Here is a 57,671-nt window from a genome sequence, read left to right as displayed (position 1 = left end):
AGGCGGGGACGGAGGTTGCCGCTCCGTTCGGCTCGCTCCGCTTCGCGGGGTGCGTGTTGGCTCCGCTGCGGGGGCGTCGCGTCGCTCGGGGCTCGGTCCGGGTCCCGCTCCTGGGGTGTTGGGGTCTCTTCCGGTGCGTCCGGCTCCGGTACGGCGGCCCCCGCCCGTCGTGCGGCGGTCCTCGTCCGTTGTACGGCGGTGCCGGTCCGTCGTACGGACGGTTCCGTTCCGGCCAACAACTCCGCGTGCAGCGCGCGCAGTTCCGGGCCCGGGTCGGCGCCCAGGCCCTCGGCGAGGGTGCGGCGGACGTGTTCGTACCCGGCCAGGGCGTCCGCGCCGCGCCCGCTGTCACGCAGGGCGCGGATCAGGTGGGCGTGCAGCGGTTCGTCGTACGGGTGCGCCTCGGTGAGCCCCCGCAGTTCCGGTACGACGTCACGGGCGCGGCCGAGCCGCAACTCCGCCTCGATCCAGGTACGGGTGACGTCCAGGCGGCGCGCCTCGGGGCGGGCGGCGGCGGTGCGGTCGGGCAGGTCGGCGAGTGCGGGACCGCGCCACAGGGCGAGGGCCTCGCGCAGGGTGCGGGCCGCGGCCTCGGCGTCGCCGCCCGCCAGGGCCTCGCTGCCCTGCCGGGCGAGCTGTTCGAAGCGGTGCAGGTCCACGTCGCCGGGGTCGGTGTCGAGCCGGTAGCCGCCCGGCGCCGAGGTCACGGCCTCCCGGCCGAGGGTCCGGCGCAGGCGGCCTACGAGTGCTTGGAGGGCGGCGTGCGCGTCGTGGGGTGGGGCATCGGCCCACACCTCGTCGATGAGAGCTTCGGCGGTGGCGGTACGTCCGGCGCGCAGCGCCAGCGCGGCGAGCAGGGCGCGCAGGCGCGGGCCGCCCACGGGGACGGGGACGCCTCGGTCGTCGTGCGCCTCGGTGGCGCCCAGGATTCGGTACCGCACGGGACCATTCTGGCGGGGGCGGGGCTGGCGGGGGCGGGGTTACGGAGCCGCCGCGTTCGTCCTGAATGCCGGACGGGCTCAGCGATGCCGCACGGACCAAACGATGCGGCACGTGCTAAACGATGCTGGACGGGCTGGACCGACCCAATGCCCCCCGCTCCCCCCTGATCCCCGCCGGCACCGCACGCGCGCGTGCCGGAGTTCCGGTCCAGCACGTGCCGCGGCGCGAAAGGAGGCGGCGGAGCCAGAGTTCCGTCGAGACGAGTTCTGTGAAGCCGTCCAGGGGCAACGGCTCGCCGTTCACCGCTGCGCGCAGAGCCTTGCGGATGACGCGGTCCTCGACCAGACCGGCCTGGGCGAGCAGGGAGTCCGCGAAGAGGTCGATCAGGTCCTCTACGGCGGTACGGAGGCCGGTGCGCTGTGCGGCGGTCGACGTGGCGTGGGAGGTGGCGCCCCAGCCGGGTGGCAGGTCGGCGACGCCGGCGCCCTCCAGGACCGTGCGCAGGACCGCGGCGCGGGCGCCGGGCTGGACCCTGAGGGCGGCGGGCAGGGCGCGGCAGGCGCGGACGACCTGGTTGTCCAGGAACGGTGCGTGCAGGCGCTGGAAGCGGACCTCGGCGGCCTGTTCCAGGATCCTCAGGTCGGCGGCGTGCCGGGCGAGTGCGGCACGCGCGCGTAGCTCGCCGGGGTGCTGTCCGGGCCCCGGTCCGTGCCGGGTCGCGGCCCGCTCGAGGCGGACCGATACTTCAGCGAGCGCCTCACCGGTCAGCCAGCGCGCGGCCGGCCCGGGTCTCGCCCAGGAGAGTGCGGCGAGGGACGCGCCCACGGCGCCGGGGTGCTCCTCGAAGCGCCGCTCCCGAAGACGTACGGCGGCCTCCTCGATACCCGCGCGGTACGAAGTACGGGCGAGCTTCCGCGCGGCGGCGTAGACCCGGGCCGGGACGAAGACCGAGCCCTCCGCCTTGGCCAACGCCGCGACGGGGCGCACCAGATGGCGCCGCCGCCGGTCCATCAGGAGGTCGGCCAGACGGGCCGGGTGGGCGTCGAGGACCTGCCGGGCGCCGTACCCGGTCAGGTGGTCCGCGCTGCCGGAGGCGAGCCGGGTGCGGTGCCGGGCCGCGGTGACGAGGGAGGGACCGGGCTCGTCCGTCAGGGGACCGTCCAAGTCGGCGTAGGGCAGGACCTCTTCGCCGCCCGTCACCACTACGTGGTGCAGCCGGGGATTGGCGGCGATGACGCCCGCACGCTCCAGTTCGGCCTCGCGGCCGTCGTGGCCGCCGGTCGCCAGGTCGTTGAAGGTGACGGCGAGCAGTCGTTCCCCGGCGCCGGTGCCGTGTCCGAGCACGGTGCCGGGAAGCCCGGGCAGCCCGGCGGCGAGCAGCGCGAGCGTCCCGGAGGCGGGTCCCCCGGAGAGGTCGGCGCCGATCCCGGGCACCGGCATCCGGGCGGCGCGCCGCTCGGCGGGCCCCATTCCAGGGACGGGCCCCGGGTCGATGTCCGGCACGTGGCGGGGAGCGGCGAGGCGGGCGCGTACCGCGTCTACGAGGGCGTCGCGGACGCCGTCCACCGCGCGCAGGGCGTCCATTTGAGGGGCCGCGACGGCGAGCGAGGCGACCGGCTCGTACCCGGCGATCTCCCGCGCGCCATCGCGCAGGATCAGCGCGTGCCCGGGCGGGATCCGGCGCACGCCGTCGTACGGCGTCGAGTCGTGCAGCGCCTCGGGTACGTCGGGGCAGGCGAGCAGCGCCGCGAGGTGGCCGATGTCCAGGTTGGCCTCTATGAGGTCGGCGAGCGGCAGGGCGGCGGTGGCGTACGCGGTGCCACCGGCCCAGGGCGTGTAGAACACCGGCCGCGCGCCCGCCAGGTCCCCGGCGACGGTGACCCGTCGGCCGACCTGGACGACCGCCGTATAGCTGCCGGACCAGGCGGTGAGGTGGCGCAGGGCGCCGCCGCGCGCGGCGAACAGGGCGACGCGCAGCTGCTCGTCGGTGGCGCCGCAGGTGCCGAGCACCGCGATCCGGGTCTGTGGGTCGGCCTTGACGACGCGCACCTCGTCAGGGCGCCAGTCGCCGACCGCCCACAGCGGGTCGGGGTCGCCCCACAGGAGTTGGGAGCCGACGGGGTGGACGGTCTCCCCGCCGTCGTAACCGTCGTAACCGGTATAACCGGCGGCGCCGTCACGCTCGCCGTTCGCGCCACCGCCGGGCGCCGGAGTGGCCGCCCCGGCCTTCGCGGTGGTACAGCTCCACCCCACCAACCACCGCATCGCCGCCTCCACAGGCTGTGGACAACCAGAGACCGAAGAACCGCAGGAACTCAGCTCCATGCTGCCACGAAGAAGGCGCGCGAGAGGGGTTACGGGAGCGTGTGCGGGCATGCCAACATGCCCGCACAACAGGACAGTTGGGGCACTGTCGACACCGAGTCCGGCCGCTGCCACCCCGTCGACCAACCGGCGTGCGACCATCGATTTTCAGCCAAATCGGCCGACGCAGAGCTCAACCGTCAGTCCGGGAGGCGCCCTTCGCCTCCCGGACCGATCCGCCGCCCGCGGGGATGAGCGGCGGTGTCCCCCGGCCCACTGGATGCGGTGCGCAGTGGGCCGACCCACGCATCCTCATGGAAGCGCTCCCTCAAATGACCGAGAAGAGCGCACGGGTAGGCGCACGGCCACACGCCGGGAGCGCGCCGGGAGGCGCCCGTACTTCTGTACAGACAACATTCCCGCCATCCGGAACTCACCCTCTTAACGCTTGGAATGCGGGGAACTACGCTGGGTTTACGAATGCCGCGCGGTTATGCCACTGCCGCGGCAGCCGTCTGTGTCGAGGGGTGGCGCATGTCCAGGGAGCAACGCGGGCCGAACGACAAACTCGGCGCCGTTCTCGCCCTCGCGGGAATCAGCAACGCAGGACTCGCGCGGAGGGTCAACGACCTTGGCGCACAGCGCGGGTTGACACTTCGCTACGACAAGACCTCGGTGGCCCGCTGGGTCTCCAAGGGCATGGTGCCGCAGGGCGCGGCCCCGCACCTCATCGCCGCGGCCATCGGCCAGAAGCTGGGCCGCCCGGTGCCCCTGCACGAGATCGGCCTCGCGGACGCCGACCCGGCGCCCGAAGTCGGCCTCGCCTTCCCGCGCGACGTGGGCGCCGCGGTCAAATCCGCGACCGAGCTGTACCGACTCGACCTCGCGGGCCGACGAGGCGGCGGCGGTATCTGGCAGTCGCTCGCGGGCTCCTTCGCCGTCAGCGCGTACGCCACACCCGCGTCCCGTTGGCTGATAACCCCGGCCGACAGCTCGGTCGAGCGCTCCGCCGACCGCGCCGCGAGGGCGGCACGGGCCTTGGAGGTGGGCGGCGGCGCGCCGGGCACCGGCGACGGCACCGTCGAAAAGGCCGCTGTCGCGGTCGAGGAACCACCGCAGCGTGTCGGCCACAGCGATGTGCACAAGCTGCGCGAGGCCGCCGAGGACGCGCGCCGCTGGGACTCCAAGTACGGCGGCGGCGACTGGCGTTCGTCGATGGTCCCGGAGTGCCTGCGGGTCGAGGCGGCGCCGCTGCTGCTCGGCTCGTACTCGGACGAAGTGGGCCGGGCGCTCTTCGGCGCCGCGTCCGAACTCACCCGGCTCGCGGGCTGGATGGCCTTCGACACCGGCCAGCAGGAGGCCGCCCAGCGCTACTACATCCAGGCGCTCCGCCTGGCCCGCGCGGCCGCGGACGTGCCGCTCGGCGGCTACGTCCTCGCGTCGATGTCCCTCCAGGCCACCTACCGCGGCTTCGGCGACGAGGGCGTGGACCTCGCCCAAGCCGCCATCGAGCGCAACCGCGGCCTGGCCACCGCCCGCACGATGAGCTTCTTCCGGCTCGTGGAAGCGCGGGCACACGCGCGTGCCGGGGACGCGCACGCCGCGGGCGCGGCGTTGAAGGCCGCCGAGGGCTGGCTCGAGCGGGCCAGGGACGGCGATCACGACCCGAAGTGGCTCGGCTTCTACTCCTACGACCGGTTCGCCGCGGATGCCGCGGAGTGCTACCGCGACCTGAAGGCACCGCGCCAGGTACGCCGCTTCACCGAGCAGGCACTGTCCCGGCCCACCGAGGAATACGTCCGCTCGCACGGCCTGCGCCTGGTGGTCAGCGCCGTCGCGGAACTGGAGTCGGGCAACCTGGACGCGGCCTGCGCGCAAGGGCTGCGCGCGGTCGAGGTGGCGGGCCGGATCTCCTCGGCGCGTACGACGGAGTACGTGCGGGACCTCCTGCACCGCCTGGAGCCGCACGGCGACGAGCCCCGCGTGGTGGAGCTGCGCGAGCGGGCCCGCCCCCTGCTGGTTGCTCCCGCGTGAGGCGACCACGCCACCGGACGGCCCGTTCGTCCCCCCGACCCCGACCCCCGACCTCCGGCCTCTCGGGTTTGAAGGCATTGTCAGTGGCGCAGTGCACTATCGGAGTCGGGAGGTGAGCACATGGGGCGGAGCTACGCGACAGACGCCGTGGCCGCGGCGGGCAGCGCCGGACCCGCGTACGACTGCGACGTGCTGGTGATCGGTGGCGGGATCATCGGCCTGTCGACGGCGTACGCGCTCACGCGCGCCCGGCCGGGCGTGCGCGTGACCGTCCTGGAGAAGGAGCCGGGCCCGGCCCGGCACCAGACGGGGCGGAACAGCGGCGTGATCCATAGCGGCATCTACTACCGCCCGGGCTCCCTCAAGGCGCGGTACGCGGTGCGCGGCGCCGCCGAGATGGTCAAGTTCTGCGCGGAGTACGACATCGAGCACGCCGTCACCGGCAAGCTGATCGTCGCCACGGACCGCGCCGAGCTCCCCCGGCTGCACGCCCTCGCCCAACGCGGCAGGGAGAACGGCCTGACGGTCCGCGAACTGGGCCCCGCCCAGATCACCGAGTACGAGCCACAGGTCACCGGCCTGGCCGGGCTGCATGTCGCCGCGACCGGGGTGTGCGACTTCACGGCGGTGGCCCGGCAGCTGGCCGAGCTCGCGGCGCTCTCCGGCGCGGAGGTGCGGTACGGCGCCGAGGTGACCCGGATCGACCGGCGGGCGCACCGCGGCGCTGCCGTGGCCACGGCGGCGGGCGAAGTGGTGCGCGGCCGGGTCCTGGTCAACTGCGCGGGGCTGCACTGCGACCGGATCGCACGGCTCACCGGGGACGACCCGGGCATGCGGATCGTCCCGTTCCGCGGCGAGTACTACGACCTGATACGGCCCGAGCTGGTGCGCGGCCTGGTCTATCCGGTGCCGGACCCGGCGTTCCCGTTCCTCGGCGTACACCTCACCCGCGGCGTCCAGGGCGACGTACACGTGGGACCGAACGCGGTGCCCGCGCCGACTCGGGAGTCGTACGAGTGGGGGGACGCCTGGTCGCGGCGTATGCCCCGCGATCTGGCCACGACCCTCACCTGGCCGGGCACCTGGCAGATAGCGCGGCGCCACTGGCGGTACGGCGCGGGCGAGTTCCACCGCTCCCTGTCCAGGTCGGCGTTCACGGCGGCGGTACGGCGGCTGCTTCCCGCGGTCACGGAGGAGGATCTGCGGCCCGCGCCCGCCGGGGTGCGCGCCCAGGCGGTGCTGCGGGACGGCACGCTGGTCGACGACTTCCTGATCCGCGAGGCGCCCCGGACCGTACACGTCCTGAACGCCCCGTCCCCGGCGGCGACGGCCTCGCTGCCCATCGGACGGGAGGTGGCCCGCCGCGCTCTGGCGGCCCTGGACGGGTGAGGGGGGCCGCCCCACGCCGGATGCCGCCGCTCAGGACTCCGTACGACGGAAGAGCAGGTCATGCACCACGTGCCCCTTGTCCAGGCCCTGGCCCTCGAAGCGGGTCAGCGGCCGGAATTCGGGGCGCGGCGCGAAGCCGCCGTCCGCCTGTGTGTTCTCGAAGTCGGGGTGGGCGGTGAGCACCTCGAGCATCTGCTCGGCGTACTCCTCCCAGTCCGTGGCGCAGTGCAGGAGCGCACCCGGCTTCAGGCTCGGCGCGGCGAGCGTGAGGAACTCCGGCTGGATGAGGCGCCGCTTGTGGTGACGCTTCTTCGGCCAGGGGTCGGGGAAATAAATACGCATGCCGTCGAGCGAGGCGGGCGGCAGCATCTCGCGGAGGAGGATGATCGCGTCGCCGTTGGCCACCCTGACGTTGGTCAGGCCGTTCCGCTCGGCAAGGCCGAGCAGATTGCCCTGGCCGGGGGTGTGCACGTCGACGGCGAGGATGCCGGTCCCCGGGTCCGCCGCCGCCATCTGTGCCGTGGCCTCGCCCATGCCGAAGCCGATCTCGAGGACCACCGGCAGGCCGCCGAACATCTCCTCGAGGTCGATCTTCCGGCGGCCGTCGATGTCCAGGCCCCACTTCGGCCAGAGCCGTCGCAGCGCGTCGCCCTGGCTGGTGGTGACCCGGCTGCGGCGCGGCTGGAAGCTGCGGATCCGGCGCTCGTGGTGCGAGCCCGCGGGATCGGGCCGGGGGCCGTGCGGGAAGCGCGGCTCGCTGCGCGAGGGCCGGGCCTGCGGGGTGTCGGGGGTGGAATGAGAATCAGACACAGTGCCCTCAATTTTACGGGCCACGGACACGGGCCGAGTACGGGCCGAATACGGCCGCCCGGCAGGCTCGCCGTGCCCGCCCGCGAGCTCACCGGACCCGCCTGGACCGGCTCTTCTCGTACCCGTCCGAACCGGACGGCGACCCCCGCCAGGGCCTGTGTCACCAGTCCAGTCGTCGTCACAAGTCCGGTCGTCCGCCCGGATCGCGGGGCAGGCGGCACTTCCGGCACAGGCCCTGGTTCCGCCACAGGAAGTCCAAAGTCACCATCGCGCCCTGCACCTGGCGATCGTTAGGGTCGACGCCGTGACCGCCTCGCCGCTGCCGACCCCGGGCCTGCATCCCGGCTCCACCGCTGGGCCAGGAGGCCGGGCCACGGCTGGGCCAGGAGGCCGGGCCACCGGTGGGCCGGGAGGCGGGGCCGCGCACTGGTGGCAGCGGCGCGCGATACGGGCCGGGGCGCTGATCACACTGCTCGCGCTCTCCGGCCTTGTGATCCTGGCCCTGGTCAGGGAGCAGACCGGCACCGAGGGCTTCCTCGTCGGACTCGGCCTCGCCACCCTGCCCGTACCGCTGCTCACGGCCGCGTTCCGCTGGCTGGACCGGGTGGACCCGGGGCCCTGGCGGAACCTGATCTTCGCGTTCGCCTGGGGCGCCTGCGCCGCCGCGCTGATAGCCATCGTCGCGAACTCCTTCGCGACCCGCTGGATAGCCACCGCGACCGCCGACCCGAGCAGCGCCGACACCCTCGGCGCCACCGTCATAGCCCCGGTCGTCGAGGAGCTGGCCAAGGCGGCCGCCATACTCCTGGTCTTCCTATTCCGCAGGCGGGACTTCACCGGCATCATCGACGGCGTGGTGATAGCCGGGGTCACCGCCACCGGCTTCGCGTTCACCGAGAACGTCCTCTACCTGGGCAACGCCTACGGCACCGACGCCGCCAGCGGCATCGACGGCATCGGCAGCTCCGCGATCGCCCTCGACTCGCTCACCGCCGCGACCTTCTTCGTCCGCATCGTGATGTCGCCGTTCGCGCACCCGCTGTTCACCGTGCTCACCGGCATCGGCTTCGGCATCGCCGCGGAACGCGCCGCCCGCCGCCGGGTGCGCCGCACCCTGCTGCCGCTCGGCGGGCTGCTGCTCGCGGTGGGCATGCACTCCCTGTGGAACAGCTCGTCGATCCTCGGCTCATACGGCTTCTTCGCGGTCTACGGCGCCTTCATGCTCCCCGCCTTCGTGCTGCTCACCTGGCTCACGGTGTGGAGCCGCCAGCGGGAGCTGCGGCTGGTCCGGGCCGAGCTGCCGATCTACGCGGCGGCCGGCTGGGTCGGCGCGCACGAACCGTTTGTCCTCGCCTCGATGCGGGCGCGGCGGATCGCCCGCGATTACGCCACGTACACCGGCGGCGAGAGCGCGGCGCGGGCCGTCGCCGAGTACGAGGCGTGCGCGACGTCGCTTGCGTTCCTGCGCCACCGAGGGCGCCGCGGCCGCGCGGGCCCGGAGTACGTGGGCCGCGAGCGGGAGTTGCTGCGGGAGCTGTGGCTCCGCCGCGACGTGGCCCGCCCGGCCCTAGCCCACGCGGCGGCCCGGACGACGACGCCCCCGTATCCGCACGCGTACGCGTATCAGCAGGTCTACGCGTACGGATCCGCGCCCGCGTACGCGCCCGGATACGGGTACGCCGTGCCCCCGAAGCCCACGACGCACCACGCCTGGGGCTCGTAACCCAGAATGAACCCCCGGATCCCCGGAATCCCCCAACTCCCCCCGAACCCCCCCGGATCCCTCCCCGGACAACCCCCTTACGCCGACGCCGTGTTCAGCTCCGACAGCTCCTCCGGCTTCAGCTCGAGCTCCGCCACCCCGAGCAGCGCCGGAAGTTGCTCGACCGTACGGGCCGAGGCGATCGGCGCCACCACGGTCGGCTGCGCGGCGAGCCAGGCCAGGGCCACGGTCGCGACCGGGGCGTCATGTGCCTCGGCCACCCGGTGCAGCGCGGTGAGGACCCGCTGTCCGCGCTCGGTCTCCAGGTGCGCGCCCGCCGTCCCGGCCCGTGCGCTCTGCACCGCCGCGCCGCCCGGCCGGTACTTGCCGGTGAGGAAGCCGGAGGCCAGCGCGTAGTACGGCACCGCGGCGAGGCCGGAGCGGGAGGCGGTCTCCTGCAACGGGCCCTCGTATGTTTCACGGGAAACCAGGTTGAAGTGCGGCTGGAGCGCGACATAGCGGGCAAGCCCCTCGCGCTCGGCGAAGTCGAGGTGCTCGCGCAGCCGTTCCGGCGAGATGTTCGAGGCGGCGACCGCGCGCACCTTGCCGGACCGCACCAGCTCGTCCAGCGTGGTCACGATGGACTCGACCGGCACGGACAGGTCGTCATAGTGCGTGTAGTAGAGGTCGATGTAGTCGGTGCCGAGGCGGCGGAGCGAGGCGTCGAGACCGGCCTTGATGGTGTCCGGCGCCAGGCCCTTGAAGTCCGGGTGGGCGCCGACCTTGGTGGCCACGACCACATCGGCACGGTTGCCGCGGGCGGCGAGCCACTTGCCGATGATCGTCTCGGAGACACCACCGGGATTCCCGTCCACCCAGGCCGAATACACATCGGCGGTGTCGACGAAGTTCCCCCCGGCCTCGGCATAGGCGTCGAGTACGGCGAAGGACTCGGCCTCGTCCGCGGTCCAGCCGAAGACGTTGCCACCGAGCGCCAGCGGAAAGACTTCGAGGCCGGAGGGGCCGAGGGTGCGCAGAGATGTCATACGACGCGCAACACCCGTTACCCGTACGCCTATTCCTGCCGTGGGACAGGTCAGGCCGACAGCCCTGGCGTCGGGGGGTGAACCGCCAGGACTGTCGGAGTCCGGATCATTCGGGCCGGGCGAGGGTCAGAGGCCGAGCCCCTTGCCGCGCAGCCAGGCGGCCGGGTCGACCAGGTCGCCGCCGACCTTGACCTCGAGGTGCAGGTGCGGACCGGTCGAGTTGCCGGTGGAACCGACGCGGCCGATGACATCGCCGGTGGTGACCTTCTGGCCCACGCTGACGTTCATCGAGGACTGGTGGTTGTACGCGATCTCCGTGCCGTCCTCGAGCTCCAGGACGGTGCGGTAGCCGTACGAACCCGACCAGCCCGCCTCCTTGATGACGCCCGAGTGGGTGGCCTTGATCGGCGTACCCGTGGGGGCGGCGAAGTCGAGGCCGGTGTGGTAGCCGGAGGACCACATCGAACCGGCCTGGCCGAACGTCGTGGTGATGGAGTACGAGGAGAGCGGGAGCTTGTAGCTGCGGGCCAGCTTGGCGAGGCGCTCGGCCTCGGCCTTGCGGCGGGCCTCCTCCTCGGCCTTGCGCTTGGCCTCGGCGGCCTTGCGCTCGGCCACCGTCTGGTCCTTCTCGGCCTCTTCGGCCGCGGCCGCGACGGCGGCGTCCGCCTGGTCGGTCTGGACGGCGGCGTCGGCCTGGTCCTTCTTGGCCTGGGCCTGCTGCATGATGCGGGCCCGCAGCGCCTCACCGGCGTTCCCGGTACCGGCCTGCTGCCCGCCCTCGCCGGGGATCTCGGCGACGGGGTTCGCGGCGGAGGCGCCGGTGGCCTGGGTGACGCCGGAGAAGTCCGCGCCCTCGGCGCTCGCGGGTTCGTCGGAGTCGGATATCAGCGAGCCCACACCCGGAAGCGACTCGGCGTCGGGCAGCGCGTCCGTGACGCCGGACATGTCGGGCAGGGAGATCGGTACCGGCGGGCGGTCCTTGGCGGTCGCGATGCCGCCCGCGCCGACGGCGGCGATCACGCCTACGCCGAGCACCGTGGAGCTGCGGGCGAGCCCGCCGCGCTGCTTACCGACGCGGTGCCGGCCGCGCACCGGGCGGGTGGATTCCGCGGTGGGATTCCACTCTTCCCAGGAGTCCTCTTCGCGTACGGGAGCGTACTCACCGTCCGGGAAATACGGGGTGTCCGAGGAGATCCTGGATCGGCCTGAGGGGGTCGCCACGGGGGCGCACTCCTTTCCTTCCTTCTCGCCTACCGGGTTAGCTGACGGGTTCGGAACAGGAAGGTTTCCTACGGGCCAAGTGCGCCCGATTCACCCCAATTTGGTGGTTCCCCGGCTCCCTTGCGGGATTAAGCGTGTGCGCACGGAGCCGCCTCTTGTGACGGCTGGGACGACCGCGCTGCGTTATCGAACGTTAATAGACGCGGGCACCCGATTCCAAGCTGTTCCAGCTGATCGTTGGCGTCCTTGGCCTGAACTTAACGGGGCAAGAGTTGATGAAATCGGGCGAGTTGACTGCACAGTTACAGTCCGGCCGGACTCAGCACCCTCTGACGTTGCGTCAATTGTTATGCGGAGCGGTGCGCTTCGGTCACCCAGTGTGATCCTGGCCGGAGCCGGGCCAGGTCGGCCGGGTCACCGCGAGCAGCGCCATGTCGTCGGTCATGCCGCCCCCGCTGTGCTCCCGCACCTCCTCGGCCAGGGTCTCGAGCAGCGCCGCGGGCCCGGAGAAGAGGCGGCCCTCCAGGCGCACCGCCGGGTCGTAGAACATCCCGGCCTCGTCCCGCGCCTCGGAGAGCCCGTCCGTGTAGAAGAGCAGCGTGCCGCCGCCCGGAAGGACGGCCTGGTCCGCGCGGTCCGGCCAGGCCCCCAGGTCCACCATGCCGAGCGGCAGCGCGGGCTCGCCGGGCGTGAGCACCCGCACCGCGCCGTCGGCGCACAGCAGCAGCGGCTCCGGGTGGCCGCGGTTGATGAGCCGTACGGCCTCCAGATCGTGCGGGATCTCGGCGAGCACCGCCGTGGTGAACCCCTCGAAGTCGTCGAGCCCGCCGCGCCGTACGCCCTCGCGCGCGAGCGCCCGCTCCAGGCGCTGCGCCACCGCCTCCAGGGTCGCCTCCTGCTCGGCGGCCTCCCGGAACGCCCCGATCACCACGGCTACCGCCTCCACGGCGCCGAGCCCTTTTCCGCGTACGTCGCCGACGATGAGCCGTACGCCGTGCGGGGTGTCCTGCACGGCGTAGAGGTCGCCGCCGACGAACGTGTCCGCCTGCGCCGCCTCGTACCGCGCGGCGACCTCGAGGCCGCCGATCCGCTCCGCCGGTTCGGGCAGGACGGCGCGCTGGGCGGCCTCGGCTATATAGCGGGCGGAGGCGAGCTTCGCGCCGCGATGTCGTACGACGACGTTGATGAGTACGGCGAGCGCGGCGACGGTCACCACGTTGACCAGCTCGGTGAGCTCCTGCGGGCGGCCCATGGTGTCGTAGTACAGCTGGAGCCCCAGCACGGAGACGGTCGCGGCGACTCCGGTGAGCACGGTGGCGGCGAGCCCGAAGAAGGGCGCGGCGATCAGCGGCGCCGCCGAGAACAGCGGGGCGGCGGTGAACCGGGGCGGGGTGAGCAGCGCGGAGACCAGACCGATCACGATCAGCAGCCCGGGCAGCGCCCGTACGAACATGTGCGCCCGCACGATGTGCGAGGAAGGCTCGGGCCCGTCACCCACGCCGAAGAGAACGTCGCCCCTGCCGGAGGATCCGCCACCCTTGCGGGACGAACCCCGGCCCCCCTTCGCCTTGTGCCCGCTCGCCTTGTGTCCGCGCTGCCCCACCGGTGTCGTCTCCTGCCACGTCCGCTCCCGACCGGCGGAAGCCGTTCCTCACCCAGGGTTTCCGCACCTGGGCCGGGGAGCGACTCCGTCGCGGCCGTACGAGTTACGGACAGCGGGAAACGGCCGCGCAAATACGGCGGGAAACTGCTGCGCAAATAACGTGGCGCAGACCGCCCCACGAATGGCGTACACTCATATCTACCGACGCGGGGTGGAGCAGCTCGGTAGCTCGCTGGGCTCATAACCCAGAGGTCGCAGGTTCAAATCCTGTCCCCGCTACTGAAAACGTCAGGCCCGGCACATTCCGATGTGCCGGGCCTGACGCATGTCGCGAGGGTGTCGCGAGGGTTCAGAGGCGGCGGACGCGAGCCGCGATGCCGTGCCCGACGGCGAGGTAGATCACAGCGGGCAGGCCGTTGTTGAGCAGAACGCGGACGTTGTCGTTCTCCATGGTGAAGATGTCCTCGGCCCACCAACCGAGCCACTCGGCCACGCCCTGCACGAACCCGACGAACGGATTCCCCTGGTTCGCCCCGAGCAGGTACAGCAGGATCCACAGCCCGAGGAACCCGGCGGCCACGTCAGCGACGGAGTGAATGATCAGGGCCAGCCGCCCCGTACCACGTTCGTTACTCATCGAAGTCACGATCCCGTTCTCAGAGGCGGCGCAGCCAGGCACCGAGGCCGTGGCCGACGAAGAGGTAAATGACGGCGGGAAGACCGTAGTTGAGGACGACCCGCAGTCCCTCGGCGTCCATGGTGAAGATGTCCTGCGCCCACCAGCCGAGCCACTCGGCCACACCCTGCACGAACCCGACGAACGGATTCCCGAGGTTGGCCTCGAGCAGGAACAGCACGATCCAGAGCGCCAGGAACACCGCAGCCGTGTCAGCGAGCCCCTGAATGACCACGGCGGCCCGGCGCTGCCCGGACCCGTCACGAGGCCGCTCACGGCGTCGCGGAGCGGCGCGATCTATGGGGTGGTCCGGGCCGGGGCCAGGCGCGTTGCCCGGGTAGTGCCCCGGGGCGGGGGCGGCGTAGCCGGGACCATGGCCAGGGTGGGGACCAGGACCGGCGCCAGGGCCGGGGCCCTGGCCGGGACCAGGCCCGTACGGGGCGCGGCCGTCGGGCCGATGCGGGGGCAAGGGTTGGGTGTCACTCACGGGGTACCAATCCGGCGCATTCCACGCCTCGGCTACGGAGAAAGGGCCACGACCTCCCCCCTGCTACCCACCGCCGTGGCCTGCGGGTGCGACCCGCACTGCCTACTGCGCCACGCAGCGGGCCACGCGTTACAGGAGCCAGCGATATGCCCGCAATAGGCGCTGAGGGTGGCCTGGCCGTGTTACGGATGTACGGATGTGACGTCGGTCACCTGTCTTATGCGGACATGATGGTGGAGGGACCAGTTGCGCTGTCAGGAGTGGGACGGCCAGTGATCCGCGAACGCTGGCCCTGCAGAGCGTCGAGGGCTGCGGGAGATCGGCGCGCAGGGCTCTCAGGGCGGCTTCCGGGCCGGTGTCCTTGAGCAGGTGCCCCCGCTCGGCGAGCAGGTAGAACCGTCCCGCACCGTCCCGCACCGCCCCGCGCCTCCGTGGCCCCGTCGGTGCAGAGGAAGTACCCGTCGCCGGGCGCGAAGCTCGCTTCGTACGATTCGGGCCCCGCGGCACCGTGCAGGCCGAGCCCGAGCGGCAGCGCACGGTGCGGCGGCTCGGCGAAACGGGTGCTGCCGTCGGCGTGCATGACGAGAGGCGCCGGGTGGCCGTAGTGGAGCAGGGTCAGGCTGCGCTCATCGGAGACCTCCGCAAGGACGGCGGTCACGAACTTCTCGCCCTGCATCTCACGACTGAGGGCCCGCTCCAGGCGCGCGCCCACGCTCATCAAGCCAGGCTCGTCCTCATCAAGCCAGGCTCGTCGTGCGCGGCTTCGTGGAACGCGCCCAGGACCTTCGCGGCAGTCTCCACAGCCTCAAGTCCCTTGCCCTGTACGTCGCCGACGATGACCCGCAGTCCGCTGCCTGGGGCCGACACGACCTCGTACAGGTCGCCACCGATCCGCGCCTCACCCACCGCCGAGGTGCCGAAGCCGTAGTCCCAGGAGTTCGCGAACTCATCGCATGCGGACTCCAGGCCCTCGTGGCCGATCTGCTTCGTGTCGGCATGCTTCATCTTCTGGGAAGCGCCCTTCATCTGGCCGCCGCTGGTCTCCAGCTTCCCCGCCATGGCCCTGACCTCGTCGGTCGCGAACTTCAAGAAGGACATCTCTTCCCCCGTTGCTCCCGCGCGCAGAGCGGTCGGCACTTCGAGGGTGGATGCGACCCCGCGCTGTTGGGGGAAGCCGCCACGGCGGTCATCAGGTCGCGGGCCATTCGACGCCCGCCGCACGCAGGGCGCGGCTGTACTTGGCGTACCGCCGTCGGGCCAGGGAAAACCCCAGGAGCCAGAGGGCGAGGAAGAACAGCCAGACACCACCGCAGACCAGCAGAGGGATCGCCGTGAATCCCGTCTGGCTGAGCGGGATGAGCATCGCGAGTGGCATGACCAGGAGCTGGATGAGCCCACGCCTGCGGTGTGAACCGGTGTAGTCGACCATGATGCGGGCATGCAGCAGGTCGACCTCGCGTCGGGCTTCCGGGAGGGGGCGCAGACGGCTGCCGCCCGAGCGCATGCCGGGCAGTTGACCGCCCTGCAGGGCGTGCGGGAAGTGGGTGGCGCTGTGGGCGGCGCGCTCGGCTGCGTCCGCGGTGCGGCGGAAGGCGAAGTACGGGTTCGGGCTGCCCTTGGGGGAAGTCGGGGACAGGCCGTCGTACTGGTAGCCGTACCGCTCAGCGACGTACGCGAAGGCTGCGAACTTGCGCCAGGAGCGCTGGAGATTGCGCGCATCGTGTCGCTCGGCGCCCTTGGCGCCGTCCCGCATCAGTGTCTTGAGCTGAGGCCCCAGGAACACCATCGCCTCCTTGGCCGGGTCAGGGCCGCAGGGCACCGTGACCACTTCGTCTCACGGCGTGGCCCTGCGCATCACACACAGCTTCCTATCAGCTGGTCGCACAGGTACCGGAGTGAGAAACGAAAGGCGCGAGCAACTAGGAGGAGAGCATGTCGAACAGGGGGAGAGCATGTCGAACTACCCACATCTGGGGTTCGATCCAGCTCCGGGTGATCTGGAGATTGCGCGGCTCATGGTCAAGGCGGTTGGCAAAGTCGCCGGTGACAGCGGCACCGTCCAGTCCCAGTTGAGCAAGGTCGGTGCGTCGGACGGCATTTGGGCGGGCAAGTCCGCGGACACGTTTAACAAGTCCGTGGAGAAGATCCCGCCGTACCTGAAGAAGGCTCTGACGTCGCTGGACGCGGCCCACCGGGCACTGTCGGGGTGGGAACGAACCCGGAAGGCCGCCGGGCCCGCTTCGGGCGCGCAGAGGGCCTGCACCGGGCAGCAACGGGCAGCGAAAGCCGAAGCGCCCCGCCCGGCAAAGCCAGACAGGGCGCTCAAGCGCAGGTCAGACGGGGTTTCCGCCGACCCGCCGGAGGTAGGCCGTGTGGGACTCGAACCCACAACCAATGGATTAAAAGTCCACTGCTCTGCCAATTGAGCTAACGGCCCGCGTCAACGCACCCCCGAGCATAGCCCGACGAGCGCGGAAGGCCGATCGGGTATCGCTACAGGCACGGAAAAGCGGGCCCACCTCGGCAGATGGACCCGCTCCGTGTCACGCCCCGTCAAGCCGTCAGCCGTCAGCCGTTGCGCTTCCAGCGCGGCTTGTCGTCGCGGCGGCCGAAGGAGGTGCCTCGGTGGCTGTCGCGGCGGTCGTCGCGGCGGTTGAACGGACGGTCGCCCGCGCCACGGCGGTCGCGGTTGAACGGGCGGTCGCCCGCGCCCCGGTGGTCCCGGCGGAAGCCGCCACGGTCACCGCTCTGGCCGCGGTCGTCCCGACGGAAGCCGCCACGGTCGCCGCGGTCGCCGTCACGGTCCCGGCGCTCGAAGTTGCCCCGGTCGTCGCGGCGGTTGAACGGACGGTCACCGGCGCCGCGGCGGTCGCGGTTGAACGGACGGTCGTTGTCGCGGCGCTCGAAGGAGCGGCCACCACGGTCGTCCCGGTCGTTGTCGCGGCGGAAGCCACCGCGGTCACGGTCGCGGCGGTCGAAGCCCCCACGGTCGCCACGGTCGTCCCGACGGAAACCACCACGGTCGTCGCGGCGGTCGTCGCGACGGTTGAACGGACGGTCGTTGTCCCGGCGCTCGAAGGAGCGGCCACCACGGTCGCCACGGTCGCCGTCACGGTCCCGACGCTCGAAGTTGCCCCGGTCGTCGCGACGGTCACGCCGCTCGAACGAGGGACGCTCGGACCGCTCGAAGCGGTCACCCTTGTCGCTCCGGTCGCTGCGGGCGGGCCGCTCGAAGCGCTCGGCCTTCTGCTCCGGCACCACGGCCGCCGCCGCGGGAGCCTGCTCGGCCTCCGTCGCGGTACCGGCCACGGCGAGCGCCTCGGCCGGGTCCTCGCCGCGCTCGCGCGCCGCGCGCACGAGCAGGCGCTCGGCCTCCTCGCGCAGCTCGGTCGCGCGCCGCTGGGTCCGCTCCAACTCCTTGGTGAGCTGGGCGACTTCGCGCTCCGCCTGCTTCGCGGCGTTGTCCGCGGAGTCGGCCTGCACCTCGGTCAGGGACCGGGCACCGGTGATCTCGGCGACCTCCGGCTCGAACGCGCCGCCCTGCCCGATGATGTGCCGCGAGGCGTCGACGCCCGCGTCCTCCATGAGGCGGAAGATCTGGCGGCGCTGGTGCGGCAACGACAGGGAGACGACCGTGCCGGAACGCCCGGCCCGCGCCGTACGACCCGAACGGTGCAGGTAGTCCTTGTGGTCCCCGGCCGGGTCCACGTTGAGCACCAGGTCGATGCCGTCGACGTGGATACCGCGGGCGGCGACGTCGGTCGCGACGAGCGCGTTGACGTAACCGTCCTTGAAGTCCGCAAGGGTGCGGGTGCGCGCGCCCTGCGTCATGCCGCCGTGCAGCGCGTCGGCCTTCACTCCGGCGTCGCGCAGCTGCTCGGCGATACGGTCGCAGCCCAGCTGCGTCCGTACGAAGATGATCGTGCGGCCCTTGCGGGCGGCGATGGCGGCCGTGACCGGCGCCTTGTCCCGCGGCTTCACGATCAGGATGTGGTGGGTCATGGTCGTGACGTTGCCCTGGGCGCTGTCGACCTCGTGCGTGACCGGGTTGCTCAGGTAGCGCTTGACCAGCGTGGAGATCTCGTTCTCCATCGTGGCCGAGAACAGCATCCGCTGGCCGCCCGCGGGAACCTGGTCGAGCAGCTCGGTGACCTCGGGCAGGAAGCCCAGGTCGGACATCTGGTCGGCCTCGTCGAGGATCGCGACCTGCACCGACTCCAGGGAGCAGGCGCCGCGGTTGATGATGTCGCGCAGTCGGCCCGGCGTGGCGACGAGGATGTCGACGCCGCGCTCCAGGGCGTAGATCTGGTTCCCCATCGACGTACCGCCGCAGACGACCTTCATCTTCAGGCCGAGTACGTCGCCGTACGGCTGGAGCGCGTCCGCGACCTGCATCGCGAGCTCACGGGTCGGGGTGAGGATGACGCCGCGGGGGCGCTTCTTCTCGGTGTGGCCGCCGGCCAGGGTGGCGAGCAGCGGCAGGCCGAAGGAGAGGGTCTTGCCGGAGCCGGTGCGGCCGCGGCCGAGGATGTCCTTGCCGGCCAGGGCGTCCGGGATGGTCGCGGCCTGGATCGGGAAGGGCGTGGTCACGCCGTTCTGCGCGAGCTTGCGGACGACGCCCTCGGGCAGGCCCAGGTCGGCGAAGGTGACCTCGGGGGCCTCGGGGGCCGCGGGAGCCTCAGCGGCCGCGGCTGTCTCGACGGCCTTGGCGCCCTCCGCGAGCTGGGTGTTCTCGGGCAGGACGGCCTGGTCAGTACTGAAATTGGACATGCGAAATGCGAAACCTTCCGGAGTCTCGGCACGCGCCCAAACTCCGTGAATCGCAATTTCGACCGCCTCAATGCGGTCAGCCACGGCAAGGGAGAGTACGCGCCACGCGGCGCGCTACGAATGGCGCCGGGCAAATGGGATCAAACGATCTACCACTGTACGCACCCCTCACCAGGAAAGGCAAACCGAGCCCTACGCGGGCCCCGCCTCCGGCGACGGCTCCCGCCCGTCGAACCCGGCGTCCCCACCATCGTCCTCCACCCGCTCCTGCCCCGTCGAGTGCGTACGGACCCCGGCCGATTCGGACGGCTCCGCGGGGTACGGGTCGGAGCTCGGCCGGCTCGCCGACCCGCTGTCCGACGGCGTGGGCCCGGCCGTCGGCGTCGTAGGCGTGGGGCTCGGCACGGTGGTCGAAGGGGACCCGGCGCCTCCGGTCCCTGCGGGGCCGCCCGGCTCCCCCGGGCCCGACGTGGCACCCGGCGCGCCCGCACTGCCTCCGTCCCCGTCCCCGGACCCGGCCCCCGCCACAGACCCGGCCCCGGAGCCGGACCCGGAACCCGGCGCGTCCGTGGTCGGCGAAGCCCCGGGCGAGACACCGCTGCCCACATCCTCCGCCGCAGGATCCCGCTCCGCACCCCCGACACCGTCCGCGCTTCCGGTGGCGCCACTCGTCCCGACCCCGCCGTCCGGCCCGGCACCCCGCTCACCGCCGTGGTCCCGGTCCCCGTTCCGGTCGTCCGCGGACCGGGAGCTCGGCTCGGTGCCGGACGGCCGCACGTCCTCGCCCACGCTCACACAGCCCGCACTCGCGGCGAGGGCGACCGCCGCCACGGCCATTCGGACGGGTACGTACAACGAACGCACGGCGAGCACCTCCAGGGCGCGGCAACGGGTCTCTTGCCCAACTCCCGCTCCCCGCAAGAGGACACGGACCACACGCGCCCGAAGAAAAAGCCCGCGGCCCGGAAACCTCAGCCGTACCCCAGCGCATGCAGCCGCGCGTCGTCGATCCCGAAGTGATGCGCGATCTCATGCACCACGGTGATCTCCGTCTCCGCGACCACGTCCTCCCGCGACACGCACATCCGGAGCGTCGGCCCCCGATAGATGGTGATCCGGTCCGGCAGCACGCCCGCGTACCACTCGCCGCGATCGGTCAGCGGCGTCCCCTCGTAGAGCCCGAGCAGGTCGGGGTCGTCGGCGGTCGGTTCGTCCTCCACGAACACCGCGACGTTGTCCATGAGCCGCGTCAGCTCCGGCGGGATACGGTCCAGGGCCTCGGCGACCAGTTCCTCGAACTCCTCGCGCGTCATCTCCAGCACACGCCCATTGTCGGGCACGCACCCCCACACCCGCCGGGCGCGGCCCCAACCGGCCAACCGCCGCCCCGGAACCCCCGCCCGGGAACCCCCGACCCAGGACCCTCCGCCCCGAACCCTCCGCGCGAAACCGCCGGACGGGCATAGCCACCCCCATCCCCGGGCATACCGCCCCAATGGCCCGCGAGTTCGCCGCCGCCACGATCCGCAAGATCCGCAAGATCCGCGTACGAGGCGTCCCGGTCGCCCTCGTACGCCGTTACCGCGCGCATCTGCGCCACCCGGTCAGCGAACTCGTCCACGCCCCGCACCCCTGGGGCCGCGCGCTCGGCATGGTCGCCGTCGTCCTGCTCGGCGCCTGGCTCGGCCTGCTCATCGTGGGCAGTGTGCGTACGCCGGTCGGCCCGATGGACACGCGCATGACGCTGCGGCCCTCGCTCACCGGCGGCACCAAGGTCAATGTCTCCCCGCTCGGCGCCCTGGAGCTCGACTCGCACACCGCCCCCATCCGCCTCGACGTCGACGTGGACCGGCTCGACCCGGTGCGCGCCCAGGCGCTCGTCGACCACCCGGAGCGGATATCCGGCCTGCAGAGCGAGATCACCGAAGACATTCAGGACGGCACCCTCGACGTGGCGCTGCGCGCCTGCGTGGCGGTGGTCGGCGGCGCCACCGCGCTGGGCCTCGCGGTCTACCGCAAGCCACGCCGCGCCCTGGCCGCGGGCGGCCTCGCGCTCGCCCTGCTCGCCGCCTCCGGCGCCTCGGCGTTCGCGACCTGGAACCCCAAGTCGGTCCTTGAGCCCCGCTTCTCCGGGCTGCTGAGCAGCGCCCCCTCGGTGGTCGGCAACGCCCGCAGCATCGTCAGCGAATTCGACGTCTACCAGAAGGAGCTGGCCCGCCTGGTCACCAATGTGACCAAGCTGTACGACGCCGCCTCCACCCTCCCCGCGTACTCCCCGGACCCGTCCACGATCCGGCTCCTGCACGTCTCCGACATCCACCTCAACCCGGCGAGCTGGCACATCATCGCCTCGCTCGTCGAGCAGTACGAGATCGATGTGATCGTCGACTCCGGGGACACGATGGACCACGGCACCGCCGCCGAGAACAAGTTCCTCGACCCGATCCCGGAGCTGGGCGCCCCGTACGTCTGGGTACGCGGCAACCACGACTCGGCGACCACCCAGAAGTACTTGGAGCGGATGCGGAACGTACACGTCCTGGACGACGGCCACGCCGTGACCGTGGCGGGCGTACGGTTCGCGGGAATCGGCGACCCGCAGTTCACCCCGGACCGCTCGGTGGCGGCGGCGGGTGACCCGGCCGAGCGGGCGGTCGGCGTCCGCCTGGCCGCGGCGCTCTGGGCGCAGCACGCGGTGGCCACCCCCGTACACATCGCCGTCGCGCACAACCCGATCGCCGCACAGCAGACCGACGGCGCGGTCCCGCTCGCCCTCGCGGGCCATGTGCACCAGCCCCGCATGGACGTCCTGGACGGCGGGACGCGGCTGCGCATCGAGGGCTCGACGGGCGGCGGCGGTCTGCGCGCCGTGGAGGGCGAGACCCCGGACCCGGTGCAGGCCAGCGTCCTCTACCTGGACCGGGACACCAAGCTCCTACAGGCCTGGGACGAGATCGAGCTGGGCGGCCTCGGCCTGACCACCGCCGAAGTCCGCCGCCACCTCCCGGAGGAGAACCGCCCGGGCGCAACCCCGACCCCCTCGCCCACGCTCGCCCCGAGCCTCACTCCCACCCCGCCGGAGGCGTCCCCGGCCCCCTGACCACCGGCCTCCCGTAAACCGTTTTGGCGATAGCTCCCGACATCCCATATGCTTCTCACGTCCCCGACGCGCTGCGAAGCGCCCAGGCGGGCCAATTAGCCCTCATCGTCTAGTGGCCCAGGACGCCGCCCTTTCAAGGCGGTAGCACGGGTTCGAATCCCGTTGGGGGCACGCACCACCCTGTGCGACACTTGTCGCCGGGCAGCTTGGTCCTGTGGAGCAGTTTGGAGTGCTCGCCACCCTGTCAAGGTGGAGGCCGCGGGTTCAAATCCCGTCAGGACCGCTGAGGTTTCACATGAAACCTCGTGGCTGGGTAGCTCAGTTGGTACGAGCGTCCGCCTGAAAAGCGGAAGGTCGCCGGTTCGACCCCGGCCCCAGCCACAAAGTCGAAGGGCCCCGTCCTCCAGGACGGGGCCCTTCGCGTTACCCCTCGCGTTGTCCCTCCGCCTTCGCGGTCTCGGTCCGGTCCTCCGCCTTCGCCGCCTCGTCTCGGCGCGGGCGGCGGCGCCCTGTGCGTATCGCGAGGAACAGCGCCACGGCGACGACCGCCGCCGCGAGCAGGACCACGTCCGGGACCGCCTCGCCGATGCCGCGGGCCCACTGTTCGACCGCGAAGGAGTCGTCGACGTCGAGCAGGCCGGGCAGCGCGGTCGTCCCGTCGTACGCCAGGAACAGCGTGCCGAGGGCGATGAAGAACAGGCCCGAGAGCAGCGACGTCGTATGCAGCTGGAAGCGGCCGACGCCGAAGGTGCGGCCGCGCAGCCAGCGCTTGCGGCCCAGGTCGAAGCGGTCCCAGAGCAGTGCGAGGAGGAAGAGCGGTACTGCCATGCCGAGGGCGTAGACCGCGAGCAGCGCGCCGCCGTACACGGGCGAACCGGAGACCGCCGCCACCGTCAGGACGCTGCCGAGGATGGGCCCGGCGCAGAAGCCCGCCAGGCCGTAGACCGCACCCAGGGCATACACCGACAGGGCGCTCGTCGGGCGGATGCGGCCGGAAAGCTCGGAGAGCTTCCGGGACGCGAAGCCCAGGCCGAGTATCTGCACCACGCCGAGCGCGATGATCAGCCAGCCGCCGATGAAGACCAGCAGGTCACGGTTGCCGTAGAAGAAGCGGCCCGCGTACGAGCCGGCCGCCCCGAGCGGCACCAGGGTGGTGGCCAGGCCCAGGTAGAAGATGCCCGTGCGGGCCAGGAGCCGGGACGAGCTGTCGATCGAGTACGCGAAGAACGCGGGCAGGAGCAGCGCGCTGCACGGGCTGAGCAGGGCGAGCAGACCGCCGAGGAACGCCGCCAGGTAGCCGATGTCGCCGGTCACTTGGACCCGCCTTCGGCACCCTTTTTCTCGCCCTTCGCGCCCTTCGCTGTCTTCGCTGTCTTCGCCGCCACGTCGATCGCCTGCGTGAAGACCTCGTCCGGCTGGGCGCCCGCGATCGGGCGGCCGTTGATCAGGAAGGACGGTGTGGATGTGGCGCCCAGCTTGTAGGCCTCCTCGGTGTCCTTGCCGACGGCCTGCTTCGCCGCGTCGCTGCCCCGGTCGCGCTCGAAGCGGTCGAGGTCCTCGATCCCGGCCTCCTTCGCGAGTGCCTTCAGGCGGTCGGCGCCGAAGCCCTTCTCCTTGACCCCCTCGGCGTACGCCGCCTCGTGGAACTGCCAGAAGCGGCCCTGCTGCCCGGCCGCCCAGGCGGCGCGCGCGGCGGCCTCGGACTCGGCGCCGAAGATCGGGAAGTTGCGCCACTCGATGCGCAGGGTGCCGTCCTCGACGTACTTCTTCACCAGGTCGGGCTCGGTGTCCCGGGCGAACTTGCCGCAGTAGCCGCACTTGAAGTCGGCGTACTCGATCAGGACGACCGGGGCGTCCGCCTTGCCCTGCGCGAGCGTGTCGTCTGCGTCGCGGCGGGCCAGCTTCTCCAGCTCCGGGTAGACGCCGTCCTCCGGGTCCGCGGAGACATCGGCGACGGGCTGGTCGGCCGAACTGCCGCCCTGCGAACCGGGGTTGGTCGCCGTGTACGAGAAGACGCCGAGGAGCAGCGCGGCGACGAGCACGGCCGCGCCGATGACGAGGCCGCGGCTCCGGTTCGTGGCGGCGGGCGCGGAGGCAGGGGGCTTGGACATCTTGGACATCAGGGTTCGTTCTCCAGAGGGGAGTTCGGGGGAAGTTCGCGAAGTTCGGGAAGTGCGGGAAGTTCGAGGGGTTTCGGATGCGTTGTACGGCGTCGTCAGGGCGTCGTCAGGGGCGTCGCTGGGCAGGCCACCTCGCCCGCCAGACGGCGCACCGCGGCCACGGCGAGCAGCCCGAGCGAGAGCACGGCGAGCGCGGGCTGCAGCGGTGCCCAGATGCTCAACGCGCCGGAGGTGCCGAGCGCGAGCAGCACCAGCTTGTTGCAGACGGGACAGCCGACCGCGAGGAAGGAAAGGACGGCACCGGCGGAGCCGAGCCGCGAGCTGCGCCGGGCCTCCGGTTCCGTCTCGGAGGCCATCTCAGAGGCCGCCTTCGAGGCCGTCTCAGAAGCCATCTCAGAGGCCGCCTCGGTCTCCGTGTCGGAATCCGCCTCGGGGTCCGCGGCTGGGCGGCCCGTACGGACGTACGTCGCGAGGAGCAGCCCCGCGAGCAGCGCGGAGGCCGCGAGCGCCGGGTAGTTCCACCACTCGGGCGGGACGGTGCGGCCGAACACCGGGTTCGGGATCACGGCCGTGGGCAGGCCGAGCAGCAGCGCGCAGAGCACGGCGGCGCCGAGCGCCACGGCCCAGCGCGCGGGCGGCCAGGCGGCCGGGGCGCGCAAGGCGAGCCGCACGTGCTGCGGAGAGGGCAGCACTGACAGCAAGGTCATAACAGTCTGTTTCTCCTGTCCTGAGCATCGTGAAGGGCAGCCGGAAGCGGCGGCCTACACGCGCAGGACGGAGAGTTCGACGTGTGTGGGCGGATCCCGGGGCGGGGGTCCGCGGTCCGGTGCGACGGCATGGGTCAGCGCGCCGTCGGGCGTCGTGGTGCCGGGGGCGCCGTGGGCGTACGCCAGGGTGGTCAGGAGCTGTTCGTACGCGGAGCCGCCGCGGGTCGGGGCGCCCGGCTGGGAGCCGCGGTCGCTCGGGTCCCGCTTGCCGCAGCCGACGCCGTTCCCGTCCCCGTCAGCGGACTTGGCGACGGGACCCGTGACCTCCGTCACCGGTGCTGAGACGGCACCAGTGACGCGTACCGCATCAACACCGCCCGCAGCGGCGCCACCCGAAGCAGCCCCCGCACCCCCAACGGCCCCCACAGCCCCCACGCACAGCAGCCCGAGCCCGAAGACCGTCATGAGCACGCCGAGCACCAGTCGCACCGCGGCACTGCGGCGGCGACGGGCGGGCGTGAGAAACATGGCTCCCATACTGCACCACCGCACTGACAGCGGGCCGCACGCACCGAGCCGCCGGAAGCCGCCGGAAATGGGTTCGCCAGCTTCGGAGCGCGGGTGAGATCCTGGAGTCCGTATGTCTACTTCCCACGCTGACCCACGAGAGCTGCGTGCCGTTCGCGACCTGCGCAGCCTTATCGACGAGGGCACGCTTCGAGACGCGCACCGCCTGGGCCGCCGCCTCGAGGGCACCCGCCGGATTCGCAGGCCCGAGGCCCGCCAGGCCGTACTCGACGAGATCGCGGCCGAGGCGGAGAAGTCCGCTGCCCGGGTGCAGGCCCGGCGTGCCGCGCTGCCCGAGGTCACGTACCCGCCGCAGCTGCCGGTCAGCCAGAAGAAGGACGAGATCCTGGCGGCGATCCGCGACCACCAGGTCGTGATCGTCGCCGGTGAGACCGGCTCCGGCAAGACCACGCAGATCCCCAAGATCTGCCTGGAGCTGGGGCGTGGCGCGCGCGGCATGATCGGGCATACGCAGCCGAGGCGCATCGCCGCGCGCACGGTCGCGGAGCGCGTGGCGCAGGAGCTGGACACACCGCTCGGCGAGGCGGTCGGCTGGAAGGTCCGGTTCACCGACCAGGTCGGTGACAGCACGGCCGTGAAGCTGATGACGGACGGCATCCTGCTCGCCGAGATCCAGACGGACCGGGAGCTGCGCGCGTACGACACGATCGTCATCGACGAGGCGCACGAGCGGTCCCTGAACATCGACTTCCTGCTCGGCTATCTCGCGCAGCTGTTGCCGAAGCGGCCGGATCTGAAGGTCGTCATCACCTCGGCGACCATCGACCCGGAGCGCTTCTCGCGGCACTTCGGGGACGCCCCGATCGTGGAGGTCAGCGGCCGTACGTATCCGGTGGAGGTGCGCTACCGGCCGCTCCTCGAAGAGGACGATCAAAACGCAGCGGAGGCCGACCGCGACCAGATCAGCGCGATCTGCGACGCGGTCGACGAGCTACAGGCCGAGGGCCCCGGCGACATCCTGGTCTTCCTCTCCGGCGAACGGGAGATCCGCGACACCGCCGACGCGCTCACGAAGCAGAAGCTCAAGAACACCGAGATCCTGCCGTTGTACGCGCGGCTCTCGCACGCCGAGCAGCACCGGGTGTTCCAGCGGCACAGCGGCCGCAGGATCGTTCTGGCGACCAACGTCGCGGAGACCTCGCTGACCGTCCCCGGCATCAAGTACGTGATCGACCCGGGTACGGCGCGGATCTCCCGCTACAGCCACCGCACCAAGGTGCAGCGGCTGCCCATCGAGCCGGTCAGCCAGGCCAGCGCCAACCAGCGCAAGGGCCGCTGCGGCCGCACCAGCGACGGCATCTGCATCCGCCTGTACTCCGAGGACGACTTCGAGGCCCGCCCGGAGTTCACGGACGCGGAGATCCTGCGGACGAACCTCGCCTCCGTCATTCTTCAGATGACCGCGGCCGGTCTCGGCGACATCGAGAAGTTCCCCTTCATCGACCCGCCGGACCACCGGAACATCCGCGACGGCGTCCAACTCCTCCAGGAACTGGGCGCGTTGGACATACAGCAGAAGGACGTACGCAAGCGGCTCACCCCGATGGGCCGCCAGCTCGCCCAGCTCCCCGTCGACCCGCGCCTGGCCCGGATGGTCATCGAGGCCGACAAGAACGGTTGCGTACGCGAAGTCATGGTGATCGCGGCCGCCCTGTCCATCCAGGACCCGCGCGAGCGCCCGGCCGAGAAGCAGGCCCAGGCCGATCAGCAGCACGCCCGCTTCAAGGACGAGACCAGCGACTTCCTGGCGTATCTCAACCTCTGGCGGTACGTCCGGGAGCAACAGAAGGAGCGCGGCTCGTCCTCGTTCCGCCGGATGTGCAAGCAGGAGTATCTGAACTTCCTGCGCATCCGCGAATGGCAGGACATCTATACGCAGCTGCGCACGGTCGCCAAGCAGATGGGCATCCACCTCAACGACGAGGACGCGCCCGAGGACCGTATCCACGTCTCTCTTCTGTCCGGCCTGCTCTCGCACATCGGCATGAAGGATGTGAAGGAGTCCAAGGAGAGCCGCGAGAAGGACCCCAAGCAGCGCGGTGGGCGGAACGAGTACCTGGGCGCCCGGAACGCCAAGTTCGCGATCTTTCCGGGCTCGGCGCTCTTCAAGAAGCCGCCGCGCTTCGTGATGTCCGCCGAGCTGGTGGAGACCTCACGGCTTTGGGCCCGGGTCAACGCGAAGATCGAACCCGAGTGGATCGAGCCGCTCGCCGGGCACCTGCTCAAGCGCACCTACAGCGAGCCGCACTGGGAGAAGGACCAGGCGGCCGTCATGGCCTACGAGAAGGTCACGCTGTACGGCGTCCCGATCGTCGCCCAGCGCAAGGTGAACTACGGCCGCATCGACCCGGAGACGAGTCGAGAGCTGTTCATCCGGAACGCCCTGGTCGAGGGCGACTGGCGCACCCACCACAAGTTCTTCGCGGACAACCGCAAGCTGCTCACCGAGGTCGAGGAGCTGGAACACCGGGCGCGCCGCCGCGACATCCTCGTGGACGACGAGACGCTCTTCGACTTCTACGATGAGCGCATCCCCGAACACGTCGTGTCCGGCGCCCACTTCGACTCCTGGTGGAAGCACAAGAAGCGCGAGGAGCCCGAACTCCTCGACTTCGAGCGCTCGATGCTGATCCGTGAGTCCGCCGAGGCGGTCACGAAGGCGGACTACCCGGACTCGTGGCGGCAGGGCGACCTGAAGTTCCGCGTGACGTACCAGTTCGAGCCGGGCGCGGACGCGGACGGCGTGACCGTGCACATCCCGCTCCAGGTCCTCAACCAGGTCACGGACGAGGGCTTCGACTGGCAGATTCCGGGCCTGCGCGAAGAGGTGGTGACGGAACTGATCCGCTCGCTCCCCAAGCCGATCCGCCGCCACTGCGTCCCGGCCCCGAACTACGCCAAGCAGTTCCTGGACCGGGCCGTGCCGCTCCAGGAACCCCTACCCACGACTCTGGCCCGCGAGCTGCACCGCATGACGGGCATCCAGGTGCACGCGGACGACTTCGATCTGTCCCGCGTACCCGACCACTTGAAGATCACGTTCCGGATCGTCGACGAGCGGCGCCGCAAGCTCGCCGAGGACAAGGACCTCGAAGCCCTCAAGCTCCAGCTCAAGCCCAAGGCCCGCAAGGCCATCTCCAAGGCCGCGGCGGCCACCGCGGAGCGCTCCGGCGGCGCGGCCATCGAGCGCACGGGCCTCACGGACTGGACGATCGGCACCCTCGACCGCGTCTTCGAGACCAAGCGGGCGGGCCAGCCGGTGAAGGCCTACCCGGCACTCGTCGACGAACCCGCCGACGGCGATTCCCTCTCCGTACGCCTCTACGACAGCGAGTCCGAGCAGCAGCAGGCGATGTGGCGCGGCACCCGCCGCCTGATCCTTCTCAACATCCCGGTGAATCCGGCCAAGTTCGCCACCGGCAAGCTCACCAACCAGCAGAAGCTGACCCTGAGCGCGAACCCGCACGGCTCCATCCAGGCCCTGGTCGACGACTGCGCCACGGCCGCCGCGGACAAGCTGATCGCCGACTTCGGCGGCCCGGCCTGGGACGAGGAGTCGTACCGCAAGCTGTACGAGAAAGTGCGCGCCGACCTCGTCGACGCCACCGTGCACACGGTCTCCCAGGTGCAGCAGGTGCTCGCCGCCTGGCAGTCCTGCGAGCGCCGCCTGAAGTCGACGAAGAGCCCGGCGCTGCTCGCCAACCTCGCGGACGTACGCGCCCAGATCGACGCCCTGATAAAGCCCGGCTTCGTCACGGACACGGGCCTGCGCCGACTGCCCGACCTGATGCGCTATCTGGTCGCCGCGGACCGCCGCCTCCAGCAGATGCCGACCAACGTGCAGCGGGACACCACCCGTATGCAGAAGGTCCACGAGATGCAGGACGAGTACGCCTGGCTGCTCGAACAGCTCCCGCAGGGGCGCCCGGTGCCGCAGAACGTCCTGGACATCCGCTGGATGCTCGAGGAACTGCGGGTCAGCTACTTCGCGCACGCCCTGGGCACCGCGTACCCGGTCTCGGACAAGCGCATCGTGAAGGCGATCGACGCGGCGGCGCCATAAAGCCGGTTCGACGAAACCGGTCCGACAAAGCCGGTCCGACGGCCCACGTACCGTGACCGGCCAGGCGCACAGAGCGAGTTCGACCCTCGGCCATCCGCCCTGTAGAGTCTCTTCTCGCAGCGCAACGCAGTACGGCGCGGCACCAAGGTCCTGTGGAGCAGTTTGGAGTGCTCGCCACCCTGTCAAGGTGGAGGCCGCGGGTTCAAATCCCGTCAGGACCGCATCGAGAGTAAGGGCCCGCTCCCGCCAGGGACGCGGGCCCTTCTCATGCCATCACCGCGGCGCAGCCGCAATCGGGTACAGCAAATCCCGTCAGGACCGCAGCAGTCAGAAGCCCGCATCCTTCCGGATGCGGGCTTCTGCGCGTCTTGACTCCGCCACGCACCACCGGTACTCACACAGCAGGGGTACCTGGGGCGGCCACACGGCCGAGGGAGGTGGCGCGTATGCCCGCGTCCGCACGACGGCACAAGACCCGCGCACTGCTGCGTGCCCATCTGGCCGCCGCCTCCGGGTACCGGCATCTCACCCGGCACTGTCCGATCTGCCATCAGCTGCTGCGGCTCGCCATGGAGCGGTCCTCGCATCCGCACGAACCGCCCGCGGTGCGGCCCCAGGAGGCGTCTTCCGTCGCCCAGGAGGCGGCCGAGGACGAAAGTCCCGCCGGACGATGACGAAAGCCGCCTGCGCCGCCGGGCGGCCACTGCCAGACTGAAATCCGGGGAGGGCTCGGCCCTTCCGGCAGCGCCGCCGACACGCCGCCGATCCCCAACTCGCCCTAATAGCGCAGGAACTACAGCCGAAACAAGCGCCGCGGTGTGTGACGGGAGTCACCGAACGAGTTTAGGAAACCCCCGACTTTACGCCCTCCCTACACGGGGTCAATTTAATATGTGCAATTGCACCTGCCTCTGGAGGGCACTCGACACTCCGTCAGCACCCCCACCGCGGCGCACCTCCGGACCTCCGGGACACACCCTCAGACCCTGCTCAGGCGCCAACTCCGGGCCATGGATGAGGGCAACAAAAAGATCGCGCTGGACCCGGCGGAGTCCAGCGCGATCGATGACGTACCCATGATGCTGCTCGGGCGTGAAGTCCGTTGGGGCGAACTCCCGTCATATGGAGCTGTTCGGGCTACTACGGGTTGGGGGACCCGGAGATGCCCGGCAATGCGGTGTTACGCAGTGCTTCAGGCTTCGCTGCGCTGCTGCGGAATACCCGCAAGCAGTGCGCGAACCTCTGCCTCGCGGTAACGGCGGTGTCCACCCAGCGTGCGGATGGACGTCAGCTTGCCGGCCTTGGCCCAGCGCGTGACGGTCTTCGGGTCCACGCGGAACATCGTTGCGACCTCAGCCGGGGTCAGCAGCGGCTCGGCATCAGGGGTGCGAGCGGTCATGAGCGGCCTCCTCGGAGAACCGAAGCTTCTCGGTTCATTCCTCTAAATTCTGCACCTTGGCCCGCGTTGCCCGAAATGGCGGACGCGGGCCGAGTCGGTTATAGGACGAACGGCTTGTCCTCGGCACTACAACTACACCATCTGTCCAGCCGCGTCGGCCAAACCGATGGAATTGCCCTCTCAGGTGTCCATCAGCGGCGGAAGCCGATGGACTATGCCATAACGGACAGTCACGCCCTTGTGACGATCAGTCACAGGGAGATCAGGAGTCATCAGGCCCCCCATGGAGTGCAACGCCGAGCACTCCGCCCACAGTTGGGCGGAAGGAGTCCTAAGTCCTCCCCGGACTCCTTGTCCTATTTTGGCACGAGGGTAGGGTAAGAGGGCAAGGGCGGGGTTAGTGCGGTCCGTCACGCTTGACACAAAAGCCCGGATCGGGACCTACGTCCCCCACGACCTTCGACCATAGGCCCACCCTAAGCATGCCAAAGGCCAGGGAATGGGCTAATTGTCTGCTTTGCCCTAGTTAGCGAACTGTCGGTCGCGGACCGCTCGCCACCGCTCCATAAGTCGCTCATACGCCTCGCCGGCCGCCGCACCGTCCCCCTCGCGGAGCGCCTCGATGCCCTCGGCGACATCCGCCGCCGAGTGGTCCTCATCGAGGTGCGTCACGGGGAGCGCGTGCACCAGTCCGCCGTAGTCGAGCTCGACCAGGGAGCGGGGGTGGAATTCCTCGAGCCACCGCCCCACATCTACCAGGCCGTCGATCAGCGGCCCTTCCTCGATCGCGTCCCGCAGCGCCTTCAGGCCGCGCGCGACCCGGCGCCGGGCCTCGACCATCGGCGTCCGGTAGCGCAGCACCGGCGCCGAGCACCGCCCCTTGGCCTCCGGATCATCGGAGGCCGGGCCACCGGATTCCGGACCGGATTCCGGACCGGATTCCGGACCGGCAGCATCCTGGCCTCCGACGGCCTGGCCGGACGAGCCGCCCTTGTCGAAGTGGCGCTCCTCGTCCGAGACGAGCACGAACCAGTTCAGCGGGATGTTCCAGGTCGAGGTGCGGATCCAGGGCCGCGCGTCCGGATTGCGCTCGCGCCAGTCCTCGTAGTCCTGCGTCGCCTGGCGCCGCACCACCGGCGGAAGCACCGCGTCGAGCACCGGCAGCGGCAGCTCCTCGGCGAGATCCCCCAGGGCCTGCCAGCCGCGCAGCCGGGTCCGCCACGGACACACGCACAGGACCCCGTCGACGTACGTGACGAACGCGTCCCCGCTCTCGTGCACCGGCACCGGCACCGGCGGTGTGGCCAGCAAGTCGCGCAGCGAGCGCCGTAGTTCGTCCTGGTACGAGGGGAGCGTCTCGCGCTCCGCGTACCGGGCCCAGTGAGCGCGCTCCGGCTCCGGGAAGGCCGCGAGCGGCTCGTACACGCGCAGATAGGCCGCGTACGGCACATGGACCGATGCGGCGGGGGTCTTGGGCACGCCCTGCTCCCTCCCCTGAGTTCCGACGGGAAAACCCTGCAAATCGTCCCACGGCACCCTCTCGCGAGAGAGTGATCCACGGCACTGCGGCACGGCAGGGCTGTGACAGGTCGTACGCTCTTGCTCACAGCGCTCCCCACCCGCAGGAGAGCTGTCGTTCCATTCGCCGCTACACCCATGGGAGTCACCACCGTGACCGAAGTGACCGGCGCGCCTGCCGACGTACTGCACACCCTGTTCCACACGGATCAGGGCGGACATGAGCAAGTGGTCCTCTGCCAGGACCGGGCCAGTGGCCTCAAGGCCGTCATCGCCATCCACTCCACCGCTCTGGGCCCCGCCCTCGGCGGCACCCGCTTCTACCCGTACGCCACCGAGCAGGAGGCCGTCGCCGACGCGCTCAACCTGGCCCGCGGCATGTCGTACAAGAACGCGCTGGCCGGCCTCGAGCACGGCGGCGGCAAGGCCGTGATCATCGGCGACCCGGACCGGATCAAGAGCGAGGAACTCCTGCTCGCCTACGGCCGGTTCGTGGCCTCGCTCGGCGGGCGCTACGTCACGGCCTGCGACGTCGGCACGTACGTCGCCGACATGGACGTCATCGCCCGCGAGTGCCGCTGGACCACCGGCCGCTCGCCCGAGAACGGCGGCGCCGGCGACTCCTCGGTGCTCACCGCGTACGGCGTCTACCAGGGCATGCGCGCCTCGGCCCAGCACCTGTGGGGCGAGCCCACGCTGCGCGGCCGCAAGGTCGGCGTCGCGGGGGTCGGCAAGGTCGGTCACCACCTGGTCGAGCACCTCGTCGAGGACGGCGCCGAGGTCGTGATCACCGACGTACGCGAGGAGTCGGTACGCCGGATCCTGGAGCGACACCAGGGTGGCCCGGTCACCGCGGTCGCAGACACCGAGGCGCTGATCCGCACCGAGGGTCTGGACGTCTACGCTCCGTGCGCGCTCGGCGGCGCCCTGAACGACGACTCGGTCCAGGTGCTCACCGCCAAGGTGGTCTGCGGCGCGGCCAACAACCAGCTCGCCCACCCCGGCGTCGAGAAGGACCTCGCCGACCGCGGCATCCTCTACGCGCCGGACTACGTCGTGAACGCGGGCGGTGTCATCCAGGTCGCCGACGAGCTGCACGGCTTCGACTTCGACCGCTGCAAGGCCAAGGCGGCGAAGATCTACGAGACCACGCTCGCGATATTCGCACGCGCGAAGGCAGATGGGATTCCGCCGGCCGCCGCGGCGGACCGCCTGGCCGAGCAGCGCATGGCGGAGGCCCGCAAGAGCTGAGCCGCCGCCCGACGCGTTGTCCCGGTTCCTGCCGACGGGCGACGAGACAAGCCTCACGCCCGTCGGCGGGTCGTCCGCCAAGAAGAGGTTAAAATCGCTGTTGACCAGCGGAGACAAGGCTCTCCGCAGGGTCGGGGGCGAGGCGCGTCCTGTGGGCGGCGTACCGTATGGCCGCCGAAGCAGGTACCGTTGAACACCTACGGACCGGTCTCTCCGAGGAGAGTCCGCTCTGAATTGTGAACGCGTGTCAAGACTCTGGGGCCGTTGAGCCCCATATCCAAGGGGGTCGAGCCATGGGGCGCGGCCGGGCAAAGGCCAAGCAGACGAAGGTCGCCCGCCAGCTGAAGTACAGCAGCGGTGGGACGGACCTATCGCGTCTGGCCAATGAGCTGGGCGCTTCGACTTCGAGTCAGCCGCCGAACGGCGAGCCGTTCGAGGATGAAGACGAGGAAGACCCGTACGCGCGGTACGCGGAGCTGTACAACGACGACGAGGACGAAGAGGACGAAGAGTCCGGTCCGTCGTCGCAGCGTCGCGGCGCTTGACCTCGTAGCGGCTAGCAACAACTGCGTAGCAGCCAGCAGCAGCTCTCAACAGCATCCGAGACCCGGTCCGGGGCTTTTCGCCGGACCGGGTTTCGTGCTGCCCTCTGCTGCTGTCCTCCGCGCTGCTACTGGGCGTAGTCGCCGGTGAGGCTCGCGCCCTCGGTGCGGTCGCCGCGCTCGACGATCTCGCCCGCCACCCAGGCGTCCACGCCGCGGTCGGCCAGCGTGGTCAGGGCCGCGTCGGCGGACTCGGCGGGGACGACGGCCATCATGCCGACGCCCATGTTCAGGGTCTTCTCGAGCTCCAGGCGCTGCACCGCGCCCGCCGTGCCGACGAGGTCGAAGACCGCGCCCGGGCTCCAGGCCGAGCGGTCCACCGTGGCGTGCAGGCCGTCCGGGACGACCCGCGCCAGGTTGGCCGCGAGGCCGCCGCCCGTGATGTGGCTGAAGGCGTGCACCTCGGTGGTGCGCATGAGAGCCAGGCAGTCCAGGGAGTAGATCTTGGTGGGCTCCAGGAGCTCCTCGCCGAGGGTCCGGCCGAACTCCGCCACCTCCTGCTCCAGGCTCATCCCCGCGCGGTCGAAGAGCACGTGCCGCACCAGCGAATACCCGTTGGAGTGAAGGCCGGACGACGCCATGGCGATCACCGCGTCACCCTTACGGATGCGGTCCGCGCCGAGCACGCGGTCGGCCTCCACGACGCCCGTACCGGCGCCCGCGACGTCGAAGTCGTCCGGGCCGAGCAGACCCGGGTGCTCGGCCGTTTCGCCGCCGACCAGGGAGCAGCCCGCCAGGACACAGCCCTCGGCGATGCCCTTCACGATCGCGGCGACGCGCTCCGCGTGTACCTTGCCGACGCAGATGTAGTCGGTCATGAACAGCGGCTCGGCGCCGCAGACGACGATGTCGTCCATGACCATCGCAACGAGGTCGTGGCCGATGGTGTCGTACACCCCGAGCTGCCGGGCGATGTCGACCTTGGTGCCGACGCCGTCGGTGGCGGAGGCGAGCAGCGGGCGCTCGTACCGCTTGAGGGCCGAGGCGTCGAAGAGCCCGGCGAAGCCGCCGAGGCCGCCGAGACCCGCGACCTCGGGGCGCTGGGTCTTCTTGACCCACTCCTTCATGAGCTCGACGGCGCGGTCGCCCGCCTCGATGTCGACACCCGCTGTTTTGTAGGAAGCAGAGGCGTAGCTGGCGCCGCCCTCGGCACTAGGGGACTCAGACATGGTGAGTGAGAGCTTTCGTGTCGTTACTGCGCGATGTGCGGCGTTACGGGCGGCGCACCGCTTCGGAGGCGGCCGTGGCCGCCGTGCCCGCGGCGAGCTCGGACTCCAGGAGCTGCTTGCCGAGCAGCTCGGGGTCGGGGAGCTCCATCGGGTACTCGCCGTCGAAGCAGGCGCGGCAGAGGTTCGGCTTGGCGATGGTGGTCGCCTCGATCATGCCGTCGATGGAGATGTACGCGAGCGAGTCGGTGCCCAGGGAGGTGCCGATCTCCTCGACGGACATGCCGTTGGCGATCAGCTCGGCGCGGGTGGCGAAGTCGATGCCGAAGAAGCAGGGCCACTTCACGGGCGGCGACGAGATGCGGACGTGCACCTCGGCCGCGCCGGCCTCGCGGAGCATCCGGACCAGGGCGCGCTGGGTGTTGCCGCGGACGATCGAGTCGTCCACGACCACCAGGCGCTTGCCCTTGATCACTTCCTTGAGCGGGTTGAGCTTGAGGCGGATGCCGAGCTGGCGGATGGTCTGCGAGGGCTGGATGAACGTACGACCGACGTATGCGTTCTTCACCAGGCCCGCGCCGTACGGGATGCCGCTGGCCTCGGCGTAGCCGATCGCGGCCGGAGTGCCGGACTCCGGGGTCGCTATGACCAGATCCGCCTCCGCCGGGGCCTCCTGGGCGAGCTTGCGGCCCATCTCGACCCGGGACAGATAGACGTTCCGGCCCGCGATGTCGGTGTCCGGGCGCGCCAGGTACACATACTCGAAGACACAGCCCTTGGGCTTTGCCTCTGCGAACCGGCTGCTGCGGAGACCGTTCTCGTCGATGGCGACGAGCTCGCCGGGTTCCACCTCACGGACGTACGCCGCACCGCAGATGTCCAGGGCGGCGCTCTCGGAGGCGACCACCCAGCCGCGCTCCAGGCGGCCGAGGACCAGCGGGCGGATGCCCTGCGGGTCACGGGCCGCGTACAGCGTCTGCTCGTCCATGAAGACGAGCGAGAAGGCGCCCATGACGTGCGGAAGGACCTTGGGGGCCGCCTCCTCCACGGTCAGCGGCTTGCCGTCGTCGTCGACCTGGCCCGCGAGCAGGGCCGTGACCAGGTCCGTGTCATTGGTGGCGGCGACCTGGGTGGCGCGGCCGTTCTCCTTCGGCAGGTCGGCGACCAGTTCGGCGAGCTGGGCCGTGTTGACCAGGTTGCCGTTGTGGCCGAGCGCGATCGAGCCGTGCGCGGTGGCACGGAACGTCGGCTGCGCGTTCTCCCACACCGAGGCTCCGGTGGTGGAGTAGCGGGCGTGACCGACCGCGATATGGCCCTGGAGAGAGCCGAGCGAGGTTTCGTCGAAGACTTGCGAGACCAGACCCATGTCCTTGAAGACAAGAATCTGGGACCCGTTGCTCACTGCAATGCCCGCGGATTCCTGTCCGCGGTGCTGCAGGGCATACAGTCCGAAATAGGTGAGCTTGGCGACCTCTTCGCCCGGAGCCCAGACACCGAAGACGCCGCAAGCGTCCTGGGGGCCCTTCTCGCCGGGGAGCAGGTCGTGGTTGAGTCGTCCATCACCACGAGGCACACCTCGAGTGTAGGCGAGGTCGACCACTGGTCCGAATTGGGGATACCCGTCACGGGCTGTGACGGGCCCCGCGACCTCGTCGGCTGCTCCCCCGTTGCTTCTCCGTATTTCCGCTGCTCCTCGGCTTATTTGCCCTTCTTCTCGGCGGCGCTGGCGTTGAGGCCGGTGCCGTCCTTGCCGGTGATGTGGAGCGTACGGTGTTCGATCTCATAGTCGACGGTCGAATCGAAGAGCTTCACCAGCTCCTGCTCGGACTTCATGACGTCCGGCGAGCACATCTTGCGGGTAAGACGCGGGGTGCCGAGTTCGATCTTTCCGTCGGTGACCTTGGCCTTGGCGTTGATCTCGTTGCAGCCGAGGTTGCCGTGGACGGTGCCGTTCTTGTCGAAGATCAGGTGTGCGTCCTTGGCGTCCTTGGGCAGGGTGGTCGCGACGTCCTTGCGGACGGTGCCGGTCAGCTCCCAGCGGGTGCCGACCAGTTCGGCGGGCTTCTCCGCGGTGAGCGTGATGGAGTCGCCCTTCTCCGTGGTCAGGGTCAGGCTGTCGCCCGAGACCTTGGCCTTGAGCTTGCCCTGGAGCGCGTCCGTCAGGGCGGCCTCCAGGTCGTCGATCTTCTCTCCGCAGGACATCTCGGTCTTGGCGACCTTGTCGACCTTGATGGTGTCGCCCTCGATCGAGACGTTTCCGCCGAAGCCATTGCAGCCGAAGTTGCCCGAGGCCCGGCCCTTGCTGTCGAAGGAGACGTGGGCCTTGGTGCCGGGGACCTCGGTCTTCTTGCCGCCCAGCGTGACGCTGTCCACGGTCCAGTGCGTGCCGGTCACGGGCACCTTGGGCTCGGCCGGGTCGTCCCCGGCTCCGGCTCCGGTCTTCTCGGCACCTCCGCAGGCGGTGAGCAGCCCGAGGGCAGCGGCGGTGCTGACGACACTGACGGCGCTGAGGTTCTTTCGCTGCTTGTGCATGCCGATGTGACGGGAGACCCGGAGGACCGGTTCCGTTTGGTTTTCGCCAGGTCCTTGGGGGCTAGCTCAGCAGGGGCAACAGGGCCGACAGGTCGGCCCGCTCGCCGCTCGCGCTCACCTTGGCCTCGTCCAGGGCGGTCGCCCAGTCCGCGCGGCCGGTGGCCAGGCGGACCCAGGTCAGCGGGTCGGTCTCGACCACGTTGGGCGGCGTACCGCGGGTGTGCCGGGGCCCCTCGACGCACTGCACCACGGCGTACGGCGGGATCCGCACCTCGGTGGAGGCGCCAGGCGCCTTCCGCGCCAGCGTGTCGGCGAGCAGCCGGGTGCAGGCGGCCAGCGCCTGGCGCTCGAAGGGGACCTCGATCCCGGCGGCGCGGTTCAAGTCGTCGGTGTGCACGATGAGTTCGATGGTGCGGGTGACCAGGAAGTCCCCCAGCGTCATGGCGCCGAGCCGGGTGGCGACGATGCGGGTGTCGGGCTCCACGGCCAGCTGTTCCTCGAGCCGGGAAGCGATGTCCGCGTAGTACGCCTCCAGGTCCTCGGTCTCCTTCGCGAGCTGCCGGGTGACGTCGGCCACCGTCCCGACGACGTCGAGCGTCGCGAGCGGCCAGTCGACCAGGGCGAGTTCGGCGCATTCCGGCGCGGGCTGCGCCAGGCTCCGGCTCACCGCCCTGGTGGCCATGCCCAGGTGTACGGCCAGCTCCCGTACGGTCCAGTCGCCGAGGTGCGTGGGCCGGGCGAGCCGCTCCTCGTCCAGGGCGAGTACGGCTTCGCGTACGGCGTCGAACTGGGCGAGGACCGCGGCGCGGATCTTGGCGTGGTCGTAGGAGCGGGGGCGCTTCTTGGACGGGGGCATGATCCTGACCCTATTCCGGAGCGCCGGAGTCCCGCCCGGAGATTCCGGACGGGACTCCTGGCCCTGTGGGGCAACCTCAGGCGAGCAGCCCCGGGATCGTCTCCTCATGGGCCGAGCGCAGCTCGCTCAGCGCGATGCCGAACTCGCCCTGCACCTCGACCTCGTCGCCGTCGACGACGCCGATCCGCGTCGCCGGAAGCCCCCGCGCACCGCACATGTCGGTGAACCGGAGCTCCTCGCTGCGCGGCACGGACACCACCGCGCGGCCCGCCGACTCGGAGAACAGGAAGGTGAACGCGGACAGGCCGTCCGGGACCGCGAGCCGCGCCCCGTTCCCGCCGCGCAGGCAGGACTCCACGACCGCCTGGATCAGGCCGCCGTCGGACAGGTCGTGCGCGGCGTCGATCATGCCGTCACGCGAGGCGGAGATCAGGATCTCGGCGAGCAGCCGCTCCCGGTCCAGGTCCACGGCCGGGGGAAGACCGCCGAGGTGGTCGTGGACGACCTGCGACCAGGCCGAGCCGCCGAACTCCTCGCGGGTCTCACCGAGCAGGTAGAGCAGCTGACCCTGCTCGGCGAAGGCCTGCGGGGTGCGCCGCGTGACGTCGTCGATCACGCCGAGCACCGCCACGACGGGCGTCGGGTGGATCGCCGTCTCACCGGTCTGGTTGTAGAGCGAGACGTTGCCGCCCGTGACCGGGGTGCCCAGCTCCAGGCAGGCGTCCGCCAGTCCCCGCGTCGCCTCCGCGAACTGCCACATCACCGCCGGGTCCTCGGGCGAGCCGAAGTTCAGGCAGTTGGAGATGGCGAGAGGCTTGGCGCCGGTGGCGGCGACATTGCGGTACGACTCCGCGAGCGCGAGCTGCGTGCCCGTGTACGGGTCGAGCTTCGCGTACCGGCCGTTGCCGTCCGTCGCCATGGCCACGCCGAGGTTCGACTCCTCGTCGATGCGGACCATGCCGGAGTCCTCGGGCTGGGCGAGCACGGTGTTGCCCTGCACGAAGCGGTCGTACTGGTCGGTGATCCACGCCTTGGAGGCCTGGTTCGGCGAGCCGACGACCTTGAGGACCTGCGCCCGCAGCTCGTCCGACGTGCCCGGTCGGGGCAGCTTGCCCGCGTCGTCGGCCTGGAGTGCGTCCTGCCAGTCGGGGCGGTGGTACGGGCGGTGGTAGACCGGGCCCTCGTGGGCGACCGTGCGCGGCGGTACGTCGACGATCTGCTCGCCGTGCCAGAAGATCTCCAGGCGCTCGCCGTCGGTGACCTCACCGATGACGGTGGCGATGACGTCCCACTTCTCGCAGATCTCCAGGAAGCGGTCGACCTTGCCGGGCTCGACGATCGCGCACATGCGTTCCTGCGACTCGCTCATGAGGATTTCCTCGGGCGAGAGGGTCGCGTCCCGCAGCGGTACGGTGTCCAGCTCGACGCGCATGCCGCCCGAACCGGCCGAGGCCAGCTCGCTGGTGGCGCAGGAGAGTCCGGCACCGCCCAGGTCCTGGATGCCCGCGACGAGGTCCTCCTTGAAGATCTCAAGGGTGCACTCGATGAGCAGCTTCTCCTGGAAGGGGTCGCCGACCTGGACGGCCGGGCGGCGCGAGGGCCCGGTCGAGTCGAAGGTCTCCGAGGCCAGGACCGAGACGCCGCCGATGCCGTCGCCGCCGGTGCGGGCGCCGTACAGGATGACCTTGTTGCCCGCCCCGGAGGCCTTCGCGAGGTGGATGTCCTCGTGCTTCATGACGCCGATGCACCCGGCGTTCACCAGCGGGTTGCCCTGGTAGCAGGCGTCGAAGACGACCTCGCCGCCGATGTTCGGCAGGCCCAGGCAGTTGCCGTAGCCGCCGATGCCCGCGACGACGCCGGGGAGCACCCGCTTGGTGTCGGGGTGGTCGGCGGCGCCGAAGCGCAGCGGGTCGACGACGGCGACCGGGCGTGCGCCCATGGCGAGGATGTCGCGGACGATGCCGCCGACGCCGGTGGCCGCGCCCTGGTAGGGCTCGATGTACGAGGGGTGGTTGTGCGACTCGACCTTGAAGGTCACCGCGTACCCCTGGCCGACGTCGACGACCCCCGCGTTCTCGCCGATGCCGACGAGCAGCGCGTCGTTCTCGGGGGCCTTCTCGCCGAACTGCTTCAGGTGGACCTTGCTGCTCTTGTACGAGCAGTGCTCGCTCCACATCACCGAGTACATGGCGAGTTCGGCGCCGGTGGGGCGGCGGCCGAGGATCTCGCGGATGCGCTCGTACTCGTCCTGCTTGAGGCCGAGTTCCTTCCAGGGCAGCTCGGTCTCGGGGGTCTCTGCGGCGTGCTTGACGGTGTCGAGGCTCATCAGGCGCTGGCCTTCTGCAGGAGGTTCTTGAGGATCGAGGTGAAGAAGCCGAGGCCGTCGGTGCGGCCGGTGCCGACCAGCGGCTCCACGGCGTGCTCGGGGTGCGGCATGAGGCCGACGACGTTGCCCGCCTCGTTGCTGATCCCGGCGATGTCGCGGAGCGAACCGTTCGGGTTCATGTCGAGGTACCGGAAGGCGACCCGGCCCTCGGCCTCAAGGAGGTCCAGGGTGCGCTCGTCGGCGACGTACCGCCCGTCGATGTTCTTGAGCGGGATGGAGATCTCCTGGCCCTGCTCGTAGTCCGAGGTCCAGGCGGTCTTGGTGGTCTCGACGCGCAGCTTCTGGTCGCGGCAGATGAAGTGCAGATGGTCGTTACGGAGCATCGCGCCGGGCAGCAGATGGCACTCGGTGAGTACCTGGAAGCCGTTACAGATGCCGAGCACCGGCATTCCGGACTTCGCCTGCTCGATCAACGACTCCATCAGCGGCGAGAACCGGGAGATCGCCCCGGCCCGCAGATAGTCGCCGTAACTGAAACCGCCGGGCAGAACCACGGCGTCGACCTGCTTCAGGTCCTTGTCGCGGTGCCACAGCGGCACGGCTTCCGCACCGGCGACCCGGACCGCGCGCTGGGTGTCGCGGTCGTCGAGGGTGCCGGGAAAGGTGACGACTCCGATGCGGGCAGTCACTTCGACTCCCCCACGGAAACAGCCTGTTCAGTGCCTTCGGCGTCTTCGATCTTGACGACGAAGTCCTCGATCACTGTGTTGGCCAGGAAGGTCTCGGCCATTTCGTGGATTCGGGCGAGGGCGGCCTCGTCGACCGGCCCCGCCACCTCGAGCTCGAAACGCTTGCCCTGACGTACGTCCGCGATGCCCTCGAAGCCCAGGCGCGGCAGCGCACGCTGCACCGCCTGGCCCTGGGGGTCGAGGATCTCCGGCTTGAGCATGACGTCGACTACGACGCGTGCCACTGGCACTCCCGGTGGTGTGGTGCTGAGAACGGTTCCTTCAGCGTATCCGACCAGAATTTCTACGCGGGTAGATTCGTAGGGTTCTACGTGATGGCCGTCACGTCGGCGTATGTACGGCGACCGCTCGGGGAAAATCCCGGAAAAATTCACCCGCCCCGCATTGCCCCCGGACACGCGGGAAGATTTAGTCGGGTTCCCTTGGCAATGCCGAGCGCGGTAGAAAGGAAATCCACCGATGGTGGGGCAATAGTCCGGGAAAGCGTTCAGATACCGCGCTCACCCCGACTCGGCCTCAATAACAGACCCAGTCGGCATCACCGCAGGCCACAGCCAGGTGGCCGGAGCAGTGATTCCGCAATGAAGGGACCGATATTCGTGGCGCAACGTGTCGTGGTCACTCTCTTCGACGACATCGACGGCGGAGAAGCGGCGGAAACGGTCGTCTTCGGCCTGGACGGCAAGTCGTATGAGATCGACCTCAATGAAGCCAACGCCAAGAAACTGCGCGAGGCCCTCGCCCCCTACGTGGAGGCCGGACGCAGGCACAAGGCGACCAGGGCAGGCAAGGCCGCCAAGGCGGCCAAGGCCGGCAAGGGCGCACCGACCCCCAAGCACACGGCCGTGACCGCGGATCCGGCCGCGGTCCGGGCCTGGGCGCGCTCGCACAAGATGGATGTCCCGGCCCGCGGCCGGATCCCGAAGAAGGTCTACGAGGCGTTCGAGGCGGCCAACTGACGGACCGGGCAGCCAACTGACGGACCGGCGGCCCAGGGCCCCGCCCCGGGCCGCCATCAGGTCGCGCACGGAGCCGCGACCAGGTCGCGCACGGAGCCGACTTGCGCTCCACCCCCGCAGGTCGGCTAAAGTCTGGAGCGCGCCGCGGGGCCGGGCCGAAAGGCCGGGAAACGCGGAGGACGCGCGGGTGTAGTTCAGTAGCAGAACACCCCCCTTCCAGGGGGGAGGCGCAGTGTGCAATTCCTGTCACCCGCTCTGCATCACATACCGAGTTACCGGGCACTCCGGTGGATCAGGTAAGGTGGTGCTCGCGCCGATCGGTGAGAGCCGGTCGGAGGCAATGCGAACGTAGCTCAGTTGGTAGAGCGCAACCTTGCCAAGGTTGAGGTCGCGAGTTCGAACCTCGTCGTTCGCTCCATGAAGAAAGACCCCGGTCCACGGACCGGGGTCTTTCTCGTGTTGCCGTTCTCGTGCTTCATATGTCGTTCGTTCTCGTGCGTCGTATGGGTTCTCGGGCACTGACATTTGTCATGTGAGGTCATGACAGCGCGCACTGCCCGGCCGCCCCGGGGCGCGAAAAGCTGAAGGCATGACTGCGACAGCGACTACAGAAGCGGGCGGCGCGGAGCGGGTGATCGATGTCACCGATCTGCGGCGCGTGTACGGGGGCGGCTTCGAAGCGGTCCGGGGGATTTCGTTCGGCGTCGGGCGGGGCGAACTGTTCGCGCTGCTCGGCACCAACGGCGCCGGCAAGACCTCGACCGTCGAACTGCTCGAGGGCCTGGCCAGGCCGACGGGCGGGCGGGTCCGGGTGCTCGGCCACGATCCGTACGGCGAACGCGGCCACGTACGCCCCAGGATCGGCGTGATGCTCCAGGAAGGCGGCTTCCCGGCCGAACTGACCGTCACCGAGGCGATCCGCATGTGGGCCGGGACCACCAGCGGGGCCCGTCCCGTGGGCGAGGCCCTGGAGCTCGTCGGGCTCGGTAAACGGGCCGACGTGCGGATCAAGCAGCTCTCCGGGGGCGAGAAGCGGCGGCTCGACCTGGCGCTCGCGCTGCTCGGGCGGCCCGAGGTGCTCTTCCTCGACGAGCCGACCACCGGGCTCGACGCCGAAGGCCGCCTGGAGACCTGGGAGTTGGTACGCGCCCTGCGTGCGGGCGGCACCACCGTGCTGCTCACCACGCACTACCTGGAGGAGGCCGAGTCGCTCGCCGACCGGCTCGCCATCCTGCACGAGGGGCAGCTCGCCGTGACCGGCACACCGGCCGAGGTGACCGCCGCACAGCCCTCGCGCATCGCCTTCGAGCTGCCCGACGACTACCACCTCGGCGACCTGCCGCCGCTCGGCGCACTCGGCGTGACGGCACACGAAACGGCCGGGCGGACCGTGAAGCTCCGTACCCATGAGCTGCAACGGGCCGCCACCGGGCTGCTGTTGTGGGCCCAGGAAGCGGGGGTCGAACTGCGCGGCCTCGATGTGCGCTCCGCCTCCCTGGAGGAGGCGTTCCTCCAGATCGCGCGGGATGTGCGGGCCGGAGACGACGTAGCAGGCGGAGAAGACGTGAAGAACGTGTCGGCGGGCGCGTGGGCGAAGGAGACGGCGGTATGAGCACGGGGACGATCAACCCGGACACCCGGGCGACTGGCGCGCCCGCGCGGACCACCCCGATGGGGCGGATGACCGCACTCGCCCGGGCCGAGCTGACGCTGCTCGCGCGCAACAAGGGCGTGCTCTTCACGGCGCTCATCGTGCCGCTCGTGCTGCCCTTCAGCGTCTACTCCACCGCGAAGGACAGCTTCGCCGACTCCGGGTTCTCCGTCGGGGAGCTGCTGCTGCCCGCGGCGATCGGGTTCTCGCTGCTCTTCGCCGTCTACAGCGCGGTGACCAACGTCTTCGTCGTACGCCGTGAGGAGCTGGTGCTCAAGCGGCTGCGCACCGGCGAGCTGCGGGACCCGGAGGTCCTGGCCGGGGCGGCGCTGCCGTCGGTCCTGATCGGGCTGCTCCAGTGCGTGGTGGTGTCGGTCGCCTTTGCGCTCCTGTTCGACCTGGGGGCGCCGAAGGCGGTGTATCTGACGGTGCTCGGCGTGATCCTCGGGCTGCTGCTCGCGGCGGCCTTCGGCGCGGTCACGGCGTCGGTGAGCCGGACCGCGGAGAGTGCGCAGGTGATGAGCCTGCCGTTGGTGATCGTGTCGATGATCGGCTCCGGCATGACCGTGCCCCTTTCGGTCTTCCCGGACCGCCTCGCCTCGATCTGCGAACTGCTCCCGTTCTCGCCCGCGATCACGCTGGTGCGCGGCGGTCTGACCGGGGAGCTCTCCGCGTACGAGACGCTCGGCGCGCTGGCGACCGGGGTGGCCTGGGTCGTGATCGCGGTGTTTGCTGTACGGCGGTGGTTCCGCTGGGAGCCGCGGCGCTGAGCTGGTCCGGGCGCCGCTGACCGGCGCCGCTGACCGGCGCGGCTGACCGGCGCGGCTGACCGGCGCGGCTGACCAAGACTGGGAGCAGAGGGTGTTGATGCGGATCCGGGCCCTGCGAGGGCGCAGCGACTTCGACCGGGTCGAGCTGTATACGCGAGGGGCGGTGCATGCCTTCGTCTGGGTCTCCGTCCTGGTGGTGATCGCCCTCTCGGTGACCCGTCCCGTGCGGCATGCCGCGCCCTGGCCGCTGATCGCCGCCGTGGTGCTGCTCTCGGCCGCCCAGGGGGTGTGGAGTACCCGGCTCGTCAAAGCCTCGTTCGACGAGCGCATCGGCAGGGGTTCGGTGCCCCGGTGGCGGGCCGGGGCCGGGGCGGCCCTGATGGTGGCGGTGTTCGCGGGCGTGCTGGCGCTCGCGGCGGCCACCGGGTATGCCGAGTTCCCCGCGCTCTACACGGCGGTCGGGGTGGCGTTGGTGCCGTTCGTGTGCGGCTACTGCCTGCTTGTGCGGGTGTGGACCGCGCTCCTCGTCGTGCTCGCCGTGTCCCTCGCGACCTGTGGGGTGATGGCCCTGGCCGGGGCGGACGTCACCGTCGTGGTGCCGTCGTTCTTCGGCATGGCGTACATGGGCGGCATCATGGCGCCCTCCGTGCGCTGCTCCGCCTGGGTCCTCGGCGTGATGTACGAGCTGCGCGAGGCCCGGGACGTGCAGGCGCGGCTCGCCGTCGCCGAGGAGCGGCTGCGGTTCGGCCGCGATCTGCACGACGTACTGGGCCGGAACCTCGCCGTGGTCGCCCTCAAGAGCGAGCTCGCGGTGCAGCTGGCCCGGCGCGGACGCCCGGAGGCCGTGGATCAGATGACCGAGGTGCAGCGGATCGCCCAGGAGTCCCAGCGGGAGGTCCGAGAGGTCGTACGCGGCTACCGCGAGACCGGCCTCGAGGCGGAACTCGCCGGGGCGCAGGGCGTCCTGACGGCGGCCGGGATCACCTGCCGGGTGCTCGGCGCCGACGCGGCGCGGGCACTGCCCGCCTCGGTCCACTCGGCGCTCGGCTGGGTGGTGCGGGAGGCGGCCACGAATGTGCTGCGGCACGGGGACGCCGAGCACTGCTCGGTGGTCCTGTCGGTGACGGAGGGACGGGCCGAGCTCATCGTCGAGAACGACGGAGTACGGCAGCCCGCCCAGGGGCGATCGGGCGGCTCGGGCCTGGTCGGCCTGCGGGAGCGGCTTGCCGAGGTGAATGGGGAGCTGACGGCGGGGCCGGTGCGTGGGGGACGGTTCCGGTTGCGGGCGGAGGTGCCGGTGGGCGAGGCCGGTGACGGACGGGATGAACGGGGGACCGGTGGTGTACGGGACGAACAGGGGGCCGGTGACGTACGGGACGAACAGGGGGCCGGCGACGTACGAGACGACCAGGAAACCGGTGACGTACGGGACGAGCAGCGGACCGGTGACGTACGAGACGAACAGGGGACCGGTGGCGTACGGGACGACCAGGAAACCGGCGACGTACGAGACGAACAGCGTGAACGGCGCGCGTCCTCCGCGCAGGCCGAAAGGAGCACCCGGTGACCGAGGAGAACCGTCGGCCGACCGCCCGTGAGCTCCGCATCCTGCTGGCCGACGACGAGCACCTCATCCGCGGCGCCCTCGCCGCCCTGCTCGCCCTGGAGGACGACCTCACCGTGGTCGCCGAGGCCGCGTCCGGGCCCGAGGCGCTCGCCATGGCGCGGGCGCACCAGCCCGACGTCGCCGTGCTCGACCTGCAGATGCCGGGCGCGGACGGTGTGAGTGTGGCCACATCCCTGAGGTCCGAACTCCCCGGCTGCCAGACCATGATCGTGACGAGTCATGGTCGCCCCGGGCATCTGAAGCGGGCCCTGGAGGCGGGCGTACGGGGCTTTGTGCCGAAGACCGTCAGCGCGCAGCGGCTCGCCGAGATCATCCGTACCGTGTACGCGGGAAACCGTTATGTGGACCCGGAGTTGGCGGCCGACGCCATCTCCGCCGGGGACTCGCCGCTGACCGCGCGAGAGGCCGAGGTCCTGGAGTTCGCGGCCGACGGGGCGCCCGTCACGGAGATCGCGGAGCGGGCGGCGCTCTCCCCGGGCACGGTCCGCAACTACCTCTCGTCGGCCGTCTCGAAGCTGCGCGCCGAAAATCGTCATGCCGCAGTCCGTCTCGCTCGCGAGCGAGGTTGGCTATAGTGGGATGCGCACCAAGCGGTGCGGCACCTTGCGGACGTAGCTCAGTTGGTAGAGCGCAACCTTGCCAAGGTTGAGGTCGCCGGTTCGAGCCCGGTCGTCCGCTCCAGATCAAAGGCCCGGAGCCCTCGGCTCCGGGCCTTTGGCGTTTCCGGCCCCCTGTTCGCGGGGGCCGGTGCCGGTGGCGATGGCGCTACCAGCTGGTCCCCGTCAGGCGCTCGTACGCCTCGATGTACTTGGCCCGGGTCCGCTCCACGACCTCGGTCGGCAGCGGGGGCGGCGGCTGCTCGCTCTTGCGGTCCCAGCCGGAGGCCGCGGAGGTCAGCCAGTCGCGGACGTACTGCTTGTCGAAGGACGGCTGCGCGCGGCCCGGCTCCCAGCTGTCGGCGGGCCAGAAGCGGGAGGAGTCCGGGGTCAGGACCTCGTCGGCGAGGACCAGTTCACCGTCACCGTTGCCGTTGCCGTCGGCCCCATTGCCGTCGGCCCCGGTGAAGCCGAACTCGAACTTGGTGTCCGCGAGGATGATGCCGCGGTCGCGCGCGATGTCCCGGGCCCGGCTGTAGACGGCGAGGGTCGCCTGGCGCAGCTGGGCGGCGGTCTCGGCGCCGACCTGGCGGGCCACCTCCTCGTACGACACGTTCTCGTCGTGCTCGCCGACCGCGGCCTTGGTGGCCGGGGTGAAGATCGGCGCGGGCAGCTCGGAGCCGTCCACCAGGCCCTCGGGCAGGGCGAGGCCGCAGACGGTGCGGGACTCGTTGTACTCGACCAGGCCGGACCCGGTGAGGTAGCCGCGGGCCACGCACTCGACCGGCACCATCCGCAGCGACTTGCAGATCAGCGTGCGACCGGCCCAGTCGGCGGGGGCGCCGGGCGGGAGCTCGGTGGACAGGACGTGGTTCGGGACCAGGTCCACGAGCTGCTCGAACCACCACAGGGAAAGCTGGGTGAGCACCCGGCCCTTGTCGGGGATCTCGCTGGGCAGCACCCAGTCGTACGCGGACAAGCGGTCGCTCGCGACCATGACGAGGTCGCCCGCCTCGTTCTGGTACAGGTCGCGCACCTTGCCGGTGTGCAGGTGCACGAGGCCGGGAACCTGCATCGGCTCAGGCTTTTCTACGAATCCGGACACGGTTCCTCCCCGTGGTTACGGCCAAGTGATCCGATTCTCCCGTATGCGGAGAGGATCTTTGGCCAGGGGTGGCTCGGTCGCATTCTCCGCGGGTGGCGTGCGTCGGTGCGGGTGGCGTGCGTCGGTGACGTCCGCCGGTGACGTCTGCCGGTCGTCAGTCACGTTTGCAGATGCGGTCCAGGAGGTTGGCCGTGGCGCGCTGAATACGGGGATCCACATGGCCCGGCCGGTCCAGGGCCGGGGACCAGGCAAAGGTTCCGGAGGCGAAGACCAGGGCCCCGGAGGGGGCGCGGTACAGGGAGGTCTCCTGGTGGCGGCGGGCGCCGTCGCCGTCGCGGTACGGCGAGTGGGCGAGCAGGATGCGGCTCTGGTGCTCGGGCAGCGCGGTGCGCGGGAAGTAGCGGTCGGCCTCGCCCGCGACCAGGCCCTCGAGCGCGTCCCCCTCGTGCGCGCCGGTCGCCTCCCACAGCCAGTGGTCGGCGTTGCGTACGACGAGTGGGTGCGGCTCGGGGACGCGGCCCGCGTACTGGATGCCGAGGAGCAGCTGCTCGGCCCGGTCGGCCTCGCGCCACAGGGCGGAGCGGCCGGGTCCGCGGCGCTTGCGGCAGGTGAGCAGGCGGTCCGGGATCCCGGCCGGGGAGGGGCTCAACTCCACCTGCCAGTACAGGGTGTTGGCGGACAGGAAGACGAGCGAGGTGCCGTTGTCCCGGGCGAGTTCGGCGGTACGGCGCATGGGGACCGACCAGTACTCGTCGTGGCCGGGGAAGACCAGGCCGCGGTAGCGGGTGGGGTCGATGCGGCCCGCGTGCAGATCGCGGGCGTCGGCGTAGGCGAGGTCGTAGCCGTACCGCTCGGCCCAGCGGATGAAATCGTAGGCGTGGCCTACGTGCAGGGGCAGGCCCGCGCCCGCGTACGGGCGGTCGAAGGAGACCGTCATGGCCGCGTCGTTCTCGCCGAGCAGACGCCCGTCGTCGTCCCAGGCGTGGTACAGGCTCGCGCCCGTACGCCCGTCCTCCGGATAGAGGTTGTACGCCTGCCAGGTGATGTCCGGCAGGAGAAGCAGCAGGTCGGCGGGGTGGCTGTCGCGGACCGTGAACGGGATGTGCGAGCGGTAACCGTCGGCGGTGGTGAGGACGGCGACGTACGCCCCGATGTTCCAGTAACTCGGGATCTGGAGCCGCCAGGAGAGCCACCAGTGGTGACAGGAGACCGTACGGTCCGCGGTGAGCGGCGGCGGCTGGACGATACCGGAGAGCCGGGGGCTGGTGGTGATCTTGGCGGCACCGTCACCGCCGTAGTGCCCGATCCGGTAGACGTCGACGCTGAACTCCTGCGGCGGATCGACGGTGACATGAAAATCGACCACCTCACCGGGGGCTACGGCGCCGGTGGAGGTGAAGCCCTTGATCTGACGGTGCACGTCATCGGCGGTGCGGAGACCCGTGGTGGCGGTGGCGGTGGCTGGGGTGGGTTTGTTGTGGGGGTGCGGGTGGGGTGGCCGGGTTCGGGGGCGGGGGAATTCTGTGGCGGTTTCGGTGGCGGTGTCGGTTGGTGTTTCGGTGGCGGTGCCGGTTGCCTTCTCCGTCGTAGCCCCGTCTGTCGTGGTCCCGGTCACCGGGTCTGTCGCGGTCGCACCTGGGGCCGGGGCGAGGTCGACGTACCAGGGGACGACCTGGCCGGTGTCCCCGAAGTAGTGCTCACTGCCGCGCAGCCAGGGCAACGGGCCCTGCCCGAAGGGGTCGGTGACCCCATGCGCGAGCGCACCGGACTCCCATCGCCGGATCGGCGGGCGGTCGGGGCTGGATCGGGGGCGCTGGCCGGTGCTGGATGGCGGGCGCTGCTCGGTGCCGCCTTGCGGGCTCTGGTCGGTGCTGGCCACGGACGACTCGTCGGTGCTGGCCAGGGACGGCTGTTCGGTGCTGGATCGGGACTGGCGTTGGGTGCTGCCCTGGGGTCGGCGTCCTCGCTCCGTGGGGCCCATGCGTGTCTCCCCTCCCTCGCTCCCCGCATCTCCCCCTGGCTGTTCCCGGCCCTCCCCCGGAGCCGCGCACCGACGCCTGCTGTCGGCACCGGACCCCAGCACATCACATAACGCGCGCACCTCGTCACCGTTCGTCTTGAATTGACGGGTCGACAGGGGCGCGGAGGGGCGTGGACGGACGGAGTGCCGGGGGGCGGGAGACGGGACCTGTAGGAACCCGGAGGACTTGGGGGGCCTGGAGGACCTGGACGACCTGGCCCGTCAGACGAGACGGACCGGCTTCTCCGGGCGTACGCCGAGCGTCGTGAGCCAGGCGCGCAGGGGCTCGGGGTCCGCGTCCTCGACGAGGCTCAGGACGCGCGGGGCCAGGTCGGTGACCCGGTCGCCGTCGACCAGGAGCGTGGGGCCGTCCAACCAGTCGAGCCCCGGTGCCGCGCCCGCGGTGTCCACGGCCGCGCAGCAGACCATCGCCGTGATGTGGTCGGCCAGCAACTCGCGTCCGGAACGGGAGGGTTGAAGCGGGAACAGCGGCAGCAGCCCGTCCTCCCACAGCGCGTCGTCCGGCCCGGCCCCCGCCGCCATCGGCACCGGCGCCGGTACCGCCTCCTCCCGCTCCACCTCGGCACTGAGCCGGGCGGCCAGCGCTTCGGTGCGGTCGTCGGCACGGTCATCGGCGCGGGCGGGCCCGTTGGGGATGGGCTCGTTGGCGGTGGGCCCGTTGGGGATGGCCTCGGTGCCGAAGCTTTCCGTGCGGACGGTGGTGTCGTTCTCGGTACGGGTAGCGGTGCCGTTCTTCGTACGGCTGCTGGTACGAGTAGCCGGGCTCGGCCCCACAGGCCCGAAAGGTGCGACACGCTCGACGGGCGCGACCGGCTCGACCGGCCCGACCGGCCCGACCTCAGGCCCAACGGGCTTTGGCCGCCCAGGACTTGACGGGCCTTCCGCGTGCTCCAGGTGCTCCATCACGCGGGACAGGGTCGGCGGTTCCGGTTCGCCGCCGGGTGCGGCTGCCGTGCGTACCCCCAACTCGTCGAGGACACGGTGCAGTCGGGCGGCCTCGGAGCGCCACTTGCGGTCGACGACCTCTTCCGGATACTCCTGCCAGCCGACCGGGGACCAGTCCGGGCCCGGCTCCGCGGGGCCCCCGTGGAACAGCCGGGCGGCGAGCAGCGAGGCCGCCTCGTCCACCGCGCCCGGCTCCTCGAGCAGGTCGCAGGCGGGCCGCTCACCGAGCCGGGAGGCGAAGCCCTCCGCGAGCCGGTCGCGCCGGGAGAGTTCGGTCAGGGCGGCCACCACGCCCGCGTCGAGGCGGCTCGGCCAGCGGCCCATGCGCCAGGCCGGCAGGGCGACCCGGGTGAGCAGCCGGTCCCACCCCGCGTACGCGAGGCCGACCTGCTCCTGGGCGACGATCCGCAGCCCGTAATCCACAGCCTGTGCACGCTCGGCGGCCGCGGCGGCGACACCGCGCTCCATCTCGGCGGCGTGACCGCGGCAGGCACGGAGCAGCAGCCGCGCCAGCCAGCCGACGCCCGCCAGAACCGCCCGGGGCACCGGCCCGCGGCCGGGTCTCGCGGACACCGCGACCGCCGCGTCCAGGCCGCGGACGAAGCGCCGGGCCGCGGCTATGTCGGGGTGCGCGGAGGGTCCCGTACCCGCGACGACCGGGGCGAGGACGGCCCGCAGTTCACCGACGCGCATCCACCACAGGAAAGGGGAGCCGATGACGAGAACGGGCGCGGCACGGCCGTCGGCCCCAGCGGGCTCATCAGGCCCGACAGCCTCGGCGGGCCCGACGGACTCGGCGGGCTCGGCGGGCTCGACAGATTCGGCGGGCTCGACGGGTTCGATGGGCGCAACCAGGTCCTGCGCTCCGGCGGACTCCGCGGATCCGGCGGCCGGGTGCGGGGCGACGGCCGGGTCGCTGCCCTCCGTACGGGCGGGCCGGGGTGCGGGCGGGCCGTGTGCCGGGTGCGTACGGTCCTCGAGCCAGCTGTCGCAGTCCGGGGTGAGCGCTATCGCCGAGGGGGCGGGAACGTCGAGCCGGTCCGCGAGGTCCCGCACCAGGCCGTACAGGTCGGGGGCCGAGTCCTCGGCGATCGGGACCGTAGGACTGACGGCCGGGCGGGCGCGGCCGACCACGAGCGCGACGCCTGCCGCGGCGAGCAGCACGAGCGCCGCCACGACGGTCCCGGACCAGCTCGCGATGCCCCAACTCCCGCCGCTGATACGGCCGGTGGCGCCGCCGACGAGGAGGACCACGGCGACCGCCGCGGGGAGCAGCGCCACGGCGAGCGCTCTGCTGCGGACGCGCAGCACGGCGAGCGCCCGGGCCCGCGCGGCCCGCGCGCCCATCTCGCCTTCCCTGCTGGTTCCGGACATGGCCGGACGTCACCCCCTCTGCCCTGCGACGGCTTTGCTCACTCCCCCACTGTGGCACCCGCCACTGACATCGCAACTGACATCGCAATGCCGATGGGCCAAGTGCCGGACTCCTTGCGCCGCACACTAGTTGGGGCGTCGAGGCCCGTCAGCAGGACTGGGCATCGGTCACTCGATGGGATGGCTTTGGGTAAAGGTGGCTGACGATCAAGGCCCCGATCCGTCGTCAGATCGGGGCCTCAGAGATCGTCCGGATCGCACCGGGTTCGAGCCGGTTCGAGCCGGGTCCCGGGGGTCAGGCGCTCTGTGTCGCCGCCTTCGCCGCGATGTCGGTCCGGTGGTGCGAGCCGTCCAGGCGGATCCGGGCGACGGCCGCGTACGCCCGCTCCCTGGCCTGGGCGAGGTCCGCGCCGGTCGCCGTCACGGAAAGGACCCGGCCGCCCGCGCTGACCACGGCGTCGCCGTCCCGCTTGGTGCCGGCGTGCAGGACGTACGCGTGCGGGGCGTCCTGCGCCGCGACCTCGTCGAGGCCCTCGATCGGGTCGCCGGTGCGCGGCGTCGCCGGATAGTTGTGGGAGGCCACGACCACCGTGACGGCGGCGTCGTCCCGCCAGGTCAGCGGCGGTACGTCGGCCAGGGTGCCGCGGGCCGCGGCGAGCAGCAGGCCGCCGAGCGGGGTGCGCAGGCGGGCCAGGACGACCTGGGTCTCGGGGTCGCCGAAGCGGGCGTTGAACTCGATGACCCGGACGCCGCGGCTGGTGATCGCGAGACCGGCGTAGAGCAGACCGGAGAACGGCGTTCCGCGGTGGCGCAGCTCGTCCACGGTGGGCTGGAGGACGGTCTCGAGGACCTCGTCGACCAGCTTCGGGTCGGCCCACGGCAGCGGCGAGTAGGCACCCATGCCGCCGGTGTTGGGGCCCTCGTCGCCGTCGAGGGCGCGCTTGAAGTCCTGGGCCGGGGTGAGCGGGACGACCGTCTCGCCGTCGGTGATCGCGAAGAGGGAGACCTCGGGCCCGTCCAGGAACTCCTCGATCACCACCCGGTCACAGGCGTTCGCGTGTGCGCGGGCGGCCTCCAGGTCGCCGGTGACGACGACGCCCTTGCCCGCGGCGAGCCCGTCGTCCTTGACGACGTAGGGGGCGCCGAAGGCGTCGAGGGCCTCGTCGACCTCTTCCGGGGAGGTGCAGACGTACGAGCGGGCGGTGGGGACCTCGGCGGCGGCCATCACGTCCTTGGCGAACGCCTTGGACCCCTCCAGCTGCGCGGCCTCCTTGGACGGGCCGAAGCAGGCGATGCCCGCGGCCCGTACGGCATCGGCGACCCCCGCGACGAGGGGCGCCTCCGGGCCGACCACGACGAGGTCCGCCTCGAGCTCGCGGGCGAGCGCGGCGACGGCGGCGCCGTCGAGGGCGTCGACCGAGTGCAGCTCGGCGGTCTCCGCGATGCCTGCGTTGCCAGGCGCGCAGTGCAGGGCGGTGACGTCGGGGTCGAGGGACAGTGAGCGGCACAGGGCGTGTTCGCGGGCGCCGCTGCCGATGACGAGGACCTTCACGCCCTGCAGCCTAGCTGGAGCGGGACGGCGGCTTCGTACGGGAGGACGGATTCAGGGGCGTCCGGCGCTTGTGCCTTCCTCCATAATCTGCCGATTACGTGCGGGAATGTGCCGGTTGCGCGCGGGCTCGGCCCTATCCGTAGCCGTGGTCACCCGTGGCCGTAGTCACCCGTGGCCACCGTCACCCATGGCCGTCGTCACCCATGGCCGCCGCTGTCCATGGCCACCGTCATCCATGGCCACCGTCATCCATGGCCGCCGTTATCCATGGCCGTCGTTGGTGAACTCCTCGATCACCGTCGCGCCCAGTTCCCGGACGATCAGGTCGTGGCCCGAGAGCGCGGACTCGTCGAGGTCCGGGTCGTCGTCCGCGGGCATGTCGTCCTCGATCGAGACCGGTGGCGGCTCGGGGGCGCGCCGGGGTGGCTCGGGCGACGGGGCAGGGGTGTGGCTGGGTGCGGGTGCGGGTGCGGCGGGCTGCGGGGCAGGACGCTGCGCCGCCGGCGGGCCCTGTGGCGCGGCCGGGCGCGGTGCGGCGACGGGGGCGCCGCCGAAGTTGGCCGCGGCCGGGGGCGGGGCGGCGCCGCCCGAGGGGTCGACGATCGCCTCGATCTTCCAGTGGGCGTGGAACTGCTCGGCCAGGGCCTGCCGCAGTACGTCCTCGCTGCCGCTGCTCGCGAAGTTGTCGCGGGCGCCGGCATTGATGAAGCCGAGCTGAAGGGTCTGGCCGTCGAAACCGGCCACCGTGGCGTTCTGACTCAGCAGGATCCAGGTGAAGCGGCGACGGTTCTTGACCGCCTCCAGGATGTTCGGCCAGAGCGCACGGGCGTCGAGGCCTCCTGGAGCGGGGGCTTGGGCCTTGGCCGGGCCCGGCCCCGGGGCCGGAGGCTGTGCGGGGGTGCTCGGCGGCTGCGGAGCGGAGGCTCCGGGGCCGGGCTGTGCGGGCCTGCCGTCACCGGCGCCACCGCCGCCACCGGCGGGTGCTGCGGTGGGCCAGGCGCCACGGCGCGCACCACCGGTGCCTGCGCCCGCGCCTCCACCTCCGCCTCCTCCTCCGGACGGAGCCGCGCCAGGAGCACCCGCCGCGGTCGGCCAGGCCCCCGGCGCGGAGGCAGGTGGAGCCTGCCCCGGAGGGGCTGCTTCCGGCGCGGGCGCGGAGGCGGCAGGGGGCGGCGGGGTCGATGCGGGGGGCGTGGCAGGCGCGGAAGGAGCAGCCGGAGCCTGGGCCTGTTCCGGGGCCGAGGGCCCCGCCTGCGCGGAAGCCGAGGCCGGGCCACCCCCGGCACCCGGGCCGCCCGGGCCGCCGCCCCGAACCGCAGCCCGAGCAGCAGCAGGGCCTCCGCCGGGCGGCACCGGAGGACCGGCATCCGCCATCGGCGCCGCACCGGAGGCGCCGCCTCCGGGCACACCCCCAGCAGGCACACCACCGGGCCCAACCCCGTGAGCCTCGGGCCCAGGCGCGTATCCCATAGCGGGCCCAGGCCCACCAGACGTAAAGGTGGCGCCACGCTCAAGCCGGTCCAGCCTGGCGAGGACAGCGCGCTCATCGTCGTACGCCGCGGGAAGCAGCACACGCGCGCAGATCAGCTCCAGCTGGAGCCGGGGCGAGGTGGCGCCGCGCATCTCCGTCAGGCCCTCATTGACCAGGTCGGCGGCGCGGCTGAGCTCGGCGGCGCCGAATACCCCGGCCTGGGCCTGCATCCGCTCCACGAGGTCGGCGGGGGCGTCGATCAGCCCCTTGTCCGCAGCATCGGGAACCGCGGCGAGAATCACCAGGTCGCGCAGCCGCTCAAGAAGATCGGCGACGAAGCGGCGCGGGTCGTGCCCGCCCTCGATGACCCGGTCCACGACCTCGAAGGCCGCCGCGCCGTCCCCGGCCGCGAAGGCGTCCACGACGGAGTCGAGCAGCGAGCTGTCCGTGTACCCGAGCAGGGAGGTGGCCATGGCATACGTCACACCGGCCTCGCCCGCGCTGGCGAGGAGCTGGTCCATGACGGACATCGAGTCACGCACCGAGCCCGCACCGGCCCGCACCACGAGCGGAAGGACGCCGTCCTCGATGATCACGTTCTCCCGGCCGCACACCTCCGCGAGGTAGTCGCGGAGCGTTCCGGGCGGCACGAGCCGGAACGGGTAATGGTGCGTACGCGACCGGATCGTCCCGATGACCTTCTCGGGCTCGGTGGTCGCGAAGATGAACTTGAGGTGCTCGGGCGGCTCTTCGACGACCTTGAGCAGGGCGTTGAAGCCCGCCGACGTGACCATGTGGGCCTCGTCGATGATGTAGATCTTGTACCGGCTGCTGGCCGGGCCGAAGAACGCCTTCTCCCTCAGTTCACGGGCGTCGTCCACGCCACCGTGCGAGGCGGCGTCGATCTCGATGACGTCGATCGAACCCGGGCCGTTGCGCGCGAGGTCGCGGCAGGACTGGCACTCACCGCAGGGGTCCGGGGTGGGACCTTGCTCACAGTTCAGACAGCGGGCCAGGATGCGCGCGCTGGTCGTCTTGCCGCAGCCGCGCGGGCCACTGAACAGGTACGCGTGATTGACCCGGTTGTTCCGCAGCGCCTGCTGCAGCGGGTCAGTGACATGTTCCTGCCCGATGACCTCGGCGAACGACTCCGGGCGATAACGGCGGTACAGCGCAAGGGACGACACGCATACGAGGTTATCGGTGCCCACTGACAACCGACCCCGCCCACGGTCCAGCCCGCACCCGCCCCCGCACACGGGCCCGTCCCCGGACACGCAAGCGCCCCCCACGCACCCGCCAGAGCCGACCTACCCTTGCTGCCTTCCGGCCCTGGGGGAGTTCAGTCAGATAGCGCCACGTGAGGGGCTGTGCCCACCTTAACCGATGGATGGCCCTGGGATCGAACCGATGGATGACCTCGCGAACGAGCCGACGGACGGCCCGGCGAACGGGTTCGCGAGCACTCCTCAACGTCTTGTATTGTTTGCGGCGGAGGATTCGCCTAGAGGCCTAGGGCGCACGCTTGGAAAGCGTGTTGGGGGCAACCCCTCACGAGTTCGAATCTCGTATCCTCCGCCAGTGCCTCACCGGGCACGATGTCGAAGGGCCCCACCGCT

Annotated in this window: 43 protein-coding genes, 10 tRNA genes, 1 other RNA gene, 1 pseudogene and 1 riboswitch (1 of these 56 running past the window's edge); of the genes and pseudogenes, 22 read left to right on the top strand and 33 right to left on the bottom strand. The window is 71.2% G+C overall.

Features of this window, described 5'->3' with window-relative positions; all coding sequences use genetic code 11:
- Both ACWD10_RS33200 and ACWD10_RS33195 read right to left on the bottom strand, forming a co-directional pair.
- Window positions 1-941, bottom strand: the beginning of a protein-coding gene (locus tag ACWD10_RS33200; protein WP_451097376.1) for an AfsR/SARP family transcriptional regulator. It extends 2,443 nt beyond the left edge of the window; only the first 941 of its 3,384 coding nucleotides appear in the window; its start codon is at window positions 939-941; its stop codon lies off the left edge, out of view.
- A gap of 115 nt (window positions 942-1,056) precedes the next feature.
- Entirely contained in the window at window positions 1,057-3,207 is a 2,151-nt protein-coding gene (locus ACWD10_RS33195; RefSeq protein WP_451097375.1) for an asparagine synthase-related protein, read from the bottom strand.
- A 573-nt stretch (window positions 3,208-3,780) separates the two neighbouring features.
- On the opposite strand from ACWD10_RS33195, the gene ACWD10_RS33190 reads away from it, so the two are divergent.
- Entirely contained in the window at window positions 3,781-5,280 is a 1,500-nt protein-coding gene (locus ACWD10_RS33190; protein WP_451097374.1) for an MFS transporter, read from the top strand.
- Between the two features lie 120 nt (window positions 5,281-5,400).
- Window positions 5,401-6,669, top strand: a complete 1,269-nt coding sequence (gene lhgO / locus ACWD10_RS33185; RefSeq protein WP_451097373.1) for an L-2-hydroxyglutarate oxidase — start codon at window positions 5,401-5,403, stop codon at window positions 6,667-6,669.
- A gap of 30 nt (window positions 6,670-6,699) precedes the next feature.
- Here lhgO and trmB read toward each other — a convergent pair whose 3' ends face one another.
- Window positions 6,700-7,479: a tRNA (guanosine(46)-N7)-methyltransferase TrmB gene (trmB, locus tag ACWD10_RS33180; RefSeq protein ID WP_451097372.1), complete on the bottom strand. Its 780-nt coding sequence runs from the start codon at window positions 7,477-7,479 to the stop codon at window positions 6,700-6,702.
- Window positions 7,480-7,813: 334 nt separating this feature from the next.
- On the opposite strand from trmB, the gene ACWD10_RS33175 reads away from it, so the two are divergent.
- Window positions 7,814-9,202: a PrsW family intramembrane metalloprotease gene (locus ACWD10_RS33175; protein WP_451097384.1), complete on the top strand. Its 1,389-nt coding sequence runs from the start codon at window positions 7,814-7,816 to the stop codon at window positions 9,200-9,202.
- A 77-nt stretch (window positions 9,203-9,279) separates the two neighbouring features.
- Here ACWD10_RS33175 and ACWD10_RS33170 read toward each other — a convergent pair whose 3' ends face one another.
- From ACWD10_RS33170 to ACWD10_RS33160, 3 genes are all read right to left on the bottom strand, one after another.
- On the bottom strand, window positions 9,280-10,227 hold the full coding sequence (locus ACWD10_RS33170) for an aldo/keto reductase (protein ID WP_451097371.1): 948 nt from the start codon (window positions 10,225-10,227) through the stop codon (window positions 9,280-9,282).
- 126 nt (window positions 10,228-10,353) lie between these two features.
- On the bottom strand, window positions 10,354-11,421 hold the full coding sequence (locus tag ACWD10_RS33165) for a peptidoglycan DD-metalloendopeptidase family protein (RefSeq protein WP_451097383.1): 1,068 nt from the start codon (window positions 11,419-11,421) through the stop codon (window positions 10,354-10,356).
- Between the two features lie 38 nt (window positions 11,422-11,459).
- Window positions 11,460-11,593, bottom strand: a riboswitch (cyclic di-AMP (ydaO/yuaA leader).
- A 225-nt stretch (window positions 11,594-11,818) separates the two neighbouring features.
- A complete protein-coding gene (locus tag ACWD10_RS33160) occupies window positions 11,819-13,051 on the bottom strand; it encodes a PP2C family protein-serine/threonine phosphatase (RefSeq protein ID WP_451097370.1) in 1,233 nt (410 codons plus the stop codon).
- A 205-nt stretch (window positions 13,052-13,256) separates the two neighbouring features.
- Between ACWD10_RS33160 and ACWD10_RS33155 the strand changes: the two genes are divergently transcribed.
- Window positions 13,257-13,330: transfer RNA gene (locus tag ACWD10_RS33155), tRNA-Met, on the top strand.
- Window positions 13,331-13,400: 70 nt separating this feature from the next.
- Here the strand turns inward: ACWD10_RS33155 and ACWD10_RS33150 are convergent.
- From ACWD10_RS33150 to ACWD10_RS33115, 8 genes and pseudogenes are all read right to left on the bottom strand, one after another.
- Window positions 13,401-13,688: a hypothetical protein gene (locus ACWD10_RS33150; RefSeq protein ID WP_451097369.1), complete on the bottom strand. Its 288-nt coding sequence runs from the start codon at window positions 13,686-13,688 to the stop codon at window positions 13,401-13,403.
- Window positions 13,689-13,707: 19 nt separating this feature from the next.
- Entirely contained in the window at window positions 13,708-13,929 is a 222-nt protein-coding gene (locus tag ACWD10_RS33145; protein ID WP_451097368.1) for a hypothetical protein, read from the bottom strand.
- Window positions 13,930-14,343: 414 nt separating this feature from the next.
- Window positions 14,344-15,129, bottom strand: a pseudogene (locus tag ACWD10_RS33140) (PP2C family protein-serine/threonine phosphatase); the annotation flags it as partial.
- A gap of 274 nt (window positions 15,130-15,403) precedes the next feature.
- The gene (locus ACWD10_RS33135; protein WP_451097367.1) at window positions 15,404-16,042 is read right to left on the bottom strand and encodes a hypothetical protein; all 639 of its coding nucleotides are present in this window, start codon (window positions 16,040-16,042) and stop codon (window positions 15,404-15,406) included.
- A 536-nt stretch (window positions 16,043-16,578) separates the two neighbouring features.
- Window positions 16,579-16,651: transfer RNA gene (locus tag ACWD10_RS33130), tRNA-Lys, on the bottom strand.
- Window positions 16,652-16,782: 131 nt separating this feature from the next.
- Window positions 16,783-18,984 carry a DEAD/DEAH box helicase gene (locus tag ACWD10_RS33125; protein WP_451097366.1) on the bottom strand — a complete coding sequence of 734 codons (2,202 nt, stop codon included), beginning with the start codon at window positions 18,982-18,984 and terminating at the stop codon, window positions 16,783-16,785.
- A 192-nt stretch (window positions 18,985-19,176) separates the two neighbouring features.
- Window positions 19,177-19,848, bottom strand: coding sequence for a hypothetical protein (locus ACWD10_RS33120; protein ID WP_451097365.1), 672 nt, complete (start codon window positions 19,846-19,848; stop codon window positions 19,177-19,179).
- A 107-nt stretch (window positions 19,849-19,955) separates the two neighbouring features.
- Complete coding sequence (locus tag ACWD10_RS33115; protein ID WP_451097364.1) at window positions 19,956-20,306, bottom strand: metallopeptidase family protein; 351 nt, start codon at window positions 20,304-20,306, stop codon at window positions 19,956-19,958.
- Window positions 20,307-20,479: 173 nt separating this feature from the next.
- Here ACWD10_RS33115 and ACWD10_RS33110 point away from each other — a divergent pair, with 173 nt between their 5' ends.
- From ACWD10_RS33110 to ACWD10_RS33095, 4 genes are all read left to right on the top strand, one after another.
- Window positions 20,480-22,084, top strand: a complete 1,605-nt coding sequence (locus ACWD10_RS33110; RefSeq protein WP_451097363.1) for a metallophosphoesterase family protein — start codon at window positions 20,480-20,482, stop codon at window positions 22,082-22,084.
- Between the two features lie 98 nt (window positions 22,085-22,182).
- A tRNA-Glu gene (locus tag ACWD10_RS33105) sits at window positions 22,183-22,255 on the top strand.
- Between the two features lie 37 nt (window positions 22,256-22,292).
- Window positions 22,293-22,367: transfer RNA gene (locus ACWD10_RS33100), tRNA-Asp, on the top strand.
- Between the two features lie 24 nt (window positions 22,368-22,391).
- A tRNA-Phe gene (locus ACWD10_RS33095) sits at window positions 22,392-22,465 on the top strand.
- 42 nt (window positions 22,466-22,507) lie between these two features.
- On the opposite strand, the gene ACWD10_RS33090 is transcribed toward ACWD10_RS33095, so the two are convergent.
- The 4 genes from ACWD10_RS33090 to ACWD10_RS33075 form a co-directional block, all read right to left on the bottom strand.
- Window positions 22,508-23,398 carry a cytochrome c biogenesis CcdA family protein gene (locus tag ACWD10_RS33090; protein ID WP_451097362.1) on the bottom strand — a complete coding sequence of 297 codons (891 nt, stop codon included), beginning with the start codon at window positions 23,396-23,398 and terminating at the stop codon, window positions 22,508-22,510.
- Window positions 23,395-24,204 carry a DsbA family protein gene (locus ACWD10_RS33085; protein ID WP_451097361.1) on the bottom strand — a complete coding sequence of 270 codons (810 nt, stop codon included), beginning with the start codon at window positions 24,202-24,204 and terminating at the stop codon, window positions 23,395-23,397. Before ACWD10_RS33085 ends, ACWD10_RS33090 begins: the two co-directional genes overlap by 4 nt.
- 95 nt (window positions 24,205-24,299) lie before the next feature.
- A complete protein-coding gene (locus ACWD10_RS33080) occupies window positions 24,300-24,911 on the bottom strand; it encodes a hypothetical protein (protein ID WP_451097360.1) in 612 nt (203 codons plus the stop codon).
- Between the two features lie 54 nt (window positions 24,912-24,965).
- Window positions 24,966-25,439, bottom strand: a complete 474-nt coding sequence (locus ACWD10_RS33075; protein ID WP_451097359.1) for a hypothetical protein — start codon at window positions 25,437-25,439, stop codon at window positions 24,966-24,968.
- Between the two features lie 112 nt (window positions 25,440-25,551).
- Between ACWD10_RS33075 and hrpA the strand changes: the two genes are divergently transcribed.
- The 3 genes from hrpA (at window position 25,552) to ACWD10_RS33060 (ending at window position 30,236) form a co-directional block, all read left to right on the top strand.
- Complete coding sequence (gene hrpA, locus ACWD10_RS33070; protein WP_451097358.1) at window positions 25,552-29,562, top strand: ATP-dependent RNA helicase HrpA; 4,011 nt, start codon at window positions 25,552-25,554, stop codon at window positions 29,560-29,562.
- A 146-nt stretch (window positions 29,563-29,708) separates the two neighbouring features.
- Window positions 29,709-29,783, top strand: a tRNA-Asp gene (locus tag ACWD10_RS33065).
- 225 nt (window positions 29,784-30,008) lie between these two features.
- The gene (locus ACWD10_RS33060) at window positions 30,009-30,236 is read left to right on the top strand and encodes a DUF6274 family protein (protein ID WP_451097357.1); all 228 of its coding nucleotides are present in this window, start codon (window positions 30,009-30,011) and stop codon (window positions 30,234-30,236) included.
- 518 nt (window positions 30,237-30,754) lie between these two features.
- Here the strand turns inward: ACWD10_RS33060 and bldC are convergent.
- Both bldC and ACWD10_RS33050 read right to left on the bottom strand, forming a co-directional pair.
- Window positions 30,755-30,961, bottom strand: a complete 207-nt coding sequence (gene bldC / locus ACWD10_RS33055; RefSeq protein ID WP_003949541.1) for a developmental transcriptional regulator BldC — start codon at window positions 30,959-30,961, stop codon at window positions 30,755-30,757.
- Window positions 30,962-31,483: 522 nt separating this feature from the next.
- On the bottom strand, window positions 31,484-32,440 hold the full coding sequence (locus ACWD10_RS33050) for a hypothetical protein (protein ID WP_451097356.1): 957 nt from the start codon (window positions 32,438-32,440) through the stop codon (window positions 31,484-31,486).
- 192 nt (window positions 32,441-32,632) lie between these two features.
- Between ACWD10_RS33050 and ACWD10_RS33045 the strand changes: the two genes are divergently transcribed.
- Both ACWD10_RS33045 and ACWD10_RS33040 read left to right on the top strand, forming a co-directional pair.
- The gene (locus ACWD10_RS33045; protein WP_451097355.1) at window positions 32,633-33,730 is read left to right on the top strand and encodes a Leu/Phe/Val dehydrogenase; all 1,098 of its coding nucleotides are present in this window, start codon (window positions 32,633-32,635) and stop codon (window positions 33,728-33,730) included.
- Between the two features lie 293 nt (window positions 33,731-34,023).
- Window positions 34,024-34,275 (top strand): DUF3073 domain-containing protein, encoded by a 252-nt coding sequence (locus ACWD10_RS33040; protein ID WP_451097354.1) that lies wholly within the window; start codon window positions 34,024-34,026, stop codon window positions 34,273-34,275.
- A gap of 125 nt (window positions 34,276-34,400) precedes the next feature.
- On the opposite strand, the gene purM is transcribed toward ACWD10_RS33040, so the two are convergent.
- The 7 genes from purM to purS all read right to left on the bottom strand — a co-directional run bounded on the left by purM (window position 34,401) and on the right by purS (window position 42,185).
- Window positions 34,401-35,501: a phosphoribosylformylglycinamidine cyclo-ligase gene (gene purM / locus ACWD10_RS33035; RefSeq protein WP_451097353.1), complete on the bottom strand. Its 1,101-nt coding sequence runs from the start codon at window positions 35,499-35,501 to the stop codon at window positions 34,401-34,403.
- 43 nt (window positions 35,502-35,544) lie between these two features.
- Window positions 35,545-37,071, bottom strand: a complete 1,527-nt coding sequence (gene purF, locus ACWD10_RS33030) for an amidophosphoribosyltransferase (protein WP_451097352.1) — start codon at window positions 37,069-37,071, stop codon at window positions 35,545-35,547.
- A 125-nt stretch (window positions 37,072-37,196) separates the two neighbouring features.
- The gene (locus ACWD10_RS33025; RefSeq protein ID WP_451097351.1) at window positions 37,197-38,030 is read right to left on the bottom strand and encodes an META domain-containing protein; all 834 of its coding nucleotides are present in this window, start codon (window positions 38,028-38,030) and stop codon (window positions 37,197-37,199) included.
- Window positions 38,031-38,091: 61 nt separating this feature from the next.
- Window positions 38,092-38,886, bottom strand: coding sequence for a sterol carrier family protein (locus ACWD10_RS33020; RefSeq protein ID WP_451097350.1), 795 nt, complete (start codon window positions 38,884-38,886; stop codon window positions 38,092-38,094).
- A gap of 76 nt (window positions 38,887-38,962) precedes the next feature.
- A complete protein-coding gene (gene purL, locus ACWD10_RS33015) occupies window positions 38,963-41,212 on the bottom strand; it encodes a phosphoribosylformylglycinamidine synthase subunit PurL (RefSeq protein WP_451097349.1) in 2,250 nt (749 codons plus the stop codon).
- On the bottom strand, window positions 41,212-41,901 hold the full coding sequence (purQ, locus tag ACWD10_RS33010) for a phosphoribosylformylglycinamidine synthase subunit PurQ (RefSeq protein WP_451097348.1): 690 nt from the start codon (window positions 41,899-41,901) through the stop codon (window positions 41,212-41,214). The genes purL and purQ overlap by 1 nt, the downstream gene beginning before the upstream one ends.
- Window positions 41,898-42,185, bottom strand: coding sequence for a phosphoribosylformylglycinamidine synthase subunit PurS (purS, locus tag ACWD10_RS33005; RefSeq protein ID WP_451097347.1), 288 nt, complete (start codon window positions 42,183-42,185; stop codon window positions 41,898-41,900). Before purS ends, purQ begins: the two co-directional genes overlap by 4 nt.
- A gap of 375 nt (window positions 42,186-42,560) precedes the next feature.
- Between purS and ACWD10_RS33000 the strand changes: the two genes are divergently transcribed.
- The 8 genes from ACWD10_RS33000 to ACWD10_RS32965 all read left to right on the top strand — a co-directional run bounded on the left by ACWD10_RS33000 (window position 42,561) and on the right by ACWD10_RS32965 (window position 47,649).
- Window positions 42,561-42,920 (top strand): histone-like nucleoid-structuring protein Lsr2, encoded by a 360-nt coding sequence (locus ACWD10_RS33000; protein WP_451097346.1) that lies wholly within the window; start codon window positions 42,561-42,563, stop codon window positions 42,918-42,920.
- A 183-nt stretch (window positions 42,921-43,103) separates the two neighbouring features.
- A tRNA-Gly gene (locus ACWD10_RS32995) sits at window positions 43,104-43,175 on the top strand.
- 87 nt (window positions 43,176-43,262) lie between these two features.
- Window positions 43,263-43,338: transfer RNA gene (locus tag ACWD10_RS32990), tRNA-Gly, on the top strand.
- Between the two features lie 171 nt (window positions 43,339-43,509).
- Window positions 43,510-44,532 (top strand): ABC transporter ATP-binding protein, encoded by a 1,023-nt coding sequence (locus ACWD10_RS32985; RefSeq protein ID WP_451097345.1) that lies wholly within the window; start codon window positions 43,510-43,512, stop codon window positions 44,530-44,532.
- Window positions 44,529-45,341 (top strand): ABC transporter permease, encoded by an 813-nt coding sequence (locus ACWD10_RS32980; protein ID WP_451097344.1) that lies wholly within the window; start codon window positions 44,529-44,531, stop codon window positions 45,339-45,341. Before ACWD10_RS32985 ends, ACWD10_RS32980 begins: the two co-directional genes overlap by 4 nt.
- Before the next feature lie 97 nt (window positions 45,342-45,438).
- Window positions 45,439-46,908 carry a histidine kinase gene (locus ACWD10_RS32975; protein WP_451097382.1) on the top strand — a complete coding sequence of 490 codons (1,470 nt, stop codon included), beginning with the start codon at window positions 45,439-45,441 and terminating at the stop codon, window positions 46,906-46,908.
- Window positions 46,905-47,543 (top strand): response regulator, encoded by a 639-nt coding sequence (locus ACWD10_RS32970; RefSeq protein WP_451097343.1) that lies wholly within the window; start codon window positions 46,905-46,907, stop codon window positions 47,541-47,543. Before ACWD10_RS32975 ends, ACWD10_RS32970 begins: the two co-directional genes overlap by 4 nt.
- A gap of 30 nt (window positions 47,544-47,573) precedes the next feature.
- Window positions 47,574-47,649: transfer RNA gene (locus tag ACWD10_RS32965), tRNA-Gly, on the top strand.
- Between the two features lie 84 nt (window positions 47,650-47,733).
- On the opposite strand, the gene ACWD10_RS32960 is transcribed toward ACWD10_RS32965, so the two are convergent.
- From ACWD10_RS32960 to ffs, 6 genes are all read right to left on the bottom strand, one after another.
- Window positions 47,734-48,669: a phosphoribosylaminoimidazolesuccinocarboxamide synthase gene (locus ACWD10_RS32960; RefSeq protein WP_451097342.1), complete on the bottom strand. Its 936-nt coding sequence runs from the start codon at window positions 48,667-48,669 to the stop codon at window positions 47,734-47,736.
- A 154-nt stretch (window positions 48,670-48,823) separates the two neighbouring features.
- Window positions 48,824-50,650 (bottom strand): N,N-dimethylformamidase beta subunit family domain-containing protein, encoded by a 1,827-nt coding sequence (locus ACWD10_RS32955; RefSeq protein ID WP_451097341.1) that lies wholly within the window; start codon window positions 50,648-50,650, stop codon window positions 48,824-48,826.
- Window positions 50,651-50,911: 261 nt separating this feature from the next.
- A complete protein-coding gene (locus ACWD10_RS32950; protein WP_451097340.1) occupies window positions 50,912-53,029 on the bottom strand; it encodes a hypothetical protein in 2,118 nt (705 codons plus the stop codon).
- 295 nt (window positions 53,030-53,324) lie between these two features.
- The gene (gene purD / locus ACWD10_RS32945; protein ID WP_451097339.1) at window positions 53,325-54,581 is read right to left on the bottom strand and encodes a phosphoribosylamine--glycine ligase; all 1,257 of its coding nucleotides are present in this window, start codon (window positions 54,579-54,581) and stop codon (window positions 53,325-53,327) included.
- Between the two features lie 261 nt (window positions 54,582-54,842).
- A complete protein-coding gene (locus ACWD10_RS32940; RefSeq protein WP_451097338.1) occupies window positions 54,843-57,239 on the bottom strand; it encodes a DNA polymerase III subunit gamma and tau in 2,397 nt (798 codons plus the stop codon).
- Between the two features lie 87 nt (window positions 57,240-57,326).
- Window positions 57,327-57,425, bottom strand: an RNA gene (ffs, locus tag ACWD10_RS32935) — signal recognition particle sRNA small type.
- 120 nt (window positions 57,426-57,545) lie between these two features.
- On the opposite strand from ffs, the gene ACWD10_RS32930 reads away from it, so the two are divergent.
- Window positions 57,546-57,633, top strand: a tRNA-Ser gene (locus ACWD10_RS32930).
- Window positions 57,634-57,671: the final 38 nt, after the last annotated feature.

Source organism: Streptomyces sp. NPDC002851 (assembly GCF_053591935.1).
The sequence above is the reverse complement of the archived record's forward strand: the minus strand, read 5'-3'. Positions and strand labels throughout refer to the sequence as shown.

Excerpts from the sequence above, each read along its gene's own strand:
- ACWD10_RS33075 (WP_451097359.1), bottom strand. The coding sequence starts at position 25,439 with ATGTTTCTCACGCCCGCCCGTCGCCGCCGCAGTGCCGCGGTGCGACTG.
- ACWD10_RS33060 (WP_451097357.1), top strand. The coding sequence starts at position 30,009 with ATGCCCGCGTCCGCACGACGGCACAAGACCCGCGCACTGCTGCGTGCC.
- ACWD10_RS32985 (WP_451097345.1), top strand. The coding sequence starts at position 43,510 with ATGACTGCGACAGCGACTACAGAAGCGGGCGGCGCGGAGCGGGTGATC.
- ACWD10_RS32950 (WP_451097340.1), bottom strand. The coding sequence starts at position 53,029 with ATGTCCGGAACCAGCAGGGAAGGCGAGATGGGCGCGCGGGCCGCGCGG.
- ACWD10_RS33150 (WP_451097369.1), bottom strand. The coding sequence starts at position 13,688 with ATGAGTAACGAACGTGGTACGGGGCGGCTGGCCCTGATCATTCACTCC.
- ACWD10_RS33085 (WP_451097361.1), bottom strand. The coding sequence starts at position 24,204 with ATGTCCAAGATGTCCAAGCCCCCTGCCTCCGCGCCCGCCGCCACGAAC.
- ACWD10_RS33025 (WP_451097351.1), bottom strand. The coding sequence starts at position 38,030 with ATGCACAAGCAGCGAAAGAACCTCAGCGCCGTCAGTGTCGTCAGCACC.
- ACWD10_RS33040 (WP_451097354.1), top strand. The coding sequence starts at position 34,024 with ATGGGGCGCGGCCGGGCAAAGGCCAAGCAGACGAAGGTCGCCCGCCAG.
- ACWD10_RS33080 (WP_451097360.1), bottom strand. The coding sequence starts at position 24,911 with ATGACCTTGCTGTCAGTGCTGCCCTCTCCGCAGCACGTGCGGCTCGCC.
- ACWD10_RS33110 (WP_451097363.1), top strand. The coding sequence starts at position 20,480 with ATGGCCCGCGAGTTCGCCGCCGCCACGATCCGCAAGATCCGCAAGATC.
- ACWD10_RS33125 (WP_451097366.1), bottom strand. The coding sequence starts at position 18,984 with ATGTCCAATTTCAGTACTGACCAGGCCGTCCTGCCCGAGAACACCCAG.
- lhgO (WP_451097373.1), top strand. The coding sequence starts at position 5,401 with ATGGGGCGGAGCTACGCGACAGACGCCGTGGCCGCGGCGGGCAGCGCC.
- ACWD10_RS32975 (WP_451097382.1), top strand. The coding sequence starts at position 45,439 with ATGCGGATCCGGGCCCTGCGAGGGCGCAGCGACTTCGACCGGGTCGAG.
- purL (WP_451097349.1), bottom strand. The coding sequence starts at position 41,212 with ATGAGCCTCGACACCGTCAAGCACGCCGCAGAGACCCCCGAGACCGAG.
- ACWD10_RS33020 (WP_451097350.1), bottom strand. The coding sequence starts at position 38,886 with ATGCCCCCGTCCAAGAAGCGCCCCCGCTCCTACGACCACGCCAAGATC.
- ACWD10_RS32980 (WP_451097344.1), top strand. The coding sequence starts at position 44,529 with ATGAGCACGGGGACGATCAACCCGGACACCCGGGCGACTGGCGCGCCC.
- ACWD10_RS33170 (WP_451097371.1), bottom strand. The coding sequence starts at position 10,227 with ATGACATCTCTGCGCACCCTCGGCCCCTCCGGCCTCGAAGTCTTTCCG.
- ACWD10_RS32955 (WP_451097341.1), bottom strand. The coding sequence starts at position 50,650 with ATGGGCCCCACGGAGCGAGGACGCCGACCCCAGGGCAGCACCCAACGC.
- ACWD10_RS33190 (WP_451097374.1), top strand. The coding sequence starts at position 3,781 with ATGTCCAGGGAGCAACGCGGGCCGAACGACAAACTCGGCGCCGTTCTC.
- hrpA (WP_451097358.1), top strand. The coding sequence starts at position 25,552 with ATGTCTACTTCCCACGCTGACCCACGAGAGCTGCGTGCCGTTCGCGAC.
- ACWD10_RS33195 (WP_451097375.1), bottom strand. The coding sequence starts at position 3,207 with ATGCGGTGGTTGGTGGGGTGGAGCTGTACCACCGCGAAGGCCGGGGCG.
- purM (WP_451097353.1), bottom strand. The coding sequence starts at position 35,501 with ATGTCTGAGTCCCCTAGTGCCGAGGGCGGCGCCAGCTACGCCTCTGCT.
- bldC (WP_003949541.1), bottom strand. The coding sequence starts at position 30,961 with ATGACCGCTCGCACCCCTGATGCCGAGCCGCTGCTGACCCCGGCTGAG.